The organism is Cryobacterium sp. Y57, from assembly GCF_002929505.1.
Lineage (GTDB): Bacteria > Actinomycetota > Actinomycetes > Actinomycetales > Microbacteriaceae > Cryobacterium.
On sequence record NZ_PJJL01000072.1, the window covers coordinates 228,949 to 286,463 of the forward strand.

At 64.3% G+C, this 57,515-nt stretch carries 53 protein-coding genes (2 of these 53 only partly in view); 33 read left to right on the forward strand and 20 right to left on the reverse strand.

Annotation, left to right across the window (positions count from 1 at the left end):
• A protein-coding gene (locus CXY72_RS16710) for a GMC family oxidoreductase (protein WP_104128794.1) crosses the window boundary here: on the forward strand, positions 1-1,414 show its 3' portion. Its footprint begins 188 nt before the window's first position; 1,414 of the gene's 1,602 nt are visible here — the last part of the coding sequence; its start codon lies off the left edge, out of view; the stop codon is at positions 1,412-1,414.
• 439 nt (positions 1,415-1,853) lie between these two features.
• Here CXY72_RS16710 and CXY72_RS16715 read toward each other — a convergent pair whose 3' ends face one another.
• Together CXY72_RS16715 and CXY72_RS16720 are read right to left on the reverse strand one after the other, a co-directional pair.
• On the reverse strand, positions 1,854-2,300 hold the full coding sequence (locus CXY72_RS16715) for an OsmC family peroxiredoxin (RefSeq protein WP_104128795.1): 447 nt from the start codon (positions 2,298-2,300) through the stop codon (positions 1,854-1,856).
• 170 nt (positions 2,301-2,470) lie between these two features.
• A complete protein-coding gene (locus CXY72_RS16720) occupies positions 2,471-3,061 on the reverse strand; it encodes a TetR/AcrR family transcriptional regulator (protein WP_104128796.1) in 591 nt (196 codons plus the stop codon).
• Between the two features lie 71 nt (positions 3,062-3,132).
• Here CXY72_RS16720 and CXY72_RS16725 point away from each other — a divergent pair, with 71 nt between their 5' ends.
• Together CXY72_RS16725 and CXY72_RS16730 are read left to right on the forward strand one after the other, a co-directional pair.
• Entirely contained in the window at positions 3,133-3,489 is a 357-nt protein-coding gene (locus CXY72_RS16725; RefSeq protein WP_104128797.1) for a DsrE family protein, read from the forward strand.
• A 43-nt stretch (positions 3,490-3,532) separates the two neighbouring features.
• Positions 3,533-3,826, forward strand: a complete 294-nt coding sequence (locus CXY72_RS16730; RefSeq protein ID WP_104128798.1) for a putative quinol monooxygenase — start codon at positions 3,533-3,535, stop codon at positions 3,824-3,826.
• A gap of 150 nt (positions 3,827-3,976) precedes the next feature.
• Here CXY72_RS16730 and CXY72_RS16735 read toward each other — a convergent pair whose 3' ends face one another.
• From CXY72_RS16735 to CXY72_RS16745, 3 genes are all read right to left on the reverse strand, one after another.
• A complete protein-coding gene (locus CXY72_RS16735; protein ID WP_104128799.1) occupies positions 3,977-5,719 on the reverse strand; it encodes an iron ABC transporter permease in 1,743 nt (580 codons plus the stop codon).
• A gap of 1 nt (position 5,720) precedes the next feature.
• Positions 5,721-6,734, reverse strand: coding sequence for an ABC transporter ATP-binding protein (locus CXY72_RS16740; protein ID WP_104128903.1), 1,014 nt, complete (start codon positions 6,732-6,734; stop codon positions 5,721-5,723).
• 92 nt (positions 6,735-6,826) lie between these two features.
• A complete protein-coding gene (locus CXY72_RS16745; protein ID WP_104128800.1) occupies positions 6,827-7,894 on the reverse strand; it encodes an extracellular solute-binding protein in 1,068 nt (355 codons plus the stop codon).
• Between the two features lie 428 nt (positions 7,895-8,322).
• Between CXY72_RS16745 and CXY72_RS16750 the strand changes: the two genes are divergently transcribed.
• The 4 genes from CXY72_RS16750 (at position 8,323) to xylB (ending at position 14,021) form a co-directional block, all read left to right on the forward strand.
• On the forward strand, positions 8,323-10,287 hold the full coding sequence (locus CXY72_RS16750) for a M13 family metallopeptidase (protein ID WP_104128801.1): 1,965 nt from the start codon (positions 8,323-8,325) through the stop codon (positions 10,285-10,287).
• A 98-nt stretch (positions 10,288-10,385) separates the two neighbouring features.
• Positions 10,386-11,333, forward strand: coding sequence for a serine hydrolase (locus tag CXY72_RS16755; protein WP_233197904.1), 948 nt, complete (start codon positions 10,386-10,388; stop codon positions 11,331-11,333).
• Between the two features lie 71 nt (positions 11,334-11,404).
• Positions 11,405-12,298 carry a 3-hydroxyisobutyrate dehydrogenase gene (gene mmsB / locus CXY72_RS16760; RefSeq protein ID WP_104128803.1) on the forward strand — a complete coding sequence of 298 codons (894 nt, stop codon included), beginning with the start codon at positions 11,405-11,407 and terminating at the stop codon, positions 12,296-12,298.
• A 319-nt stretch (positions 12,299-12,617) separates the two neighbouring features.
• A complete protein-coding gene (gene xylB / locus CXY72_RS16770; protein WP_104128904.1) occupies positions 12,618-14,021 on the forward strand; it encodes a xylulokinase in 1,404 nt (467 codons plus the stop codon).
• Between the two features lie 10 nt (positions 14,022-14,031).
• Here xylB and CXY72_RS20250 read toward each other — a convergent pair whose 3' ends face one another.
• The 4 genes from CXY72_RS20250 to CXY72_RS16785 all read right to left on the reverse strand — a co-directional run bounded on the left by CXY72_RS20250 (position 14,032) and on the right by CXY72_RS16785 (position 17,545).
• A complete protein-coding gene (locus CXY72_RS20250; RefSeq protein ID WP_233197905.1) occupies positions 14,032-14,349 on the reverse strand; it encodes a hypothetical protein in 318 nt (105 codons plus the stop codon).
• Entirely contained in the window at positions 14,349-14,930 is a 582-nt protein-coding gene (locus tag CXY72_RS20255) for a hypothetical protein (protein WP_233197906.1), read from the reverse strand. The genes CXY72_RS20250 and CXY72_RS20255 overlap by 1 nt, the downstream gene beginning before the upstream one ends.
• Positions 14,931-15,032: 102 nt before the next feature.
• The gene (locus CXY72_RS16780; protein ID WP_104128804.1) at positions 15,033-15,260 is read right to left on the reverse strand and encodes a YbdD/YjiX family protein; all 228 of its coding nucleotides are present in this window, start codon (positions 15,258-15,260) and stop codon (positions 15,033-15,035) included.
• Positions 15,260-17,545 (reverse strand): carbon starvation CstA family protein, encoded by a 2,286-nt coding sequence (locus tag CXY72_RS16785; protein ID WP_233197907.1) that lies wholly within the window; start codon positions 17,543-17,545, stop codon positions 15,260-15,262. The genes CXY72_RS16780 and CXY72_RS16785 overlap by 1 nt, the downstream gene beginning before the upstream one ends.
• Positions 17,546-17,708: 163 nt before the next feature.
• Between CXY72_RS16785 and CXY72_RS16790 the strand changes: the two genes are divergently transcribed.
• On the forward strand, positions 17,709-19,094 hold the full coding sequence (locus CXY72_RS16790) for a glycine--tRNA ligase (protein ID WP_104128805.1): 1,386 nt from the start codon (positions 17,709-17,711) through the stop codon (positions 19,092-19,094).
• A 46-nt stretch (positions 19,095-19,140) separates the two neighbouring features.
• A complete protein-coding gene (locus CXY72_RS16795; protein WP_104128806.1) occupies positions 19,141-20,181 on the forward strand; it encodes an alcohol dehydrogenase catalytic domain-containing protein in 1,041 nt (346 codons plus the stop codon).
• Here CXY72_RS16795 and CXY72_RS16800 read toward each other — a convergent pair.
• A complete protein-coding gene (locus CXY72_RS16800; RefSeq protein WP_104128807.1) occupies positions 20,178-21,551 on the reverse strand; it encodes a glutamyl-tRNA reductase in 1,374 nt (457 codons plus the stop codon). The genes CXY72_RS16795 and CXY72_RS16800 overlap by 4 nt on opposite strands.
• Before the next feature lie 72 nt (positions 21,552-21,623).
• Between CXY72_RS16800 and hemE the strand changes: the two genes are divergently transcribed.
• From hemE to CXY72_RS16860, 12 genes are all read left to right on the forward strand, one after another.
• A complete protein-coding gene (hemE, locus tag CXY72_RS16805) occupies positions 21,624-22,745 on the forward strand; it encodes a uroporphyrinogen decarboxylase (protein WP_104128906.1) in 1,122 nt (373 codons plus the stop codon).
• Between the two features lie 10 nt (positions 22,746-22,755).
• Positions 22,756-24,309, forward strand: coding sequence for an NAD(P)/FAD-dependent oxidoreductase (locus CXY72_RS16810; protein WP_104128808.1), 1,554 nt, complete (start codon positions 22,756-22,758; stop codon positions 24,307-24,309).
• Positions 24,310-24,423: 114 nt separating this feature from the next.
• Positions 24,424-24,798, forward strand: coding sequence for a hypothetical protein (locus CXY72_RS16815; protein WP_104128809.1), 375 nt, complete (start codon positions 24,424-24,426; stop codon positions 24,796-24,798).
• A 66-nt stretch (positions 24,799-24,864) separates the two neighbouring features.
• Positions 24,865-25,284, forward strand: a complete 420-nt coding sequence (locus tag CXY72_RS16820) for a phage holin family protein (RefSeq protein WP_104128810.1) — start codon at positions 24,865-24,867, stop codon at positions 25,282-25,284.
• A complete protein-coding gene (locus tag CXY72_RS16825) occupies positions 25,271-25,564 on the forward strand; it encodes a DUF3618 domain-containing protein (protein WP_233197908.1) in 294 nt (97 codons plus the stop codon). Before CXY72_RS16820 ends, CXY72_RS16825 begins: the two co-directional genes overlap by 14 nt.
• A gap of 84 nt (positions 25,565-25,648) precedes the next feature.
• Positions 25,649-26,401, forward strand: a complete 753-nt coding sequence (gene hemQ / locus CXY72_RS16830; RefSeq protein ID WP_104128811.1) for a hydrogen peroxide-dependent heme synthase — start codon at positions 25,649-25,651, stop codon at positions 26,399-26,401.
• A complete protein-coding gene (locus CXY72_RS16835; protein WP_104128812.1) occupies positions 26,401-27,525 on the forward strand; it encodes a ferrochelatase in 1,125 nt (374 codons plus the stop codon). The genes hemQ and CXY72_RS16835 overlap by 1 nt, the downstream gene beginning before the upstream one ends.
• On the forward strand, positions 27,522-28,475 hold the full coding sequence (gene hemC, locus CXY72_RS16840) for a hydroxymethylbilane synthase (RefSeq protein ID WP_104128813.1): 954 nt from the start codon (positions 27,522-27,524) through the stop codon (positions 28,473-28,475). Before CXY72_RS16835 ends, hemC begins: the two co-directional genes overlap by 4 nt.
• A 4-nt stretch (positions 28,476-28,479) precedes the next feature.
• Positions 28,480-29,268: a uroporphyrinogen-III synthase gene (locus tag CXY72_RS16845; RefSeq protein WP_104128814.1), complete on the forward strand. Its 789-nt coding sequence runs from the start codon at positions 28,480-28,482 to the stop codon at positions 29,266-29,268.
• 57 nt (positions 29,269-29,325) lie between these two features.
• A complete protein-coding gene (gene hemB, locus CXY72_RS16850; RefSeq protein WP_104128815.1) occupies positions 29,326-30,309 on the forward strand; it encodes a porphobilinogen synthase in 984 nt (327 codons plus the stop codon).
• Positions 30,306-31,679 (forward strand): glutamate-1-semialdehyde 2,1-aminomutase, encoded by a 1,374-nt coding sequence (hemL, locus tag CXY72_RS16855; protein ID WP_233197909.1) that lies wholly within the window; start codon positions 30,306-30,308, stop codon positions 31,677-31,679. Before hemB ends, hemL begins: the two co-directional genes overlap by 4 nt.
• A gap of 129 nt (positions 31,680-31,808) precedes the next feature.
• A complete protein-coding gene (locus tag CXY72_RS16860; protein ID WP_104128816.1) occupies positions 31,809-32,159 on the forward strand; it encodes a hypothetical protein in 351 nt (116 codons plus the stop codon).
• Positions 32,160-32,197: 38 nt separating this feature from the next.
• On the opposite strand, the gene CXY72_RS16865 is transcribed toward CXY72_RS16860, so the two are convergent.
• A complete protein-coding gene (locus CXY72_RS16865; RefSeq protein ID WP_104128909.1) occupies positions 32,198-36,103 on the reverse strand; it encodes a LamG-like jellyroll fold domain-containing protein in 3,906 nt (1,301 codons plus the stop codon).
• A 295-nt stretch (positions 36,104-36,398) separates the two neighbouring features.
• Positions 36,399-37,310, reverse strand: coding sequence for a rhodanese-related sulfurtransferase (locus CXY72_RS16870; protein WP_104128817.1), 912 nt, complete (start codon positions 37,308-37,310; stop codon positions 36,399-36,401).
• A gap of 198 nt (positions 37,311-37,508) precedes the next feature.
• Between CXY72_RS16870 and CXY72_RS16875 the strand changes: the two genes are divergently transcribed.
• From CXY72_RS16875 to CXY72_RS19665, 4 genes are all read left to right on the forward strand, one after another.
• The gene (locus CXY72_RS16875) at positions 37,509-38,033 is read left to right on the forward strand and encodes a YbhB/YbcL family Raf kinase inhibitor-like protein (protein WP_104128818.1); all 525 of its coding nucleotides are present in this window, start codon (positions 37,509-37,511) and stop codon (positions 38,031-38,033) included.
• 93 nt (positions 38,034-38,126) lie between these two features.
• Positions 38,127-39,257 carry an alpha/beta hydrolase gene (locus CXY72_RS16880; RefSeq protein WP_233197910.1) on the forward strand — a complete coding sequence of 377 codons (1,131 nt, stop codon included), beginning with the start codon at positions 38,127-38,129 and terminating at the stop codon, positions 39,255-39,257.
• A 147-nt stretch (positions 39,258-39,404) separates the two neighbouring features.
• A complete protein-coding gene (locus CXY72_RS16885; RefSeq protein ID WP_104128819.1) occupies positions 39,405-39,962 on the forward strand; it encodes a thioesterase family protein in 558 nt (185 codons plus the stop codon).
• A 228-nt stretch (positions 39,963-40,190) separates the two neighbouring features.
• On the forward strand, positions 40,191-40,334 hold the full coding sequence (locus tag CXY72_RS19665; protein ID WP_158252615.1) for a hypothetical protein: 144 nt from the start codon (positions 40,191-40,193) through the stop codon (positions 40,332-40,334).
• A gap of 81 nt (positions 40,335-40,415) precedes the next feature.
• Here the strand turns inward: CXY72_RS19665 and cynS are convergent, their stop codons facing one another.
• Together cynS and CXY72_RS16895 are read right to left on the reverse strand one after the other, a co-directional pair.
• Positions 40,416-40,886 carry a cyanase gene (gene cynS / locus CXY72_RS16890; RefSeq protein ID WP_104128820.1) on the reverse strand — a complete coding sequence of 157 codons (471 nt, stop codon included), beginning with the start codon at positions 40,884-40,886 and terminating at the stop codon, positions 40,416-40,418.
• A 34-nt stretch (positions 40,887-40,920) separates the two neighbouring features.
• The gene (locus CXY72_RS16895; protein ID WP_104128821.1) at positions 40,921-41,580 is read right to left on the reverse strand and encodes a carbonic anhydrase; all 660 of its coding nucleotides are present in this window, start codon (positions 41,578-41,580) and stop codon (positions 40,921-40,923) included.
• A gap of 114 nt (positions 41,581-41,694) precedes the next feature.
• On the opposite strand from CXY72_RS16895, the gene cynR reads away from it, so the two are divergent.
• On the forward strand, positions 41,695-42,567 hold the full coding sequence (cynR, locus tag CXY72_RS16900; protein ID WP_233197911.1) for a transcriptional regulator CynR: 873 nt from the start codon (positions 41,695-41,697) through the stop codon (positions 42,565-42,567).
• A gap of 66 nt (positions 42,568-42,633) precedes the next feature.
• On the opposite strand, the gene CXY72_RS19340 is transcribed toward cynR, so the two are convergent.
• Positions 42,634-42,942, reverse strand: a complete 309-nt coding sequence (locus CXY72_RS19340; protein WP_146071216.1) for an SDR family oxidoreductase — start codon at positions 42,940-42,942, stop codon at positions 42,634-42,636.
• Positions 42,943-43,111: 169 nt separating this feature from the next.
• Here CXY72_RS19340 and CXY72_RS16910 point away from each other — a divergent pair, with 169 nt between their 5' ends.
• Positions 43,112-43,423, forward strand: coding sequence for a hypothetical protein (locus CXY72_RS16910; protein WP_104128823.1), 312 nt, complete (start codon positions 43,112-43,114; stop codon positions 43,421-43,423).
• Entirely contained in the window at positions 43,420-43,842 is a 423-nt protein-coding gene (locus CXY72_RS16915) for a YkvA family protein (RefSeq protein ID WP_104128824.1), read from the forward strand. The genes CXY72_RS16910 and CXY72_RS16915 overlap by 4 nt, the downstream gene beginning before the upstream one ends.
• A gap of 71 nt (positions 43,843-43,913) precedes the next feature.
• Here the strand turns inward: CXY72_RS16915 and CXY72_RS16920 are convergent, their stop codons facing one another.
• The 4 genes from CXY72_RS16920 to CXY72_RS16935 form a co-directional block, all read right to left on the reverse strand.
• Positions 43,914-44,642, reverse strand: a complete 729-nt coding sequence (locus tag CXY72_RS16920; protein ID WP_370446275.1) for an NAD(P)H-dependent oxidoreductase — start codon at positions 44,640-44,642, stop codon at positions 43,914-43,916.
• A gap of 68 nt (positions 44,643-44,710) precedes the next feature.
• Positions 44,711-45,046, reverse strand: a complete 336-nt coding sequence (locus CXY72_RS16925) for a metalloregulator ArsR/SmtB family transcription factor (RefSeq protein ID WP_104128825.1) — start codon at positions 45,044-45,046, stop codon at positions 44,711-44,713.
• A 143-nt stretch (positions 45,047-45,189) separates the two neighbouring features.
• Complete coding sequence (locus tag CXY72_RS16930; RefSeq protein ID WP_104128826.1) at positions 45,190-45,555, reverse strand: VOC family protein; 366 nt, start codon at positions 45,553-45,555, stop codon at positions 45,190-45,192.
• Between the two features lie 263 nt (positions 45,556-45,818).
• Positions 45,819-46,325, reverse strand: coding sequence for an SRPBCC domain-containing protein (locus CXY72_RS16935; RefSeq protein WP_104128827.1), 507 nt, complete (start codon positions 46,323-46,325; stop codon positions 45,819-45,821).
• Positions 46,326-46,509: 184 nt separating this feature from the next.
• On the opposite strand from CXY72_RS16935, the gene CXY72_RS16940 reads away from it, so the two are divergent.
• The gene (locus CXY72_RS16940; protein WP_233197914.1) at positions 46,510-48,102 is read left to right on the forward strand and encodes a bifunctional UDP-sugar hydrolase/5'-nucleotidase; all 1,593 of its coding nucleotides are present in this window, start codon (positions 46,510-46,512) and stop codon (positions 48,100-48,102) included.
• A gap of 64 nt (positions 48,103-48,166) precedes the next feature.
• Here CXY72_RS16940 and CXY72_RS16945 read toward each other — a convergent pair whose 3' ends face one another.
• Positions 48,167-49,126: a LysR family transcriptional regulator gene (locus CXY72_RS16945; RefSeq protein ID WP_104128828.1), complete on the reverse strand. Its 960-nt coding sequence runs from the start codon at positions 49,124-49,126 to the stop codon at positions 48,167-48,169.
• Between the two features lie 156 nt (positions 49,127-49,282).
• On the opposite strand from CXY72_RS16945, the gene CXY72_RS16950 reads away from it, so the two are divergent.
• The 4 genes from CXY72_RS16950 to CXY72_RS16965 form a co-directional block, all read left to right on the forward strand.
• Positions 49,283-52,864 carry a bifunctional proline dehydrogenase/L-glutamate gamma-semialdehyde dehydrogenase gene (locus CXY72_RS16950; RefSeq protein ID WP_104128913.1) on the forward strand — a complete coding sequence of 1,194 codons (3,582 nt, stop codon included), beginning with the start codon at positions 49,283-49,285 and terminating at the stop codon, positions 52,862-52,864.
• Between the two features lie 181 nt (positions 52,865-53,045).
• The gene (locus tag CXY72_RS16955) at positions 53,046-54,008 is read left to right on the forward strand and encodes a 3-oxoacyl-ACP synthase III (RefSeq protein ID WP_233193205.1); all 963 of its coding nucleotides are present in this window, start codon (positions 53,046-53,048) and stop codon (positions 54,006-54,008) included.
• 2 nt (positions 54,009-54,010) lie between these two features.
• Complete coding sequence (locus tag CXY72_RS16960) at positions 54,011-56,860, forward strand: alpha/beta fold hydrolase (RefSeq protein ID WP_233197924.1); 2,850 nt, start codon at positions 54,011-54,013, stop codon at positions 56,858-56,860.
• Positions 56,857-57,515 carry the 5' portion of an NAD(P)-dependent oxidoreductase gene (locus CXY72_RS16965; protein ID WP_104128830.1) on the forward strand. 331 nt of this gene lie beyond the right edge of the window, so 659 of the gene's 990 nt are visible here — the first part of the coding sequence; the start codon lies at positions 56,857-56,859; its stop codon lies beyond the right edge, outside the window. The genes CXY72_RS16960 and CXY72_RS16965 overlap by 4 nt, the downstream gene beginning before the upstream one ends.

The following is a 57,515-nucleotide window of genomic DNA, read 5'->3' on the forward strand; positions in this document are numbered from 1 at the left end:
CACCGAACCGTTTGGAACCGGTTCCGTAGAGCAGTGGTCGCGCGGCCGCATGATCGGCGGTTCCACTGGCGTGAACGGTATGGTCTGGAATCGCGGATGGAAGCCCGATTACGACTCGATCGAAGCTGCGGGAAATCCTGGCTGGGGATGGGACACCTTTGTGGGTGCCTATAAAAGCATTGAAGACCATAATCTTGGTGCGTCGGAAACTCGCGGTACCGGTGGTCCTGTTGGGATTTCCGTGGCTTCCCCTCCCGAGGAGGTCAGTGAGGCTTTCATCGATGCCGCGGGGAAGTTGGGTATGAACCGGGAAGACGACCTGAATGGGAGTGACAATGAGCGAGTCGGATACGTGTCGTCGAACATTGCAAACGGCTTGCGAGTGAGCGCTGCGGAGGCGTATCTGCATCCGGTGCGGCAACGCTCCAATTTGACGGTGTTGAGTCATTCGGAGGTTGGCTATGTTCTCTTCGACGGGAAGCGTGCCACCGGCGTGCGCGTTGAGCGCAAGGGCGTGACGGTCGACTACTCCGCCCGTCAAGAGGTGCTTTTGGCTGGCGGTTCGCTCGACACTCCGCTGCTCCTTGAACGCTCCGGCATCGGAGATCCAGCTCAGTTACGTTCCGCCGGGGTGCAAGTCGTCGTGGACAGCCCCAACGTCGGAGAACGGTTGCACGAGCATCACGGCACCAGCTTCCAATTTTCGATGCAGGGCGCAGATGGATACAACAAACAGCTCTCCAACGTCTCACGGCAGATGCTCACCGGCACAAAGTACCTGATGCAACGGGACGGCGTCATGTCATTTGGCGGCTACAACGTGCTCATGTATTACAAGTCGGATCCGAAATCCGACCGGCCGGACACGCAGGGATTCTTCACACCCATTTCTACGGCAGCGGCATCGTTAACGTCAGGCAAAGTAAAGGTCGACAAAAATCCGGGAATGATGTTCCTGACGTATCCGCTGCGCCCAACGAGCACCGGATCCATCCATATCACCGGCAACTTGCCGTCGAACAAACCGACGGTTGTCGCGAATTTCCTCACCACCGAACACGACCGCCACCTAGTCGTTCTCGGAGCGCGGAAAGGACGCGAAATCATGGCCCAGAGCCCGATCAGTCGACTCGTTCGTGCGGAAACCCTCCCGGGCACTAATTTCACAACGGATGAGCAGATACTCGAAAACGCACTCAACCGTGGCGGAACTGGCTACCACACGCTGGGCACGTGCGCGATGGGCCCCAATGACGACGACGTCGTCGACGCACGGCTTCGTGTTCGCGGGGTGGAAGGACTCCGAGTCGTGGACGCGTCTGTCTTTCCGCACATGCCATCGGGCAATAATAATGCCCCCACTCAGGCTCTCGCCTGGCATGCGGCACAACTTATCCTCGAAGACAACTCGTGAACAACTCCCCGAGACGCTTCACCACACCGAGGTAACGGCGTAACTCGACCGGTTTTTTCCGCCTGCTGGAGGTGACTCTGGCAGCTCTGCGGTTGCATGCCAAAGATGGTATCGGCCAGTTATCGGAAACCATCTCCAATAACTGGCCGACTTTGCCGCTGCTTGTTGCACGGCAGGTCTGTGTCATCGTCGTGATCGCGGAGCGAGCGGACGTAAACGACGGGCCGTTTTGGCGACCGTCCGCCGGCCCTCAACAACGAGGCCTAGCGTCGCAACGTCCTTGCGCGGTGTTTAGAGGTGATCAACAAGTGGCGCGGCATAGCCACCGCTACGACAAGCTCGGCCCGGCTTATCGGGCGGCGTTGTCGGCCGAGCGATAATCATCTGGTCACAAGCATTAGGAGAAACGCCCCCCGGGCGTTTAAAGAAGCGTTGTCTCTTAGGAGATGGGAACACGGAACGCCTGGGAGATCGGGCAATTCGCCTTAGCGTCCTCAGCGACAGTGGCGAACGTTTCCGGCAATAATTCAGGGACCGAGGCGCGCAGCAGGATATCGCTGCCGAGCACTCCATCCCCTGGCTGGAAGCTGACGGTTACCGTCACCTCGAGAGTATCGGGGGTATAGCCCGCATCTTCCAAGCTGTGAGACAGGGCCATGGCGAAGCAAGACGCGTGAGCAGCTGCCAGAAGTTCCTCCGGAGTGGTAACGCTGTCGCTTCCGGCGGAACGAGCTTTCCAATTTACCGGAAGTTCAGCCGCGCCTGACGTACGTAGCCGGGTGGGGCCTCTTCCCTTCGGGCTTCGGGCTTCGGGGTGCTGGTCGCGGGTGGAGACCCGGACGTATCCAGTTCTCGTACCAGTAACGCATCGCCAACCTGGTAGCAGGTTACATAGACGAGTACACGGCCAGCCTTACAAAAACCACCCCCGTATTTTCGCGACCTACTGATCCTGCTCCAGAATGTCTTACGAACGATCGTGACCAAACACCACCCGTCACAGACCTGAGCGTCGGATGTTCAACGAATTCGCAAGCGGCCCCGCAGAGACCGTCTCTATCGGCTGTGTTGCGTATCCTCAGGTTTCTCCGCATCGACGAGTTCTCGTGCCATGGCGCTTGCTTCGCGAACGAGAGCAGCGTCGCGGCCGACTTTCGCTGCGGTGATGGCCGCGTCGTAGAGCAAGACCAGGCGAGATACTGCTGTGGAGGCAGCGTCTGCACCGAGGAGGTTGGCCAGATGCGTGCGAACGACGGCGCGGTAGTCTTGCGCGACGGTGCGTACCGCCGCGCATTCCGGCAGTTCAATCACGGCGTTGGTGAATGGGCAGCCGTGGAACGTGTTCAATTCGACTGAGCGGGCGAGGGCCTCGAATAGGGCGGCGATCCGCTCCCGGCGTGGCGAGAGCGGATTGTCCAATGCGTGCGCGTCTCTGCTCCAGCCGTCTAGTTGCTGCTCCAGGTAGGCCACGACAAGAGCTTCTTTGTTGGCGAAGTTGTTATAGAGGCTGGCTTTGGCGACGCCCGCGTTACGCACGACCAGGTCGATCCCCGTTGCATTGATGCCGTGTTCGTGGAACAGGCGGCCCGCGGACGCGAGTAGGCGCTCCTTGGCGCTCACTATCGGGGTGATGGTCGACGAGTGCATACCTTGATATTACCAGACTGATCGGTATAGTTAATGGTGGCCAGATCGGTCTAACTAGGAGGTAACTATTCATGTCTGAATCTAAAATCGCCGTCGTCATTTATGAGCCCATCGGCTCCGACACCTCACGCGTCTATCGCGGTCTCAAAACCGCCCTCGAATTCAAGGATGCTGGCGATGACGTTGTCGTCGTTTTCGACGGATCGGGTGTTGAATCCCTCGCCGCCATCTCAGACCCTAAGCACAAGATGAACCCTCTCGCCGTCGCCCTGCACGACAACATCCGGGGCGCCTGCGCATTCTGCGTCGCATCCCACGGGGTTACCGACGCTGTCGAGTCCGGCGGGTGGCCGCTACTTGCGGAGTATAAAGGCGAAGCAAGTATTCGTTCTCTCGTCGTAGAGGGCTACCAGATCCTCAACTTCTAAGCACCACGTCCACCCCCGTTCCCCCGCTTGAATTGGAGTTTTCATGGCCCTGACAGTTCTTCTTGACCTTCGATTGAAACCGGAAGCCGTTCTCGGTGCGCCGGCCATGCTGCGAGACATCATTACCGGGACCCGAGCGTTTGAGGGGTGTCTGGGTGTTGACGTGTTGCTGGATTGTGACGATCCCGCCCACATGATCTTGCTGGAGCGGTGGGCGTCGGCCGACGCTGACGCGGCCTATCGTGAGTGGCGGGCGGGTGCGGGTGCGACCGAACTGGGCTCATTGCTAGCCAGCACGCCCCAGGTTTCAATGTTTGAGACTGCCAGCGACATCTGACTGCGCACGACAGCACGCACCCGAGATCATGTTCCCGTTCTCGGGTGCGCGCCGTATGTTTCGTTACAACGCCGGGTTGTGCGGTCGACGCGAAAGCAGCGGCTGAAGCCAGTGCCGATTCGGTCAGAGGAATCACCTGGAAGCATATTCCTATGGAATCAGTCGCGGCTTGCGACGGCGGGCGCGTCGGGACGCTGCTCCGCTGCGCCCGTAGACGAGGTACATAGCCAGGCTCATAATGATCATGAGGAGCACGGTGTACACGAAGGTGATCGACATCGAGTCGAGGTTGTTTTCGCCCTCGGTGCTGGCCTTGATAGCGATTCCCAGTGGTTGGAATAGCGGGTGGTACAAGAACACGGCCGCATCGTAGTCATCGAGCAGGCTGTTGAAGTTGAGCGCCGTGATCGCCGCTGCGGTCGGGATGACAAGGGGAAAGAGCACCTTGCGCAGGGTGAACATTGATCCCGCTCCGAGAATGCGTGCGGCGTCTTCCAGCGATTCCGGCACCGACGCGAATGCCGCTTTCAATAGCCGTAGGGTGAACGGGATTTTCACAACGATGTAAGCCACCAAGAGGAGGCTGGTGGTTCCTGTGAGGACCTGGCCACCGACAAGCGCTTGTGGCCGGTCAAACGTCATGACCAGCGCAAGCGCGATCAGGATCGTGGGTAGGATCCACGGGATATGGAGCAGGTATTCGAGCAATCCCGTCACCGGATTGCGATATTTCTGTAACACCCTTGCGACGAACAACATGCCGACCACCACGATCGCCGAAGCCAGCGCGCTGTAGATGACGCTCACTACAAACGGGCGCAGCACCGACGGGGTACCGAAAACGGTTGCGTAATTCTCGAAGGTCAACGCATCCCAGGTGATCATCCCGCGCAGGATGGCGGTCGAGTCGACAAATGAGAACAGCACGATGAGCAGTACCGGCGTCGCGTAGACCACGAACAGGGCATAGGCAAGCACGTGCACGACGCCGTTGGTGACCCGATTGGGAATCTTCTGCTTCTGAAGCGGCGTGGCCACCTTGGCCACAGAAAAATACACCCCGGACTTCTCGGCCCGGTTCATCATGGCCAGCAGCACGATCGTGGCCAGGCCCAGGATGATGGCGAGCAGCGCGGCCAGATCCTGCGAGCTGCTGCTCTTCGAGAACGTCAGAATCATCGGGGCAATCGTCTGAAAGTCGGTCCCACCCAGCACGATCGGGGCGGTCAGCGCACCAAGTCCAGTGAGGAACGTGAGCACTGTCACCGCGAAAATCATCGGGCGCAGGGCCGGCAGCACGATCCGCCACAGAATGCGCACGGTTCCCGCCCCCATATTCCGGGCCGCCTCGATCGTCTGGTAGTCGATCTTGGCGAGTGACGAACCGAGAAAAAGCATGTGATTGGTGGTCGTGGCGAGGGTCATTACGACTACGACGGCGAAGTATCCCGAAAACCAGTCACGGTCAATGTCGGGAAACCAGTTGCCCACCGCGTTCGTGACGAACCCGTAACGTCCGTAGATGAAGTTGTACCCGGCGGCGAGCACGATGCCGCCGTAGATGAGGGTCGTCGCGTAGCCGAGCCACAGTATCCGCGCACCCCGAATGGCAAAATAATCGGTGACAAGCACGATGAAAATACCCACCACGTTCACCGTCACGGCGAGCGTGCCGGCCAGTAGAAAGCTGTGCCACAGGCTGTTCATGGCTCGCTCTGAGCTGGTCAGTTTCTCGAACGCGCGAAAGCTGAGCTGGCCGTCGGGGAAGAACGTGCCGATCAGAAGGGTGGCACTGGGAAAGATCAGGAACGTGGCAATGAACCACACCGTCACCAGGGCCACGACCAGCACGAGTGGCGAACGCAGCATAGAGCGCCAAGAGGAGGTACGCATGCTAATACTGCAGGATCGACGAGGGGGCAATGTGCAGCTCGGCTCGCGACCCGGGCGTGAGCGGCGCCGCGCCGCTCTCGGGTACGAGCGCGCGAATCATGCTGCCGGAACAGTCGATCGTGTACGTGCTGTGTGCGCCGTGGTACGAGCGTTCAGCGACGATTCCCTCAAGACGGATGCTGCCGCCCGCGTTTGCAGGAGGCTGCAACGACACCTTCTCGAGCCTCAGGTACGACGCCTTGTTTGGGTGCAGAGCGGTGCCGCCGCCACGCTGCAGCCGCTGCACCAACTCATCCGACAACTTGTTGATAGCGCCCACGAACGTGCACACAAATTCTGTGCTCGAGTGGTTGTAGATCTCCTCCGGAGTTCCCACCTGTTCCACCACGCCATGATTGAAGACGGCTATGCGATCACTCATCGTCAGGGCTTCCTCCTGGTCGTGGGTCACATAGACCGTCGTGATGCCGAGCTCGCGCTGCAGGTTCTTGAGCTGTGCGCGCAGCTGCACCCGCAACTTGGCATCGAGGTTGGAGAGGGGTTCGTCGAGCAGCAGGATGCGCGGCTTGAGCACGAGCGCGCGTGCGATAGCCACGCGCTGCTGCTGGCCGCCGGAGAGCTCGGACACGTTCTTGCCGAGCTGCTCCGAAGTGAGCTCCACCTGCCCAGCTATTTCCGCGACGAGGGCACCCGTCTGCATTTTCTTTGTTTTACGCACCTTCAGACCGAAGGCGATGTTCTCCCATACGCTCATGCTCGGGAACAGGGCATAGTTTTGGAACACCATTCCCACGCTGCGCTTCTCACTCGGCCGTTTCGTCGCGGCCTGGCCGTCGATATAGATCTCGCCCTTAGTCGGTTCGATGAAGCCAGCGAGTGTGCGCAGTGCTGTGGTTTTTCCGCATCCGGACGGCCCGAGCAGGGTGAAGAACTCACCCTGCTTCACCTCCAAATTGAGTTCGGGAATGGCGGTATGTTCGCCGAAACGTACTTCGATATGGTCGAATCTAATCATGTGAACTCCCACCGGGTGCGGCTGTTGACGAAGCTGCACCCGGCGACTTGAGGCGGGTGATGGAGGTCGATGTCCGGCGGCGCGGAGGAGCGTCAGGGTAGGTACCCGAGCTCGGTCTTCTCAATCCACTCGCCGATATGCTCTCGGGTCAGTGCCCAGTCAATGTCTTGCTTGGGCAGTGATTCGATCAGCTCGACGACCGCGGGGAGCGCCTGAACGCGGGCTTTTTCATTCACGGGGTAAGCGGCGAATTTGGCCGCGAACTGGCCCTGCACATCGGAGCTACCGAACCAGTCGATGAACTCTTCGGCCCGGTCCTGGCGCGGAGTGCCGTGAATCACGGCGATCTGCTCCGTGACGTACGGAACACCGTCTTGGGGGCTGATGACTCCGGTGACCGTGCCGTACTCGGCATCACGACTCGTGATTCCGCTGCTTGGGATCACGCCGAAGTCGACCTCACCGCGGATCAGCCGGGCATACAGGTCGGTGCCCTCGACAGCAGGGGAACCGTGCCCGAAGTACCCCTGCACCTGGTCCCAACCCTCGTCGGAAATACCCAGGTCGCCGTCCTCGTCCGCATAGGGAGCCAGAAGACTCGCGAGCATCAGCTGTGGCGTCGCCTGTCCGAGGGCAGTGTTCACTTCATAGTTACCGGTGTGCTGATCACCGTCCCAGAGGTCAGCGATCTCGGTCGGGACATCCGCTGCGTTGACCGTGTTGGTGTCGTAGACCATAACGATGGCCTGTTCCACCAACGGCCAAAATGCGCCGTCCTCCGTGTCGCCGGCGGTGCTGTCGACCTCATCGGACCAGGCCGGCGTGTAGGCGGAGACGGCATCCTCGGCCTTGAGCGTTTCAAAGAACATGTTGTTCAGCCCGAAGACCACGTCACCCACGGGGTTATTCTTCTCAGCCACGATCCGGTTGGCGAGGTCGGCACCGCCGAGGCCCACAATCTCGATATCGAGGCCGGCAGCGGCGGCCTGCTCCGTGATCCACTCGCCACGCCCATCAGAGTTGGAGTTCGTATACACGATGAGCGTTCCGCTGGCGTCGCCAGAAGCCGCGATATCGGTCGCGGCACTACACGAGGTCAATGCCACGGTGCTCAACAAGACGAACGCGATGGAACTCGCGGTAACGGTGCGCTTATGCAATTGGTTGTCCTTTTCCGGGCCCGGTATAACCCAAAAAAGTCGCCCCGGGCCAAACCTGTGATTTTGACATTGACGACACCACGCTACGGCTGGAAATCACCCGACCCTGTCGTTATGACACAAATTTGGCCCACTGTTCACGTGATGTGCAATTGCGTCCCCCGAGGGGATGCTCCTGTTGATGTCAAGCGACTTTTTGTGTCTCCGATCGCCCAGGAAGGCCTGTAGAGACATATCCATCTTGGCCGGCGCCAGTATGCACAACCTTCTCGACGCGAAAGACATGACTCGGTTCGGCTGTCCCGTTCGCAACAATCGAACCCAGATACTTGTTCGAAGTGATGCTGCGTTGGCGGGCAACGTTTTTAGGATCGAATATTGATTCGTGCACTCGGCTTCCACCGACTCCGCCCAGATAGGCTGGGGCCATGACTGAGCTGGCGAGTGCATCCGGAATCAACCAGAACGAACTTGACCCGGAGGTGCGCCCACAAGACGATCTCTTTCGGCACGTGAACGGCAAATGGATCGCACGTAGCGAGATCCCCGCCGACAAGGCCCGCTGGGGTTCCTTCACGATGCTTGCCGAAGACGCCGAGAAGGCCGTGCGTGAGATTATCGTCGAGGCGCAGGCCGCGTCAGAGGGCAGCCTGGAGCGCAAGTTCGGCGACCTCTACACGAGCTTTCTCGACGAAGAGCGCATCGAAGCGCTCGGGTCCACCCCGCTGCGCGACGACCTTGCCGCGGTCGACGCGGTCACCACCATCTCCGAACTCCTCTCGACCCTCGGCCGCCTCGAGCGCGGCGGCGTCGCCGGTGCCTTCCACCTCTACGTCGACAACGACCCGGGCAACCCTGAGCGCTACCTGGTCTTCATCGCGCAGGGTGGTATCGGCTTGCCAGACGAGTCCTATTACCATGAAGAAAAGTTTGCCGAGATTCGCATTAAGTATCAGGATTTTCTCGAGCGGATGTTCACCCTCGCTGGTTTCTACGGCGCCGCCGAACGCGCAGCGCGCGTCTTCGACCTCGAAACCGAACTGGCCTCGCACCACTGGGACAAGGTAGCCACCCGCGACAGCGAGAAAACCTACAACCTGCGCACCTGGGGCCAGGTTTCGGCGCTCGCAGCGGGTGCCGACGTCGACCTCTGGCTGGCGGGCCTCGACGCCCCAGCCGGCGGCTTCGAGGAGGTCGTCGTGCGTGAGCCCAGCTACATTGCGGGGCTCGCGACCGCCCTGTCAGACGACCGCCTCGAATCGTGGCAGGACTGGCTGCGCTGGCAGGTCATCCGCTCGAGTGCTGCGTACCTGTCGGGTGAATTCGTGGAGGCGAACTTCGACTTCTACGGGCGCACCCTGAGCGGTACCCCGCAGTTGCGTGACCGCTGGAAGCGCGGCGTCTCACTTGTGGAGGGCGCTCTCGGTGAGGCCGTCGGCCGCATCTACGTGGAGCGTCACTTCAAGCCGAGCGCCAAGGAGAGCATGGACGTGCTCGTGGCCAACCTCGTGCAAGCCTACGAAAACAGCATCAGCACCCTCGACTGGATGACCGAGGAGACACGCACGAGAGCCCTCGACAAGCTGCGCAAATTCACGCCGAAGATCGGCTACCCGGTGAAGTGGCGCGACTATTCCAGTCTCGAGATCGCAGCTGACGACCTCATCAGCAACGTCAAGGCCGCTGGCGAGTTCGAGTTTCAACGCGAGCTCGGCAAGATCGGCAAGCCGCTCGACCGCGACGAATGGTTCATGACGCCGCAGACCATCAACGCCTACTACAACCCCGGATTCAACGAAATCGTTTTTCCGGCCGCCATCTTGCAGTTTCCGTTCTTCGACGATGCGCGTGACCCGGCCGCCAATTACGGCGCGATCGGTGCGGTCATCGGCCACGAGATCGGACACGGCTTTGACGACCAGGGCTCCAAGTACGATGGCGATGGCCGCCTCACCGACTGGTGGACCGCCGAAGACAAGGCCGCGTTCGAGCTGCGCACGACCGCGCTCATCGCGCAATTCGAGGGCCTTACGCCGCAGGCCATCCCCGGTCACACCGTCAACGGCGCACTCACGATCGGCGAGAACATCGGCGACCTCGGCGGGCTCTCCATCGCGTGGAAGGCCTACTTGCTCTCGCTGAACGGTGCAGAAAGCCCCGTCATCGACGGACTCACCGGTGCCGAACGATTCTTTCTCTCCTGGGCCCAGGCCTGGCAGATGAAACTGCGCGACGCTGAGGCCATCCGCTTGCTGGCTATCGACCCGCACTCCCCGAACGAGTTTCGCTGCAACCAGATCGTCAGCAACATTCCCGCGTTCTATGAGGCGTTCGAGGTCGGCGAAGCGGATGCCCTCTACCTCGCCCCCGACCAGCGCGTCACCATCTGGTAGCGCGACTGTCCCCCCGTCGGGGTTACTGTAGGAACAAGCTCTTCTGAGCTGGGGATGAGGCAGACGCGGGGCGTATGCCGAGGAAAGGATCGAACCGAGTGATCGTTTCCAGGCGTGACGCCGACGGCGCCAGTGCTGCTTCCAGCCGAGCGGATGCGGTGACTGGCCGTTCGCGCCACGCGGCGCTGCCCGGTGGCAAACACCGCACAACAGATTCGCCCGAGAATTTCGCCCGTGGCTTTGCCTGTCTCGGCGAACTCGCCCTCAACGGTGTGCAGGTCTCGGCCCGGGCAACCGATCTTTCGACTGGACGCGTGCTCTTCTCGGTCGACGATCATGTGTCGATGCCAACGGCGAGCGTTGGCAAGGTGCTGCTGCTGATCGAGGTGGCGGCGCGCCTGAACGACGCCGAATTCGGCCTGGCCACGATGCTCGAGCGGTCCGGCGCGGATGCCGTGACTGATTCCGGGGTCTGGCAGCACCTGCAGATTTCACGACTCGGTGTCGCTGATCTTGCCGCCCTCGTTGGCGCGACGAGTGACAACCTCGCCACGAACGTGCTCATCCGTGCCGTGGGGCTGCACTCGGTGCGTGCCCGTACCGAGCAGCTCGGACTCAGCCGCACGGCGCTGCTCGATCTGGTGCGCGACACACGCGGCCCCGACGACGCGCCCCAGCTCTCGGTGGGCAGCGCCAAGGAACTCACCTGGCTGTTCACGTCCCTCGCCCGCGGCGAGATCGTGGATGCTGAGACGAGCGCGCGAGTGATCGGCTGGCTGTCGCTCAACACCGACCTGTCGCTCGTGGCCAGTGCCTTCGGCCTGGATCCGCTCGCGCACCGGGAGAGCGACCACGGTCTGCTCATGGTCAACAAGACGGGAACGGCTGCGGGCGTTCGCAGCGAGGTGGGAATCCTCCGCGGTCCGCGGGCCGGCGTCACGTACGCGGTGTCGATGCTGTTCGACGATGCTCGGCTCATGACCCGGCTCGCGGTGCTCGACGGCATGCGCTCGGTGGGGGCCGACCTGCTGGAGTACGTGCACTAGCTGGCGGTAAGTTGTGCCATCGTAAAGGTGCCGGGCATCGACGCCCGTCACCGACGCGAAGGAGCTACGCCATGGCGGTCATCGGATGGATTGGGCTGGGCCACATGGGCGGCCCCATGACGGCAAACCTAGTGAAGGCCGGGCACAGCGTGCGCGGCTTCGACCTGAGCGTCGAAGCCCTCGACGCGGCGGTGGCCGCCGGCGTCACGCGCGCGACGAGCATCCAAGAGGCCGTAGAAGGCGCCGAAGTGGTTTTCACCATACTGCCCAGGGGTGAGCATGCCCGCGCGGTGTACTTCGGCGACGAAGGAGTGTTTGCCCACGCCGACCCGAAAACCCTGCTCGTGGAGTCCTCGACCATCGACATTGAATCGTCCCAGGCCCTGCACGATGCCGCGGCGGCGGCAGGCTTTCGCCTGGTAGACGCCCCGGTCTCCGGCGGCATCACCGGTGCAGAGAAAGGCACGCTCACCTTCATGATCGGAGGCGCCGCGGATGCCGTCGCCGACGCCACCGAATACATCAAGCCGATGGCCGCGAATATCATTCCGACCGGTGGCGCGACGACCGGCCAGGCCGCGAAGATCTGCAACAACCTGATGCTGTTCATCAGCCTCGCCGCGACGGCTGAAGGGGCGGTGCTGGCGGATCGGTTGGGACTGGACGCGCAGGTGTTCTGGGATATCGCATCCGTTTCATCGGGCGATAGTTGGGCGCTGCGCACCTGGTATCCAATTGCGGGGGTGGTGCCATCGGCGGCCGTGAACCGCGACTTCGCGCCGACTTTTACGACCGACCTCGCCCATAAGGACATCGGCCTGGCGGTCGCCGCTGCCGCTGCCACCGACACACCGCTGGAGATCGGCCAGCACGTGCAGCAGCTGTTCCAGCGCCTGATCGATCAGGGCCAAGGCGGTAAGGACTGCTCCATGATCGTGAAACTGGTCGACGGTACTCTGGCCTGACGCGGCGGGCTTTGGTGCCATCAAGGGTGGCACGCTCCATCCGCTGCTCACCCGCTTCGAGGCGGGGCTGGATCGCCGGCGAATGGCGACCGGGTGCCGGGGGACCCGGTCGAATCATAATGACCAGCAACCCGGGTGATCACGATTGCAGCGGTTCTCGTCTGTCCGGTTTAGGCCGCGCTACCGCGAGCAGCGTCTGTTCGGTGCGCCGCTCGGGCGCTAGCTGTCTGGAGTTGCGCGGGTAGCCGACTTCGGTGCTCGAAGATGCTGTTAGCGATTAGGCTGATCACACCTAAGTTTCAAAGGAGATGCGTTGGCACTGAATCGTCGCGTGGTTGTCGGAGTAGATTCCTCGACCCAAAGTTGCAAGGTAGTCAGTGTCGACGCCGACACCGGAGAGCTGTTGCAGCTGCGCAGCGCACCCCACCCCGATGGCACGAGCATCAACCCCGAGCGCTGGCGGGAGGCTTTCGAGCAAGCCGGCGGTACCGCAGCCGCTGAGGGTGCAGGCAATGTGCTCGCCCTCGGCGTGAGCGCGCAGCAGCACGGCATGGTCGCCCTCGACCGCGAAGACACGCCCGTTCATGACGCCCTGCTCTGGAATGATGTGCGCAGCGCCTCGCAGGCTGCAGCGCTCACCGAGAAGTATGGCGCCTCGATGTGGGCCGAGGAGGTCGGTGTCGTGCCGGTCGCCTCGTTCACCATTACGAAGCTGGCCTGGCTGCACGAACACCGGCCCGAACTCGCCGCGCGCGTCGAGCAGGTAATGTTGCCGCACGACTGGCTCACCTGGAACATTCTCGGGCGGCCCGCCGAAGCCACGACCGACCGCAGCGACGCCTCCGGCACCGGGTATTTCTCGGTGCAGAGCAATGAGTATCGCCTCGACCTGCTTGAGGCCGCTCTCGGCCGTGCCGCCCGGGTACCGCGCGTGCTCGGCCCCTCGGAGCGAGCTGGGCTGACTCCCCGCGGCGTCATCGTGTCGGCCGGCGCCGGCGACAACGCAGCGGCAGCCCTCGGCCTCGGAGCCGAGGAGGGCGACGTTGTTGTATCAATCGGCACGAGCGGCACCGTATTCGCCAGCACTACTGCCCGCATAGTGGATGCCTCCGGCTCGGTCGCCGGGTTCGCCGACGCTGCCGGCGGCCAGCTTCCCCTGCTCGCGACCATCAACGGTGCCCGCACCCTCGTGGCGACGGCCGGCCTGCTCGGCGTCGACATCGCGCGATTCGGCGCGCTCGCCCTCGCTGCCCCGATCGACGCTGACGGCCTGCTCATGCTGCCCTACCTCGATGGCGAACGCACCCCGAACCTGCCGGATGCCACCGGTTCGCTCACTGGAATGCGCCGGGCCAATATGCGCCCCGAAAACCTGGCCCAGGCATCCGTTCTGGGTCTGCTCTGCAGCCTCGCCGACGCGCTCGACTCGTTGCGCGGCCAGGGCGTGCCGGTGCGGCAGGTCATTTTGATCGGTGGTGGCTCGCAGTCGCCCGCCGTGCAGAAAATTGCCGCGGATGTCTTCGGTGTGCCGGTCGTGCTACCAGTCCCCGGCGAATACGTGGCCCTCGGGGCTGCCCGGCAGGCCGCCTGGGCGCTCGATGGTGACTTTCCACTGTGGAAGCGCGAGATCGCCGCCGAACTCGAGCCCTTGGCCATGAGCGACTGGGCTATCGACGTGCGCGCACGCTACGCGGAGCAGCGCGGACTCATCTACGGGGTTTGACCGGCGCGCGTCAGGGGTATCCGATGAACCAGAGCAGCACAATGACGACCGGCTGCAACGCGATCGACCCGACGAGCAGCCCACGGCGCAGCGGCTTCGACCGCGCGATCGCCGGATCACCGAGCAGCGGCGCGAGCGGCAGCAGCAAGCGAAACAGGCTCTGCTGCGGCAGGAACACTGCCACCAGATAGAATCCGTAGCTAGCCGAGTAGGCCACCACCTCCGGCCGAAGCGGATACAGCGCGCGCCGCGACAACCACCACCCAAAACCTGCCGCGAGCACGAGCACGAGAGCGATGCCGGCCAGGCCCAGGTACTTTCCGGCCATCAGAAACCACGGCGTGAGCGGAACGAACGAAACCCGACCGACGAAGCCGGTCCACCAGGACAGCTCAGTGACCAGATAGGCGTCGTGAACGCCCGTGACAGCGCCAGCAATGAGCGGCTAAAAAGGCTCTCGGCATAGGCCGCCTGCAAAATGAACGACAACGGCCCGAAACAGAACAGGGCGACCGCCCACAGCGCTGAGTGAACACCCACCCGAGGTGATAGCAGGCGGTACAGCGCGAGGGCGGCCAGGGCGCCGAGCAGGGTGGCCACGAGCACTCCGGCGACGTAGAATTCGATACCGGTCAGGGCAGACACACCGCGCACGAGCCACGGAAACACGGGCAGAAAGGCCCAGGCATTCGGCAGGACGTTGCCAGCTACGTCTGTGGGAAGTTCGGTCGGGTAGCCGCGCAGTGCGATCTGCCGGTAGAACGAGCTGTCCCACGATCCCGAGAAGGTGAAGAAGTTCGGGTCGCTGCGGTGGCTCGCAAAGTTCCAGTCGAGTCGGGTCGCGACGATGAACAGGCTCGCCAGCAGGGTCGTTGTGAGCAGTCGAGACGTCGCCCAGATCACCAGCACCAGGCCCCACGGCGGCAGGCGTCCGAGGTGGGGGCGGAGCGCGCTGAAGCGTTCCGCCCCGCCCCGTTCGTTATCGCCCCAGACTAGGTGCCCGGGAAGGAGCTAGCAGCAGCGCCCCTGCGGGTTCTTATCCTGGCGGTCGGTCTGGTCTCGCCAGAATTCGCGCTCGGTGAGTAGCGGATGTGGCGCGCGGTCGAGGCCAGCAGCATCCGTTTCGCAGGTGGCGGCGTGGTGCGCCACGTACTTCTCGTAGGCATCCTCGCCGAGGAGGCCTTTGAGGTACCAGACCACGCCGCGGGCGCCCGTGCGGACGCCCGCCCACAGGGTCATTAGTGGCCCGTGACCTTGATTTTTTTCTCGACCGGCAGGGCATCCCACTGCGCCTGCAGCACCTTTTCGGGCGGGGTCATGATGAACCCGGCCGGGGCATAGGTCTGCGACTGCACGGCGTCATCCTCACTCGTGGCGTTTGAGCGCTGGCGGTACGCGCGCAGGGTGGCCTGGATCGCGGTCAGGATAACGATGATCGAGAGCACGACGAAGATGATCGACAGCACACCCTGCACCATCGTGTTGCGCACGACCGCCTCCATCGCCAGCACGTTCGGCGCGGTGCCGAAGCTCGTTTCGCTGGCGGCCAGCGCGTTGGCGAACGCACGGTTCTGGGCGAAGTAGCCGATGCCGGGAGTGGTCGAGAAGATCTTCAGGAACGAGGCCGAAATGGTGACCACGGATGCGAAACCCAGCGGCAGTGCCACCACCCAGAGGTATTTGAACAGACCACGTTTGGCGACAATGGCCATACACACGGCCAGGGCGATGGCCGCGAGCAGCTGGTTGGCGATGCCGAACAGCGGGAACAGCGTGTTGATGCCCCCGAGCGGATCGGTCACTCCCATCAGCAGCACGGCTCCCCAGGCGGCGACCATGATCGCCGTGGCAGCCCAGGCGCCGGGGCGCCAGGAGGTGTTCTTGAACTTCGGGAAGAAGTTGCCGAGGCTGTCCTGCAGCATGAAGCGCGCTACGCGGGTGCCGGCATCCACTGCGGTGAGAATGAACAGCGCCTCGAACATGATGGCGAAGTGGTACCAGAAACTCATCATCGATGTACCGCCGATGAGCTGCTGCATGATGTGCGAGAGCCCGACGGCCAGCGTGGGAGCGCCGCCGGTGCGGGAAACGATCGACTCTTCGCCGACGTTGGCGGCCATGTCGGTCAACATGCTCGGGGTGAGGTTCACGCCGGTCAGGCCGAGGCCGTTCACGAACGCGACCGCGCCCTGCACGGTGCCGCCCGTGAGGGCGGGGGAGGCGTTCATGGCGAAGTAGATGCCACGGTCGATCGACAGCGCGGCGACGAGGGCCATGATGGCCACCAGCGACTCCATCAGCATGCCGCCGTAGCCGATGAACCGGGTCTGGCGTTCCTTCTGAATGAGCTTGGGCGTGGTGCCCGAGGCGATGAGCGCGTGGAAGCCGCTGAGGGCGCCGCAGGCGATCGTGACGAACAGGAACGGAAACAGCGTTCCGGCCACGACGGGACCGGTGCCGGTGGTTGCGAAGCCGCTGACCGCCGGCACGTTGATCTCGGGGCGGATGATGACGATCGCCACGGCGAGCATGCCGATCGTGCCGATCTTCATGAAGGTCGACAGGTAGTCGCGCGGTGCCAGCAGCAGCCACACGGGCAGGATTGCGGCGATGAAGCCGTAGATGATGATGCCCCAGGCGATGGTCACCTTGTCGAGCAGCAGGTAGGTCTGGCCCCATTCGGTGCCGTTGACCATGCCGCCGCCGACGATGGCGGCGATGAGCAGCACGAAGCCGATGATGGAGATCTCGGTGATTTTGCCCGGGCGGAAGAAGCGCAGATAGCAGCCCATGAACAGCGCGATCGGGATGGTCATTCCGACTGAGAAGACGCCCCACGGGCTTTCGGCGAGGGCGTTCGTGACGACAAGGGCCAGGATGGCCACGATGATCACCATGATCACCAGGGTCGCGATGAGGGCGGCAGTGCCACCGATCACGCCGAGTTCATCGCGAGCCATTTGGCCGAGCGAGCGACCGCCGCGCCGCATGGAGAAGTGCAGCACGAGGTAGTCCTGCACGGCGCCGGCGAGTACGACACCGACGATGATCCAAATGGTGCCGGGCAGGTAGCCCAGCTGGGCGGCCAGTACGGGGCCGACCAGTGGCCCGGCACCGGCAATGGCGGCGAAGTGGTGGCCGAACAAGACGCGGCGATCAGTGGCGGCAAAGTCCTTGCCGTCTGCCTTGTACTCGGCCGGCGTGGCCCGGCGGTCGTCGGGGCGAACGATGTGCTTCTCGATGAACTTCGAGTAGAAGCGGTAGCCGATGAGATAGGTGCAAATCGCAGCGAAGACGAACCAGATGGCGTTGACGGTCTCGCCGCGCACCACGGCGAGCATGACCCAGCTGAGGCCACCGAGCAGCGAAATAACAGACCAGATGATGATTTTGAGGGGTGTCCACTGGCGATCGTGGGCGTCATGCTCCTCGGGATCCAGGGCGACGGCGAGGTCGTGCGGAATCCGTTTCAGAGCGGTCGGTTCTGCGGTCGTGCCGTCTGACATGGTGGACGCGGCGCCCATTTCTCCTCCTTGAGCCAAGGCAGATGCTGTAAACCTGCTTCTTTACGTTACCGCGACGCGAGAATGGCTCAAACCCCGAGCGGGAACTGGGCATGGATCGATCACGTAAAATAGAAATTTGGGCACTCGCCCAAATTTTGCGCCCTCGACCATTGGAGCCACCGTGGCGACGCCCACTCATCTTGATTCCGTCATCGCCCTCGCCCGTCATCGCGGCTTCGTCTTTCAGGCCGGTGAGATCTACGGCGGCTCCCGCTCCGCCTGGGACTACGGCCCCCTCGGCGTCGAGCTCAAAGAGAACATCAAGAAGCAGTGGTGGCGTTCCATGGTCACGAGCCGCGACGACGTCGTGGGCCTCGACTCGTCCGTGATTCTGCCTCGCCAGGTTTGGGAGGCATCCGGTCACGTCGAGGTCTTCAGCGACCCGCTGATCGAGTGCACGAGCTGCCACAAGCGTTTTCGCGCCGACCACCTCGAAGAGCAGTATGAGGAGAAGAAGGGCCGCCCGCCCGAGAACGGGCTCGATGACATCGCGTGCCCCAACTGTGGTAACCGCCACATCTGGACCGAACCGCGCGCCTTCTCCGGCCTGCTCAAGACCTACCTCGGCCCGGTCGATGACGAGGCCGGCATGCACTACCTGCGCCCCGAAACCGCCCAGGGCATCTTCGTCAACTTCGCCAACGTGCTGCAGGCGTCACGCTCGAAGCCGCCGTTCGGCATCGGCCAGATCGGCAAGAGCTTTCGCAACGAGATCACACCGGGCAATTTCATCTTTCGCACCCGCGAGTTCGAGCAGATGGAGATGGAATTCTTCGTCGAACCCGGCACCGATGAGACTTGGCACCAGTACTGGATCGACACCCGCATGAAGTGGTACACCGATCTCGGCATCAACCCCGAAAACCTGCGCCTGTTCGAGCACCCGGCTGAAAAGCTCTCGCACTACTCCAAGCGCACCGTCGACATCGAATACCGCTTCGGCTTCACCGGCACCGAGTTCGGTGAGCTCGAGGGCGTGGCGAACCGTGGTGACTTCGACCTGTCAACACACGCCAAGGCATCCGGCAAAGACCTGACGTATTTCGACCAGACCAAGAACGAGCGCTGGACGCCCTGGGTGATCGAGCCCGCCGCCGGCCTGACCCGTTCGCTCATGGCTTTCCTGGTCGACGCCTACGTCGAAGAAGAAGTTCCGAACGCCAAGGGCGGTGTCGACAAGCGCACCGTGCTCAAGCTCGACCCACGCCTGTCACCGGTGAAGGCCGCGATCCTGCCCCTCTCGCGCAACGAGAAGCTGTCCCCGATGGCGCGCGAGCTCGCGGCCAACCTGCGCCAGCTCTGGAATGTCGACTTCGACGACGCCGGAGCCATCGGCCGTCGTTACCGCCGCCAAGACGAAATCGGTACCCCGTTTTGCATCACGGTCGATTTCGACTCCCTCGACGATCAGGCTGTTACCGTGCGCGACCGCGACACGATGGCGCAGGAGCGTGTGCCGCTCGTCGACCTCGAGGCCTACCTCGCGGTGCGCTTGCGCGGCGCCTAACGCCTCAAAAGCGCATGCCCGGGCGGGCATCGTGCAGACTGTGACCATGAAAGCGGTCTATTTCGAAGAGTTCGGTGTTCTTCCGGTGCTGCGCGAGGTGCCCGAGCCGCAGCTCAGCGCGGCCGGTGTGATCGTGCGGGTGGAGGCCACCGGTCTCTGCCGCAGTGACTGGCACGGTTGGCAGGGCCATGACGTCGACATCGCCCTGCCACACGTTCCCGGTCACGAGCTGGTCGGTGTGATTGATATGGTCGGGCCGTTGGTTCGCCGGTTTCGGGTGGGCCAGCGGGTGACCGTGCCGTTTGTCTGTGCCTGTGGCGACTGCCCGGAATGTGACGCCGGTAACGGACAGGTCTGCCGTAACCAGACCCAGCCCGGCTTCACTCACTGGGGCTCCTACGCCGAACGGGTCGCGTTGCACAACGCCGACGTGAACCTCATCGCTATCGGCGACGACCTCGACGCGGGCGCCGCGGCGCTGCTCGGCTGTCGTTTCGCGACCTCGTATCGCGGGCTCGTACACCAAGCCGCCCTTCAGGCGGGCGAAACCCTCGTGGTCATCGGCTGCGGTGGAGTAGGCCTCAGCGCGGTGATGATCGGGCAGGCGCTCGGCGCCATGGTCATCGCCGTCGATATCAGCGCGGACGCGCTCGATGCGGCGACCCGCGTCGGGGCAGCGCACGTCGTCAACTCGGCCGGGCTCGGCGACGCTGAGGTGGTCGAACACATTCGGGCCCTGACAACCGACGGCGCCCAAGTGAGTCTCGAGGCGCTCGGCCGGGAGAACACGGTGGCCATCGGCATCCGCTCGTTGGCTACCCGTGGGCGGCACGTGCAGATTGGCCTGCTGGCCGACGACCCGCGGGTGCCGCTGGGCACGGTGATCGCCCGGGAACTGACCGTGCTCGGCAGCCACGGCATGCCAGCTCACGACTATCCGGCCCTGCTCGACCTGGTGCGAAGCGGTCGACTGCGCCCGCAAGACCTGATCAGCCGCCGCATCACCTTGGCCGAAGCGCCCGCAGCCCTTGCCGCTATGCCGACTTCCGGCGCACCCGCCGGCGTCACCCTGATCGAGCTGGGTTAAGAGGCGATCGCGCCGGTGCCGGCGGCATCCTCCGCGCCGACAGCGGGCAGCGTCACGTCGATACCGAACAGGGCGTCCAACCCGGTGAGGTAGGCATCCTGCTCGCCGGCGCGAGCCAGTTCGCGGGCACGAACCATGGGGGCGTGCAGCAGTACACCGGCCAGGTGACGCAGAGCCGCCTCGGTGGCTTCGCTCGAGTCGCCGCGGCTGCGAGCCCGGGCGATCTCGGCGTCGCGCAGCTCAAACACATAGCTGCGCAGAGCGACGACGGCCGGGGTGAGGCTTTGCTCTTCGGCGACGTCGGAGAACTTGCGGGCGGCCTTGCCCACGATCTCGCGGGCATCGGATGTGGCATTGAGCTCTTCGAGCGGCGCATGGATGCTGATCGTCTCGAGGTCGAGCAGTTCGACACCAGGTACCAGGGTGACATCGGGTGCCACGTTGCGGGGCAGGCCCAGGTCGATGATGAGCTGTGGCGGGGCTGCGGGGCCCGTATCGGCCGGGCACAGGCGGGCCGGGGCGTCGGCGGTAGCGCCGGCGATCTCGAACGGGTCCACACCGATTTCGGTGCGCCCGCGGGTGATCAGGGCTGCATCGATGACGTGGTCATCGCGCAGAGTGCAGGTGACGACCACGTCGGCGCGGGCGACCTCGGCGGCGAAATCCTCGGTGGGAACGGCCTTGATACCGTGTGACGCTGCAAATCCGACGGCGCGACCGGAGGGCGAGTAGACTCGCACGTTCTCGGCTCCGCGGTCTCGCAGGGCGGCGAGGGAGGCCCCGGCATAACGACCGGTGCCGACCAAGAGCACACGAGCAGTCGACCAGTCACTGACCCGACTTTCGGCCAGTTCGAGGGCAAGGCGCACGATCGATCGACCGGCCGAGCCGATTCCGGTGCGGTTTTTCACACCGCGCGATGTCTGGGAAGCCCGCTGAAAGAGGCGCTCGAGCTCGGGGCTCGTGGTGCCGTTGGCGCGAGCCTGCTCGAGCGCGCGGCGCACCTGGCCGGCAATTTCGACCTCACCGACGACGACAGATTCGAGGCCGCTCGTCACGGCGAACAGGTGTTCGGCGACGCCGTTGCCGTGCACGAGGGTGAGATTGTCGCGCAGCAGGTCTGCGTCGAGACCGCTGCTGGCGCTCACAGCCTCAATAGCGGCGTAGACGGCGGGAAGAGGCGACACGCCGTAGGGCTCATTGAGGTCGAGGTAGGCCTCGAATCGGTTGCAGGTCGCAACGACGACGGCACCGCTGAGCGGCCCGTGCTGTGCCACCATACGGGTAGCCGAAGAGCCCCCGCCCACAGACAATTTCTCCAGCACATCGAAGGTGGAGTTTTTATGACTTGCGGACAAAAGAATTAGCACTATGCAATTCTACGACTCAATGCTGTACGCTCCCGGCGCACGACGCCAGGGATGTTTGAGAGAATGATCGAGATGATCCTCGACGCGCAGCATCCACTCTCCTCCGGCCTCACCGCCGATTCCCGCCTGATCCAGGCCTATCAGGGCACCCGGCCCGCCGTGACGCCGGTGTGGTTCATGCGTCAGGCCGGCCGATCGCTACCTGAATACCGGGAGTTGCGCGTCGGAACGCGCATGCTCGACGTGTGTCTCGATCCCGAATTAGCAAGCGAAATCTCGCTGCAGCCGGTGCGTCGGCACCAGGTCGATGCCGGAATCTTCTTCAGCGACATCGTCGTGCCGTTGAAGCTCGTCGGGGTCGACGTGTCGATCGTGGCCGGCAAGGGCCCCGTTCTCGGCAAGACCGTGCGCACGCCAGCGGATGTCGACGAACTCACCGCCCTCGATCCCGCCCTGCTCGATACGGCCCTCGCGCCGATCAGCGCGGCCGTTGGGCTGGCGGTTTCCCAGCTGGGATCGACCCCGCTGATCGGCTTCGCCGGTGCTCCTTTCACGCTCGCCGCGTACCTGGTCGAGGGCGGTCCGTCGAAGGATCACATCCACGCCCGTACCCTCATGCATGCCCAACCGGAAGCTTGGGCCAAGCTCATGGCCTGGACTGCCGACGTCACCGGCCGGTTCCTGCGCGCTCAGGTGCTCGCCGGGGCGAGTGCCGCCCAACTGTTCGACTCGTGGGCCGGAGCGCTCTCATTGGTCGACTATGCGGCATCCGTTGCCCCAGCGTCGGCCGCGGCGATCGCCCACGTGCGCGACCTCACCTACACCGTGCCGGGCCAGGGAGAAGAATCGACCGACCGTAACGTGCCCATCGTGCACTTCGGCGTGGGAACCGGCGAACTGCTCAAAGAAATGCACAACATCGGCGCCGACGTCGTGGGCGTGGACTACCGGGTGCCGCTCGACGAGGCCAACCGCCGGCTGGGCGGCGCCGTCCCTCTGCAAGGCAACGTCGACCCCGCGCTGCTCGCGGCGCCGTGGTCGGTGCTCGAGGCGCACGTGCGCGACGTGCTCGGACGTGGACGCACCGCGCCGTCGCACGTACTCAACCTGGGCCACGGCGTTCCGCCCGACACCGACCCCGATGTATTGACCCGGCTGGTCAGCCTCGTGCACGACGTGAGCGCGGCCGAGTAGGAGCAGCAACATGACCACACCCATCGACGTACTCGTGATTGGCGCCGGAGTGGCCGGCCTGGTCGCCGCCCGTGAATGCGCGCAGGTGGGGCTGAGCGTCACCATTATCGAGGCTACCGATGCCGTCGGCGGCCCGGTAGCCGGCCACGTTCTCGACGGACTCAGCCTCGATAGCGGAGCCGAAAGCTTCGCCGTGCGCGGCGGCACCGTGGACTCATTCATCGAGGACCTCGGCCTCACCGACCAGGTCGTCGTTCCGAACGTCGCCGGCGCCTGGCTGCACCTTCCCGCTCTCAAACCGAATTGCCCAGTCCAGTCCCACAGCGAAGGGGATGCCTCGGTCAGCGTTCCGTTGCCCAAGGCCGGCGTACTCGGAATTCCGGGCTCCCCGCTTGCCGACGACGTGCGCCGCGTCATCGGCTGGAAGGGGTCGCTGCGCGCCTACCTCGACCGGCTCATGCCCGTGCTCACCATCGGCCGAGAGCACAGCCTCGGCGACCTCGTGAAAAAGCGCATGGGTCAGCGTGTGCTCGACCGCCTTGTCGAACCCGTCGCATCCGGCGTCTACACGACGAGCGCCGTCGACCTCGAAATCGACGTTGTCGCCCCCGGACTCAACCGAGCCCTCACCACGGCCGGCTCGCTCTCCGGGGCCGTCTCGGCCCTGAGATCCGGCGCGCCCGCCGGTTCCAACGTGGGCGGACTGCTCGGCGGCATGGCCCGCCTGCCCGCCGCCATCGTTGCCGCCCTCGAACACCACAACGTGACCATTGTCACCGGCACCACGGCGCGGAGCCTGGCTCATTCCGGCACCGACAACAAGCCCACCTGGGCCGTCACCGTCAGCCGGCGAGCGGATGCCGACCCCGCCGCTCCCGCCGGCCAAGACGCTGCACAGGCTGAGCCCACGACCGACACCCTCACCGCCCGGTATGTCATCGTCGCAACCCAGGGGGCGCAGGCCCTGCGACTGGTCAATTCGCTCGGCGCCCGGTTCGACGCGCTCGCCGAACTCGACTGGCCGGCCCCGACCGCCGTCACCCTCACCTCGCTCGTGCTCGACGCACCCGCACTCGATGTGCACCCGCGCGGCACCGGTGTGCTCGTGTCGATTGATGCTCCCGACGTCACCGCGAAGGCACTTACCCACGTCACAGCAAAATGGGCCTGGGTCGCCGAAGCCGCCGGCCCCGGCCGCCATGTCGTGCGCCTCTCTTACGGGCGGGCAGGAGCGCCGAACCCGACCGACGACCTGACCGACGATGAACTCCAGGCCCTCGCGCTGCACGACGCATCTGCGCTACTCGGCGTTCCTCTGCCGGCCGGTTGCGTGCGAGCCTTTGCCCGCACCGAGTGGCGCGACGCCCTGTCGCCTGCCACTCTCGGTGCGCCCGAACGTACGCAGCGGGTGCGCGAGGCCGTCGCCGCAACCCCCGGGCTGGAGATCACCGGAGCCTGGTTGGCCGGAACTGGACTTGCCTCCGTCATTCCGCATGCACTCCAGGCTGGCGACCGAATTCGGCACGCCGCCCTCGGCCTTACTATCACCGCTCCCGAGCTCTAACCGAAACTGTGCACTTCCTGTATTGGGACGATCGCACGGGGACATGCCCGGGCGCCTGAGACCGAAACGGCGAACCGGGTTACTCTGGGGGGACCTTACGAAAGTGGAGACTCAATGCGCGGAAAGCTTCTGTTCATCACGGGCGGACTCGTCGGCTATGTGCTCGGTGCACGCGCTGGCCGTAAACGCTATGACCAGATCGCCGCCGCTGCCAATGATCTCTGGAACGCCAAACCCGTGCAGCGCCGGGTGACTGAGGTGCGTGATGCCGCCCTCGAACTGGTCGGCGACATTCCCGTCAACCTGTACAAGGTCGGTAAAAAAGCTGTCTCGCAGGCTGCGGCGAAGAAGAAGCAGGCCGCCAGCAAAACGAAGACCGCCGCCGCGACGCCGGCAGCGAAGGCCAGCACCACCACGAGCCGCACTACCGCAGCACAGCCCAAGCCCACGGCGACCCCCACGACGGGCGACGATTCCGCGGCGCAGTAAGCGCGCAACAGCTCGTAGAATTCAGACATCTGAAACACCGATACCCGAGCACAGGGAAGGCAATCCGTGACTAGCAGTGGATTCAACCCGAAGAGCAAGCGCCCGTTGCTCGCACTGATCGGGGAGCTGCCCGGTCAGATCAGCGCCCTCGTCAAAGCCGAACTGGACGCCTTCAAGGCCGAGTTCGCCGCCAAGGCCAAGAACTTCGGGGTCGGTGCCGCCCTCTTCATCGTGGCCGCTGCTATCCTCTTTTTCGCCCTCGGGGTGTTCGTCGCCCTGGCCGTGATCGCCCTGGCCCTGGTACTGCCGCTGTGGCTCGCCACACTCATCGTGGCGGTCGCGCTGGTGCTCATCGCCGTCATCCTTCTGCTCATCGGAGTCAGCCGGGTGAAGGCGGCTACGAAACCCGATCCGGAGGGTGTGCACGCGAGCATCCGTCACGACGTTGATGCGTTCAAGGGAGTTGGCGAATATGACCACAAATAACCTCGAGCTCACCGGGGCTGGCGGCGACAAGCGCGGCATCGGTGATCTGCGCGCCGAAGCGCGGCACGCGCGCGCCGAGCTCGCTTCGACCCTGGATGCCATCGAGTACAAGTTCAATGTGCCCAAGCAGCTGCGCATCAATCGCCGTCGCCTGACCCATGCCCTGCGCCAGCTCGGCGAGGACAGCCCGGCCGCCCTCATGGGAATTGCGTTGGGTGCGGCCACCGCTGTCGGCGTTATCGTCTGGTTCGGTGCTTCCGCGGTAGCTAAGAACCGCTAGTTCCGATCAAACCAAGCCGGGTCGGTTCACAGGAATCGCAGGGTTCATTTTGGTGCCGGGCGCAATAAAGAGCACACTAGAGCCATGACTCACCCGGCTGCCGGAGAGGCAGTAACCAGCGTTCAGCCCACCCCCCCCATCGATTCCGAGGTACCCGCGGCCTCGCCGCAAGGTTTCACTCTCTTTACCGTTCTGCGAAAAGATCCGCAAAACCCAGATGACCTCGATGGCCGCGATGTTCCGCACGCGGTCAACGAGCTCGATGACGTGGTTGCCCTGATCGAAGCCGAGGGCGTCACCGTACGCGGCTTCTACGACGTCTCCGGCTTGAAAGCCGACGCCGACGTCATGATCTGGACCCACGCCGACGAGGCTGAGACGCTGCAATGGGCCAACCGTGAGTTGCGCCGCAGCCGTCTGCTTAAAAGCCTGCTGCCCACCTGGAACGCCATGGGCGTGCACCGCGAAGCCGAGTTCAACAAGAGCCACGTGCCCGGATTCCTCCGCGGCGTAGAGCCCAAGGCCTGGCTCACGATTTACCCATTCGTGCGCAGCTTTGAGTGGTACCTGCTGCCCGACGAGGAGCGCAGCAAGATGCTCGCCGACCACGGACGCAAGGGCGCCGCCTTCCGCGGAGCCCTCGCCAACACCGTCTCGGCCTTCGCCCTCGGCGACTACGAGTGGTTGCTGCCGATCGAGAGTGACGAACTCACCGAGTTGGTCGATCTGATGAGGGGCCTGCGTGAGACCGAAGCGCGCCGCCACGTACGCGAGGAGATCCCGTTCTACACCGGACGGAGAATCTCGACCGCCGAGGTCGTCGAGGTGCTGCAGTAATGGCACAGTATGACGCCGTTCTGTTGGCCGGTTTCGGCGGACCAGAAGGCCAGGACGACGTGATTCCGTTTCTGCGCAATGTGACCGGAGGCCGCGGAATCCCCGAGGAACGCCTCGAGGAGGTTGCGACCCACTATCGCCACTTCGGTGGCGTCAGCCCGATCAACGACCAGAACCGCGTGCTGAAAGCTGCGCTTCAGGTCGAACTCACCCGTCGCGGCATCGACCTGCCCGTGATCTGGGGCAACCGCAACTGGGCGCCATACCTGAAAGATACAATTTCGGACGCCCATAACGCCGGCCAAAATCGTCTGCTCGCGATCGCGACAAGCGCCTACAGCTCCTACAGCGGATGCCGCCAGTACCGTGAAGACTTCGCCGCAGCACTGACCGCCAACGGCCTGAACGACACGGTGCACATCGACAAGATTCGTCAGTTCTTCGACCACCCCGGCTTTGTCACCCCCTTCATCACCGGTGTGACCAAGGGCCTGCAGGACGTTCAACGAGCCATCCCCGGCATCGATGTGGACACCGAGGTCGAGATTCTGTTCTCAACTCACTCGATCCCCATGACGGATGCCAACAAGAGCGGGCCGGCAGAGCGTGGTTTCGGCGAGGGTGGCGCCTATGAAGCGCAGCACCGCGCCGTCGCCCAGGTCATCATGGACTCCCTCGTGGAACCGGACGCTACCGAGGCGCCGCTGAAGACCCAGTGGCAGCTCGTCTACCAGTCCCGCAGCGGCCCACCCAGCATGCCGTGGCTCGAGCCTGACATTAACGATGCGATCGCCCTGCTGCCGGCCCGCGGCATCCGTGCCGTCATCATCGTGCCGCTCGGTTTCGTGAGCGACCACATGGAGGTCATGTGGGACCTCGACAACGAGGCGATGGAGACCAGCGAGAAGTTCGGGATCCACGCCGTGCGGGTGCCGACCCCCGGGGTCTCGCCCGATTTCGTGAACGGCCTCGTCGACCTGATCGAGGAACGTCTGAACGATACCGCGGTTGAAGATCGCCCGGCGAAGACCACGCTCGGCCCCTGGTACGACGTGTGCCGCCCCGGCTGCTGCGAAAACGTGCGACTGGGCTTCAAGCCGGCCGTCGCGGGAATGGCGCCATGACCGTGATCCGCGTGGGTACCCGCGCGAGCGCTCTTGCGCTCGCGCAGACCCAGACGATCGTCAACCGCATCGCGGCTTCGGCTGGTGTCGAGGTGGAAATCGTGCGCGTCACCACGCACGGTGACACTTCGACCGAGCCGCTCTCGAGCCTCGGCGGTACCGGTGTCTTCGCGAGCGCCCTGCGCGAAGCCCTGCTGAACGACGAGTGCGACGTCATCGTGCATTCCTTCAAGGACCTCCCGACCGCGCCTCACCCTGGCTTGCGCATCGGTGCAACGCCGAAGAGAGCGGATGCCCGGGACGTGCTGGTGGCACGAGCCGGCCTCACTCTGGACACCCTGCCTGAGGGTGCCCGAGTCGGCACCGGTTCGCCTCGCCGGGTCGCGCAGCTGCGTGAGCGTCGGCCTGACCTCACGATCGTGGACATTCGCGGCAACATCGACACCCGCGTCGGGCGCGTCGCCGAGGGGGACCTCGACGCCGTCGTTCTGGCTGCTGCCGGACTCGGCCGCCTCGGCCGCCTCGATTCCCTGGCGCCGGAATTTCTCGATCTGTCCGACTGGCCGACCGCCCCCGGCCAGGGCGCGCTCGCGATCGAAGTGCGCGATGGCAAACCCGATCGCCTGCTGGGCGTGGCGCTGGCGACCATGAACCATTCCTCGACCGAGGCGACGATCACTGCCGAACGCACGGTACTGGCCCGCCTCGAGGCCGGCTGCGCCGCACCGATCGGTGCGACCGCGGTCATCGACGATGGCTTGCTGTTTCTCACCGCCACCGTGTACAGCCCGGACGGCTCGCGCAGGATCACCAGCTCGCACGCGGCAACGCCCGATTCCCACTCTGCCCTCCACCTCACCCAAGCCGCGCTCGACGTGGCCGAACGAGTATCCATAGATCTTCTGGCCGGTGGTGCGGCCGAGTTCGCTCCCCTGAAAGTGACTGAGTGACCACGTGATCAATCGACTGACCAAGCCCCTCACGGGCTGGCGAGTTCTCGTTCCGCGCGGCGGACCCTGGGGTGACCAGGTGGCAGCCAACCTGCGCGCCAAGGGCGCGCATCCAATCGTCGCTCCCATGATCAATTTCGCCGCAACCGACGACGCCCCGGCCCTCGACGCGGCGCTGGCCCGTCTCGCCGCCGGCGACTTCGACTGGATGACCATCACGAGCGCGACGACCGTCGACGTCCTGTCGTCGCACCGCGCCGTGGTGGCGCCGGGAACCCGTATTGCCGCGGTCGGTGAAACCACCGCCGCCGCGCTCGTCGCGGCCGGCTACCACGTAGACATCGTTCCCTCCGAAGATAATTCAGCCCGCGGCCTGCTGGAGGAATGGGAGACGGCCACCGCTGGCGTCATCCCGCTGCGCGTGCTGACACTACGCAGTGAGATCGCCAAGCCGTTGCTCAGTGAGGGACTGCGCCGCATTGGCCATGACGTCGAGTCGGTCGTCGCCTACCGCACCATCGGAGTTCCGGTCAGCGACCAGGTTGTCGCCGACGTCAAAGCCGGTCTCGTGCACGCCGTACTCGTGACCAGCGGTAGCGTTGCACGTCAGGTGCGCGAACAGTTTGGAGACATTCCCGAACGCACCCTGGTAGCGTGCATCGGTCCGCAGACCGCCAAAGACTCCCGGGCTCTCGGACTGCGCGTTGACGTGGTCGCCTCTGAACGCAGCGCGGAGTCCCTCATCGAGGCACTCATCGATACAGCACTGGCCGGAGCCGCACCGGCGCTCTGATCATGCAGGTCACGACCGGATAACGAAACGCACAGCCGAGCGGCGTAGGGTACAGGAGTGACCAACCCCGTTATTCGCCCACGACGCTTGCGCACCAGCGGCGCACTTCGAAGTCTGGCCAGTGAAATTCGTGTCCACCCGGCCGAGCTCGTGCTCCCCATGTTCGTGCGTGAAGGCGCTGATGCGCGCCCGATCACGTCGATGCCCGGCGTTATGCAGCACAGCATCGACAGTGCACGCCGGGCCGTTGTGGAGGCGGCGGAGGCCGGAATCGGAGGCATCATGCTGTTCGGGGTACCCGAGGTGCGTGATGCGATCGGAACCGGTGCGACCGACCCCAAGGGCATTCTCAATGTCGCCACTCGCGCTCTCGTCGACGAGATCGGCGACGCACTCGTCGTGCAGACCGACCTGTGCCTCGATGAATTCACCGACCACGGTCACTGCGGCGTGCTCGCGGCCGATGGCCACGTCGACAACGACGCCACCCTCGAACGCTACCGCGATATGGCCCTCGCCCAAGCCACGGCCGGTTCGGCGCTGCTTGGCCTGTCCGGCATGATGGACGGCCAGGTCGCCGCCGTGCGCGAAACCCTCGACGTCAACGGTTTCGAAGACACCGCCGTGCTCGCCTACTCGGCCAAATACGCCTCCGCATTCTATGGTCCGTTCCGTGAAGCTGTCGCTTCGACCCTGGTCGGTGACCGCCGCACCTACCAGCTCGACCCGGCCAACCGGCGGGAGGGCGTGCGTGAAGCGCAGCTCGATATCGACGAGGGCGCCGACATCGTCATGGTCAAGCCGGCTGGCGGCTACCTCGACGTGCTCGCCGCCGTTGCCGCCATGAGTAATATTCCCGTTTGGGCATATCAAGTGTCCGGCGAATATGCCATGATCGAAGCCGCTGCCGCGCAGGGCTGGATCGACCGTCGCCGTGCCGTCGAAGAGTCGGTGTTGAGCATCCGCCGGGCCGGTGCCGATGCCGTACTCACCTATTGGGCCGTTGAACTAGCCACCTGGCTCAAGGAGGAGCGCGCATGACCGACACGATGTCAACTCCGGTTGAGCACGTCGCCACCCACAACGACGAACTCTTCGACCGTGCCCGCCGGGTGATTCCCGGGGGAGTCAACTCGCCGGTGCGTGCCTTCGGCTCGGTCGGCGGCACTCCGCTATTTCTGGTCAAGGCTGCTGGCGCCTACGTCACGGACTCCGACGGCCGAGAGTATGTCGACCTCGTCAATTCCTGGGGCCCGGCAATTCTGGGGCACGCTCATCCCGAGGTCGTGAAGGCCGTGCAGGATGCTGCCGCGCTCGGGCTCTCCTTTGGCGCTTCGACTCCGGCCGAGACCGAACTTGCCGAACTCGTCGCCGAACGGGTCGGCGCGGTCGAAAAGCTGCGCCTCGTCTCGACCGGTACAGAGGCGACCATGACCGCCATCCGCCTGGCCCGCGGCTTCACCAATCGTGACCTGCTGATCAAGTTCGCCGGGCACTACCACGGCCACTCCGACGGCCTGCTCGCCCAGGCTGGCTCCGGGCTCGCCACGCTTGCCCTGCCCGGTTCGGCCGGCGTTACCGCAGCCACCGCCGCGCAAAGCCTCGTGCTGCCGTACAACGATCTAGAGGCTGTGCGGGCCGCTTTCGAGGCTCACCCTGGCCGTATTGCCGCCATCATCACCGAGGCCGCGGCCGCCAACATGGGAGTTGTCGCCCCGGACGCTGGCTTTAACGCGGCCTTGGCCTCGATTGCGCATGCGAACGGTGCCCTGTTGATCCTCGACGAGGTGCTCACCGGTTTTCGGGTGAGCCGCGCGGGTTTCTGGGGGCTGGAGACCAGCAGCCTGGAGTCGGCCGGTGAAGAGTTCTACACGCCCGACCTGCTCACGTTCGGCAAGATCATCGGCGGCGGACTGCCCGTTGCCGCGCTCGGCGGCCGAGCCGATGTGATGGACTATCTCGCACCGACCGGCCCGGTCTACCAAGCGGGCACGCTGTCGGGGAACCCGGTGGCCGTCGCCGCGGGCATCGCAACCCTCAACCTGCTCGACGAGGGCGTGTATGACCGTCTCAACGCCACCGCCATAATCCTCTCCGAGGCCGTTTCGGCCTCGCTCACCGCCGAGGGTGTTGCCCACCGGGTGCAACGGGCCGGTAACCTGTTCAGCTTCGTGTTCGGCGACGAGGCACAGAGGTCGGCCCCGCGCACCTACGCCGACGTGCAGCGCCAGGAGGCTTTTCGCTACGCACCGTTCTTCCACGCCATGCTCGATGGTGGCGTGTCGCTGCCGCCGAGCGTGTTCGAGGCCTGGTTCGTCTCCGATGCGCACGACCAGAGCGCCATCGGACGCATCTTCGAGGCACTGCCCGCTGCGGCGAAGGCCGCCGCTGCCGCGACGCCGCGGGGCTGACTCGGGCAAGCGGATGAGCGTAACCGAGTGAGCACATCCACTGCCGTTGGAGAGATCCTGCGCTGGGACGTTACTGCTTTGTGAGATTCAAACAACAGATTTGAAGCCCTGACCGGGCAGACTGGAACAATGGCTTCCCTGAGCGTGCATTCTGACCGGCTCGAGATCCACCTGACGCGCGCAGAAAGAACCCTCGCGCTGCGAAGGGAGTCGATCGTGGTGCAGCGGGAGAACATCCGCTCGGTGATCATCACCGAGGATCCCTGGATCTGGTTGCGCGGAATTCGTGCCCTCGGCTCGATCGTTCCGCTCGTCCTGGCCGCGGGAACCTGGAAATTTCATGGCGGCAAGGACTTCGTCTCGATCAAACGTCACCGCCCTGCCGTGGTGATTGACCTCGTCGACGAAGAATTCGCCCGCGTCATCCTCACCAGCCAGCACGCGACCGATCTCATCGACTCGCTCAAGCTGCCAGCTTGATTCGGCAGCGGACGCTGCGACTGCGACTGCGGCCGCGACTACGGCTCCGTCACCGCGATCGCAGAGAGATCATCGAAGGAGACCGTCATGGGTGTCGTGGCTGATCCGCTGGTATACGCGGCGAGCCCAATCGATCCGGCCCGCTGCAGGGTGGCTGTTGCGTCTGTCCGGCCCAGCGGCCAGGTCGTAGGCTCCGTGGTGCCCGCAGCCCACACTTTGGCCCGGATCGTCGTCGGTGCCGTCCCGAAAACCTGCAACCGCACGTGCAACTGATCGTTGGTGGCGTAGCTCAGCCCGGCGATAGTGCTCGCTTGCAAAGTGGTGCCGCCGCGCATGAGCTGCAGCTGCACGGCACCCGTTGCGAGAACTTTGACCCGTGCCCGATAGTCGTCGGTGCCAACGCGTCGACCGATCAGTGAAACATAGGTGCCGGCTCCCGTCGTCGCCTGTTGCAGTGACGTGGTGACCGTGACATCGGTGCTCTCCGACGAGACGCCGACCAGATAGCCGTTCGCCGTTCCTCCGGCGGCCACGCGCAGGTGAGCGGCGCCAGCGGCCACCGAATAGTTGCTGACTGTGCCGGTCGTGGTCCACGCGCCTCCGACATCGGCCGAGCCGAGTCCTGAGCTGACGTCGCGAGTGAAGACATCCGTCGCGATCCCGGTGGGAACCGGCATCGGGGCTGAAACGGTGACGGATCGAGTAGTCGTGTTGGTGGCGCCGTCGTTGTCGGTGACGGTCAAGCCGATCGAATAGGTTCCGGCTTCGGCATAGGTATGCTGCCCGGTGGCGCCGTCACTGACGCTATCGTCACCCCACGACCAGGCGAATCCGGTGACGGTCCCATCGGAATCTGCCGATGATGAAGCGTCCGCTGAGACCGCCAGCTGATCGGTGGCGACGGTGAATGCAGCGGTCGGGGCTTCGTTGCGTGGAACGGCTGTAGCGGAGCCCAGTGAGTAGTGCTGCGAGATCACGTCGCCGCTGAGTGGACGGGGATAAACGGCGACATCGTCGATCGTGCCGACGAACCACGGGCTTGACGAGGTCCACGTGTTGTCCCCACCGATACGCCAGTAGCCGAAATACGCCTGGGCGCCCGCTTGGGGATTCGTGCCGACGAGCGCGCCATCAACGTAGAGCGCCAGTCCATCAGCTGACTGCTGCGCGAGCACATGGTGCGCGGCTCCATCGTTATAGGACAACTCGGTCACGATGGTGTTGGCCTGCCCGGTCCAGGTACCGAATACCAGGCGACCGTCGTCTTGCAGGTAGACGTGCCGGTCATAACTGTCCGACAATCCAGTCGACCGGCTGCCGAAGCCGATGATCTTTCCACCCTGCGTTGTCGTCGTGCTGAACCAGGCCTCCAGCGCATAGGTGCCGGGAGCCTCGATCAAGGTGTCACTGCTGACGATTCCGCCGCTAAACGACGCGGCTGTGTTGCTCGTGCCGCTGAGCAGTCCGGCAGCGCCCAGGGTGACCTGGTCGGAGTAGGTTCCGGGCTGGTCGGAGGCCGATGAATCGTTCGCTTTCGTGCCAGTGCCTTCACCCAGACGCCAATACAAATCAGGTTCAGCACTGTAGACGGCCGCGCCATAGGCGTCGGTAGGAGCCGAGGTGATGGGACTGGTCCGGCCGGAGGCGACGAAGTGTGCCAGAATCTGCTTCTGCGTGAGGGGAGCGGAGTAGACGGCGACCTGGGCGATGTCGGCGGCGATGAAGGCGCTTGGGGGCTGGCTGGGCCAGCCAGTGATGTTGTCTCCTCCTATGCTCCAGAAGCCCTGGTAGTCCTGACCCGAGGTAATGCTGGCGCGCTGCGCGACCTTCTTACCGTCGATTATCAGCGACATGCCGGAGCTGCCCAGACTGGCCACTATGTGATGCCACTGGCCGTCGTTGTACGAAGCGGGCGATGTGATCGTCTGCACTCCGCCGGGGTGGACGCCGAACCAGACCCGACCGGCCGTGTCCATGTACACATGCCGGTCATACCCGGTGCTTTGGCCGGTATTACTGTTGCCGAACCCGATGATCTTGCCGCCCTGTGTGGTCTCGGTTTTCACCCAGGTCTCGACGCTGAACGAATTCGAAGGGCTCTGGGCATCGTTGGTCGCGGCGAATCCGGTCGCCGTGCCGTCGAAACGGCTTGCCGTGATGGCAGCGTCTACGATCGCTCCGGAGACGCCGGGGCTGACTCCGGCCTTTCGGGTCAGGTCTGCGCCGCCGGTCCAGTCGAAAGCCGGGGCACCGGATGCCTCATTCAGCGGCCAATACGACTCGGGAGAGTCTGCTAAAACGCTCGCGGAATAGTCGCTGAGCGTGTCGGATGAGATGGTGACAGTGGTCGTGCCACCCGTTTGCGTATTGCCGAACGGGTCGGTGACCCGAATTCGATAGGAGTAGCTCTGTCCCGGGGTGAGTCCGGTGTCGGAGAAGGACAGCGACGGTCGGTTCCAGTCGGAGGAGAGCCCCTGAATTCTGGTGACGGAGACGCCGTCGCGCAGCACGTCATAGGTGAGGCTCTCGTTGTCGCGATCGTAAGCCGACTTCCAGCTCAGACGCGCTGTTCCGCTCACGAACGAGGTGACGGAGGGCAGGAATGCCGATGGAGCGAACGAGGCGTTGGCAACACGCGGTCCTTCCTTATTCGGGGCAATGCCCGGTACGGCGAACCGGGCCAGGCCCTGTTGCCGTTTGTTGTTCACCGTCGTGAACTCTCCGCCGTAGAGCAGATACTGGGTGTCAGCCGTCACGTGCCACGGACCCTGGCCCTGCCCGGTGAAGGTACCGGTGTTGATGTCGGGATAAAACGCCAGCAGGTTGGGCCGAGGTGTGCCCTCAAAGTTGTAGTAGCCGTGCTTGTCGGCAGTGATGACGCCACCGACATCCATGCTGAAGGCAAGGGTGCGGTGGTAGGTCCACGGCTCGGTTTGTTCGAAGCCGTCAATGTTGCCGCAGTAGTGCGCATGCTCGGCCGTGTAGACCTTGTCGCCAGCCGGCACCGCAGAATAGGTGTCGCCATGACAGTCCTCGACCCAGATCAGACTGCCGTCCTCCCAGCTGGCACGGAATGTTCCTTCGAGGTTACCGCCGTCGCCGAACACGTAGCCGGTGCCGAACACCCCTTCGGCCGATCCGGTCAGGCTGAGGATGGCCGCCTGGACGCCGCCGTTTCGAATCAGGCCGTTGACTTTCCACGGCAGAGACGCGCCGGTTGTAGCATCGGTTGCGGCCATGCCGTATCCAGGGTTGGAACTGCCGTTATAGGTCGTGAAGGATCCGCCAATGACGACCTTGCTGCCGTCGGGTGAGGCGACGATGGCGTTGATGCTGCCGCCGGCCGGCGTGCCCGCCCAGGGCAGCAACGCCCCCGTGGAGCCGTTGAAGGCCGCCATCTTGACGCGGGACTGACCGCTAGCCGACGTGAACGTGCCGCCGACGTATACGCTGTTGCCCGCGAAGGTGAGCGCCTTGACGCCCGCGTTGAGAACCGGCGCCCAGCCGGGAACAAGAGCGCCACTCTGTACGTCGAAAGCGGCAACGCGATACCGGTTGACGCCGCTGACGTTCGTGAAAGAGCCACCGGCGAACAGCCGTGATCCGTCGTCAGAGACGGTCAGGGCGCGGACAGCGCCGTTGACATTGGGATTGAAGGAGGCCACAAGAACGCCGGTGGTGAGGTTGTAGGCCAACAGGTTATTGCGCACGACCTCGTTCACGCCGGCGGCAGAGCCGGCGGGTCGCGAGCGGGTGAACTCCCCCCCGACATAAACGGTGTCGCCCACAATAAGTTGGGCCCAGACGACCCCATTGATCTGCGCGGTGGGGAGCGAGTCGGCCGATACCGTCACGGGAGTAGTAGCATCCGTGGGGCGGCTGTCGGCGACGGCGGTCAGTGGCACTGCAAGAACGCTCACAACGAGCGCCGCAGAAGCAACCATGGCCACGAGCCAATTGCGGGTATTCGTTATTTCGCGCACCACCAGAGAGGCCTCACTTTGACTTTCTTCGCAGTCGCAGGGTCGCCACCGCACAGCTCGGAGCTTAGTGAGAGATTCTCAGGGGCAAACTCCCCCATGCGGGGGTGGAACGCCCACCGAATGAGGGAGTCTGGCTAGGTGACGTCTTTTTTGCAGCTCACGGCAGAGCCGATCAGGATCGGACCCGGGCATAGAAAAACCCGGTGCCCCAACCCGGCGGGACGGTGAAGGAAAGTTCGTTGACCGCGGCGACTCCCTATACCGGTGGCAACCCGGCGTGTGCATCGCAGGCCGGCAACGCCTGGGCTACACACTCGAGACAGATCACGAGTTGTTCCCGGCAGGAAAGATCTCCACAATTGGGCATGTTCGTGGTCGGCGCGGCACAGATTTGGCAAACGCCCAGCACGGCAGCGCCGGGAGCGAAATCGATGGACATCCGCTGGTCGAAGACGTAGAGCGAACCAGACCACAGGCCTTCGTTGCCGAAGGTCTCCCCGTAGCGCACAATGCCGCCATCGAGTTGGTAGACCTCGTCGAACCCGCGCGACTTCATCAGGCCGCTGAGTACCTCACACCGGATGCCGCCGGTGCAGTAGGTCACCACCGGCTTGCCCTTGAGATGGTCGTACTTGCCGCTGTCGAGTTCGGCCACGAACTCGCGCGTGTTCACCACGTCGGGTACGACCGCGTCGCGAAAATGGCCGATTTCGGCCTCGAACCGGTTGCGCCCGTCGAAGAAGACCACCTCGTCGCCGCGCTCGGCGACCAGAGCGTTTAGTTCAGCCGGCTGCAGCTTGGTGCCGCCCCCGACGACTCCCGCGTTATCGACGCGCAACTCGCCGGGCGCGCCAAAGCTCACGATCTCGTCGCGCACCTTGACCACGAGTTTTGGAAAGTCCAGACTCTGGCCGCTTCCGTCGAGGCCGGTACCCTCGCTCCACTTGAAATCGATGTTCTTGAACGCGGGGTAGTCGCGCGTCTTACGGATGTACTTCTTGATCGCGGGCAGGTCGCCGCCGACTGTACCGTTCAGGCCATCTTTTGAAATGAGGATGCGCCCGCGCAGGCCGAGCCCGGCGCACAGGTCGCGTTGCCAGAGCCTTACCGCATCGGGGTCGGCCAGGGGGGTGAAGATGTAAAAGAGCAGAATCTTCGAAATGGCCATGGGCTTATTTTACGAGAGTGCACGCATCGTGTGAGCGCACAGCAGAGGCGCCACGCTTCGCTAGAGTCGTTCCCAGTGGCGCCTGCTCGGAAGGTTCCCCGGGTTTGTCCCTCGCTAGCGGCATTCTTGAGCGTGCACAGGAACCGGCGGCGTAGGCTGACGGAGCGCCACAACCAGACGCGCATTCAGGAGGCCATTGTGACCAACGACCCGCTCGCCCGCTTCGGCGAGGTGCCCCAGTTTTCACTCACCAGCAGCGACATGATTGATGGCAGTCCGTTGCGGTCAGCGCAGTACGGTGCCGATGCCGGGGGAGCGGATGTTTCCCCCCAGCTCTCCTGGCGGGGTTTTCCAGCCGAGACCCAGAGTTTCGCGCTCACCGTGTTCGACCCCGACGCGCCGACCGGTTCCGGGTTTTGGCACTGGGCTGTAGCCAACCTGCCGGTCTCCGTCACCGAGCTTTCTGCTGGAGTTCAATCGTTGCCGGCCGGCTCGCTCGTATTGCCGAATGAGCTGCGACTCACCTCATTTTCCGGCGCCGCACCGCCGCCGGATACCGGTACCCACCGCTACCAGTTCATCGTTCACGCGCTCGACGTGCCAACGCTTGACCTCGACCCGCAGTCCACACCGGGCGTCCTGGGCTTCAACCTGCACTTTCACACGCTGGCGCGTGCAGTATTGGAGGCGACCGGGGTCGCGGGTGGGGCATCCGCTGCCTGAACGCCCGGGGTCCGACCCACCTGAAACCGGAAATCAACCCCAAATGGGATTGTTCCCAGCGAGGATTCGGGGGAGTCGACTTATCCTCAATTAATGAGTCAAATCAGCACCACGTTCGACCGGGATCGTCGCAACCCCCCGCACAGTAGTTTCCCGTTGTTGCCAAAACGCACCACGCCAGACCGCACCACGCCAGAACGCACCACGCCGGTACCGGCCTGGCTGCACGGTATCCGTCTACACACCGATGGCCTCACCGTGGACCGGTCGACTCATCGGGAGACCGGGATCCGTCGCCTGCCGGTTTGGGCGTGGCGTGCGCTCATGCTGCGACGGGCGGCTCCGGTGCATAAATTCAACCTGCACCCGATCGATTCCGTCAAGTACGACCTCGATCTGGACTACGTAGGCGACGGCCAGAAGATTCACCGGCTCGACGTACTCGCTCCCAAACGCGCGGATGGTGCGGAACCGTTGCCCGTCTACGTGTACTTTCACGGCGGCGGCTGGACCTCGGGCGATAAAGATCCGCTGACCAAGTACTGCGCGAGTCAGGCCGCCGAAGGCATGATCGTCGTCAACGCCAACTATCGGATGGCGACGCGGTTTCAGCTCAAGCACATGTTGCAAGATGGCAACGCCGTGCTCGACTGGGTGGCCCGCAACATCGCCGCCTACGGGGGAGACCCGACACGCATCGTGCTCGGTGGTGATTCCGCCGGCGGCCACATTGCAGCGCTGCTCACCGCGGCGGCGTTTGAGCCAGAACTCGCCACACACTATGACATCGCACCGCCGGTCGCCCCGCGAAATCTGCGCGGCTTGGTGCAGCACTGCAGCATCGCCGATTTCTCGGTGCTGTTCGACCGCGGGTTTGTACTGAGTCTCAATTTCGTCAGGATGCTGTTGCCCGATCGGGGGCGGGGACTGCATTTGCGCACGGCCGCACGTTTTATGTCGCCGATCGAGTGGCTCAACCGCGGGTTTCCGCCGGTCTTTGTCACGACATCGGAGCGCGATTACTTTTACCGCGCCAATCTCAACTTCATCGAGGCGCTGCGGGCGCGCAAGATTCGCGTCGATACCCTGATTTATGGCCGACAGAGCGTCAACACCAAGCACACCTGGCAGCAAGACGACACACATCCGGAATCGCAGGAGGTCTACCGCCGCCTCGGAGCATTCGTACGTGCTGTCGCGCCGCGCGCGGTCGCTGCACTCTAGGTCAGGACCCGCACGGGTCACCGCGATCACCCCGCCGGTGACTGTGGCACATCGTGCACGCACCCCCTGCTGGGGCAGCGGATGCTGGTGTTCACCCACAACGGACACCGCGCTGAGCGCCGATTTCGTTAGCATCGAGTCGTGCATATGTTCTTCAGAACCCTCCTCCATACCCTGCTGTCAAAGTTCGGCCCTCGGCTCGGTCACTTCGACGTTGCTCGCACCAACTTCGTGACGATGCCGACCGACCTGGATATTTTGCGGCACATGAATAACGGGGTCTACCTGTCGATCATGGACGTGGCCCGCTTCGATATGCTGCACAGAACCGGCGTCTGGGCCATTTTGCGGGAGCGCGGCTGGTACCCGGTCGTGGTTTCTGAGACGATCAGCTTTCGCAAGTCGCTCACGGTCGGCCAGAAGTTCACGGTGGAGTCGCGCATCCTCGGCTTCGACGAGAAGGCCGTATATGTCGAGCAGCGTTTCGTGCGACCGGATGCCGATGGCTCACCTGAAATCTACTCTCACGGCTACATTCGCGGCCGTTTTCTCAAGCGCACCGGTGGAGTGGTGACGATCGACGAGCTGCTTGAGGCGATCGGTGTCGCCCCCGACGATGTGACGGTGCCCGAGTGGCTGCTTGAGTGGAGCCGCAATGCCGCGGCTCCTGCCACGCGAGCCCCCGCGCCGAGCATCTGGAACTAGCTGAAACGGTAGCGCCAACCGCGCCACCAGTAGCGTCAGCTGCGCCAGGGTGGTTCGAGGCTGGCGGTATTGGCAGAGCGTGTCCCCACTGTTGCGTCGTTCTTCATCCCGGTTGCACCAATAGCGGCAGCAGGCGCATGACTAGGCGACGCTCGTAAGGGGTTCGGCTCGCGGGCTCGTGTGCAGCCTTCGAGCCAATGCGTGCGGGTGTGCAGTTGTGGTGAATTCTTGGCCGCCAGCTCGACCGGGCAAGCCGTAGTGATGGAAGATGTTCCCGATTCCCGATTCCCGATTCCCGATCCCCAGGTTCCCGAGCGTGCCCGGCGGCGGGCCTACACCGCCAAGTACAAACGCGACATTCTGACCGAGTGATGAAATCCATGATTTGTCCGTGCCTGGAGGGTTTTTCATGGGACAGCAGGCGCCCCCGATCGCGCCGCCGCCAGGCCGGGTTCAGAAGGGTTTGGTGGGCAGGTATTTTCCGTCGAGGGTGATCACGGCACGTGAACCGCCGTCGGGGTCTTCAACTTTCTTGATGTCCAGCTTGAAATTGATGGCGCTGATGATGCCGTCGCCGAACTGTTCGTGGACCAGGGCCTTCAAAGTGGAGCCGTAGACCTGCATCATTTCGTAAAACCGGTAAACGGTGGGGTCGGTCGGGATACCGCCGGGGATGCTGCCGCGCAGCGGAATGGTCTGTAGCAGCATTGCGGCGTCCTTGCCTAGACCCAGCCGCTCAGCGACGAGTTCCGCAGCGGCTTCGGGCAACGGATGCTGACCGAGCAGGGCGGCGGTGACGAAAACTAAGCTCAGACCGGTGCCATCGGTCAGTTCCTGCCAGGAGAGGTCCTTGCGCATCTTGGCGTCGATGATGGCGGCGGTCAGTTCCTCGCGCGGAGCTGGGGTGTTCTGGGAATGAATCATGGTGTTTTCCTTTTCTTTTGGTGATACGAGGTGGTTAGGCGGCCAAGCCGGATACGGCCGGCGTGGCATGGTCCGGCGAATTGCCCGCGAGTGGGACAAAATGGCCGGTGACACCGTCCAGGGTGTCAATGGAGCCGGTTTCGATGTCGTAGACCCAGCCGTGGAGGTTCAGCCGGTTCTGATCCAGGGCCAAGGCAACGGAGGGATGGGTCCTGATGTTGGTCAGCTGGGCGATGACGTTCCCGCGGACCATGGCCTTCAACGCCTCCTGGGCCGATACGTGGGTGCGGGCGGCATTGACGGCCTTCGCCGCATCGGCGTGGGCAAGCCAATTGGCCACGGCCGGCAAGTGGTCCAGGTTCATGTCCGTCGAGATGGCAGTCATCGCTCCGCAGTCGGAATGGCCACAGATGATGATGTCCGTGACGCCCAGGACGGCGACCGCGTACTCGACTGTCGCGGAGACACCGCCGGGCTCCGGGCCGTAGGCGGGCACGATGTTACCGGCGTTGCGCATGACGAACAGGTCACCCGGTTCCTGCTGGGTCAGCAGCTCTGGCACGACCCGGCTGTCCGAGCAGGCAATGAACAAGGCCTCAGGGTTCTGGGCGGTGGCCAGCTCCTTGAAGAGTTCGGAACGCGCCGGAAAGGCCTCCCGTTGGAATTTCAGAAAGCCATCGATGATGTCTTGCATGGGCTGTCCTCTCGATGTTTGGGGGATAAGTCAAGGATGACGGAAACTATTTATAGTGTCCAAGACCTCTTTATGATGGAATCAATAAGTAATTTCTATAGTTGGAGAATCGTGATGTTGCGCCACATTCGTTACCTGACCGCGGTGGCGGAACACCAGAACTTCACTCGCGCGGCCGAGTCGCTCCGCGTCTCCCAACCGACGCTGTCGCAACAGATCAAGCAACTGGAGAACTCGTTAAACGTTCAGCTCTTGGACCGGTCCGGACGGACCGTGCGGCTGACAGACGCTGGCGAGACCTTCCTGCGCTACACCCGCCGCGCCCTGCGCGAACTCGACGCCGGCACCCGGGCCATCCACGACGTGCAGGACCTGAGTCGTGGATCGCTCCGGTTGGCGATGACGCCTACGTTCACCGCGTACCTGATCGGTCCACTGGTCGAACGCTTCCGCACCCGCTATCCCGGCATCGCCTTGAGCCTCCAGGAGATGACCCAGGACCGCATCGAGGTGGCACTGGCCGAGGACACCCTCGACCTAGGCATCGCATTTGCCGAGGTGCGTTCGTCCGAGATTGAGACCCAGGCCTTGTTCGTCGAAACCCTCAGCCTGGTTGTCGGCAACAACCACCCCCGCGCTGGACAGCAGGCACCCATGACCCTGCGGGAGTTGGAACAGGAGGAGCTTGTGCTGCTCAGTAGCGACTTTGCTACCCGGCACCACATCGACCTGCATTTTCGGGACCACGGCGTTGCCCCCCGCATCGCGATCGAAGTCAACTCCGTCAGCGCGATCATGGAAATCATTCGTCGTGGCCAGCTCGCCACCGTGCTGCCCGAAGCCATTGCCCGCGAACAGCACGGGCTCAACCCGGTTGCCGTGCTGCCTGCTATTCCGCACCGCACCGCAGCCCTGCTCAGAAGGCAGGGTGCGTACATGAGCGCAGCCAGTAGGGCCTTCACCGAGCTGATATCGATGTGGAGCTAGCCGCCTGGCCCCGCCACGGCCAACGAAGTCACCGTCAAAGGACCTGTCCAACACCACCGATTCGTTTTACAGAAAACCAATGCAGTGCTCGTCGGCCATCGCACTGTGGTGCGCGACGGCGCCGGCAGTGGCGATCAAGCCGGGCAAGACGTTGACCACCCGCACGCCTTTCGGCCCGACTCCGGCGGCGAGAGAGCGACTGTAAAAGTTCAAGGCCTCTTTCGATAATGCGAGAACGAGGTTAAAAACATGCCCTTCGTTGGTTCCCGCGTCTGCGTTCGCGATCACGATTATCCGGATCACTGCGTTTGCCAACCAGAGCACGACCATTGCGAGGCTGAGTCCGACTTGGTGTCTGTCAACCCACAAAATCATTCGTCCGCAAGTCGGGGTGTCGATATCTAGGTGACCTCCCAATTCCTACGAGTTTGATGGAAGGCTCCACTCGCGGTCGTTTTTCTGACGGCCGTGATGCCTCGCTGCAGCGCAACCGCGGCCGTCTTGTCAGCAGGCGAATCCGATCGCGGACTGCGAGAATCAATGTATGACTTCCACCGATCCCGCGGCGATACTCGTTGGGCGGGGGAAGGCCTTCGAATGGATCACGCTGGGGTGGAACCCCATCGGTGTCATCGTGCTGGCTTTCCTCGCGACCGTGGCGGCTTTGGTGGTCGTGGTTACCGAAAGACGGGTGGCGTTCATCGACGGTCTCCTTGCCAGCGCGGTGCTCCTCGGATTGGTGCTCGATCTGACACGCGGATGGTGGTGGGCCGACCCGCTCGCGGGTTGCGTCATCGTCTATTACGCGACTCGCGAAGCCCTTGGTATCTTTCGTTTGAACGGGGGCAGCTCATGACAACCTGGTGGACCGTTGTCCTGAACGTGCTCGGCGGATTGCTGGTGCTGTGGCTGGCCCTTGTTCTGGTTCTCTGGGTCGAGCAACGCCGGCAGCCTGGCGGTGCTTCACTTCGTGATCTGCTGCGCCTCGCGCCCGACGTCGCACGGCTGCTCAAACGGCTCGCCGCCGATCGAACCGTGTCGATCGGGGTTCGGATCTGGCTCGCGGTTCTTTTGCTCTACCTGCTGTCGCCGATCGATTTGATTCCGGATTTCATACCCGTTCTCGGTTACGCCGACGACGCCATCGTTGTCGCGATCGCTCTACGATTCGCGTTTCGTCGGGCGGGCAGCGATGCGGTCAAGCGACATTGGCCGGGAACACACGAAGGACTCTCAACCGTGCTCCGACTAACTGGCTTGAAACCCGCGACTTAATGCTCGCGTTCGCTCAAGAATGCAAAGTCGCGCACCTCCAAAGGTTTCGGGTCATGCAGGTTGGCGCTGTGCTAGGGAAAATGAGGTCCGGGCGGTGTAGTGAGTGATAGCGCAGGTCGTGTGGCAATTTGTTCGAACGCATCATGAACTGCAAAGAGCGCAGCATCGCGATTGCCGGAGTCAAGATGAGCTGGTCCGTACGTGACGATCGGTTCCAGAACGTCGTAGCCGACGAAGCGGAGCATTCCCAGATGTATATGGAATAAGTGCGTCTTGAGGACGCCGAATTGGCGGCCCTCACCGAACGAGTCCGGCGATCCTCCGGTAGTGATGAGCAGGACTGCTTTGCGACCTGCAAGGGCAGCCTGGTCGAAGAGGCCGTGATCGCCGCCGAAGACGGTTCCCATGACAAAGACGCGATCAATCCACCCTTTGAGAATGGCAGGGAGGGAGAACCACCACAGAGGGAACGACAACACGAGAAGATCGGCGTCCAGCAGCGCTTCGAGGTCTGCGCGAACTTCAGCCGCGAGAGTTCCGGCGTGTGCTGCGGCCATCTGTTCGGCCTGCGGCTTGAAGTATGTCGAGGCCGACGAGAAGTCTGAGCGATCAAGCACGGGCGACCAGCTTTTTTCATATAAATCTATTGTTTTGACGTCATAGCCCTGGTCTTGCAGGGATGATCGTGCAGACCGCATCTGCGCATTACTGAACGAATTTGGTTCGGGATGAGCGTGCACTATCAAGGCTGTTCGCTTCTCAGTGTGCTCGGCAACGTCCAGAGGTGAGGTCAGACGCACATCGTATCTTCATATCGAAAAATTGCGATACGAGGGTATGAGGAGTAGGAAGTCGGCCATCCGTGGCTTTACAGGTTTCGTCCCAAGGAAATCACGAGCTTCTCAATCTGCGATTCATCGCGACGGTAGTGCGTCCACTTGCCGATCCGGGTTGACCGGACGAGACCAGCCCGTTCGAGGATAGCCATGTAGGCCGAGACGGTGGACTGCGCCAACCCTGCCTTTGCCTGAATATGACTCACGCACACGCCGACCTCAGCACGATCTGCGATCGGCTCATAGTCGGCGAAATCGACCTCAGGATTCTTCAACCATCGAAGTATCCGGAGTCGAATCGGGTTACCCAGGGCCTTGAAAACCTCAACCAAGTTTTCATCTGGCATGGGACCCGGATCCGGCGGCATAAACGTCCATCCAACGTGTCGACATTCCTCGATATTTCGCTTTGATCATACATATTCGTTATGAGATATCTCCGACAGGTACGTAACGACTTCATCGCATCGCAATTGACACCGCAGCCCATGAGCAAGCGCTGCTGTCATGATCAGTCGATCGGGGAGACACGAATGAGGTTGCCATCCGGGTCGGCGACCACAAATGTGCGCCCGAAGACGTCGTCGTGCGGTTCTTCGATAACAGTGGCACCCTTGGCCGTCCACGCGGTGAAGCAGTCATCGACTCCGGATGCTGATCCCGGCAGCATGAGTCCCAATTCGCTGGTTCGCGGCGTCGCCGTCGTGGCTGAGTCGCTGTGGCCAGACCAAAGAGCGAAGAGCACTCCCGGGGCCACCTCGAATGGGACATATCGCGGGGTGATAGTGGCAGGTTCCATCTCGAAGAGGTCGCTGTAGAATCGGGTGGAGCGCTCGACATCGGTGACATAAATGAGGAATAGGTTGGGGGTTGCCATGAGGATCTCCTTGGTTGACGTTCTCGGCCTTACCAAGCCTTTCATCAAATGAAGGACAGACCTTGTCTGGTATCCGTCGATAGTGGTGAGATGACGTCCCGACGCCTGTTTTCGATCATGTTGCTATTTCAGATGCGCCACTAGATGACGGCGCGTGAGATGGCAGAGGAGTAGGGAATGTCGGTCCGGACGGTACTTCGCAACGTCGTGGCACGAGGCGCTTTTTTCCGCTGCCACGAGCGACCGCAGCACGAAGTGACCGATTAGGCGGTGCGCACCGGAACGATGAGGTCCTTGTAGAACTGCGCGTGCGCGGGATAGTAATGCTCCCACTCGGGCAACGGCAGGCCGGCGCGGGAGGCGACCAGTCGATCGAGGTAGTAGTCCCAGCCCGGCCCCATCGTGGCAACCTCTGAGGGGGAACGCAAGCGCTGCCCGAACGTGAGGTTGGTCATGCCGTCACCCTCGACCAGGTGGAACAGCGCGCGCCAGGAATCCTCGCCCTCGCCGAAATCACCGCTGAAGCGGTGCGGCGCCTGGCACTGCCGAATGCTCACGTACTCCCACTTGGCTTCCGGCTCCGCCGTCATTCTGAACTTGACGGCGCCGGTGGCCGGCGAACCGGTGTAGGTGCCGATCCACTTCTCGAGCTCGGCCGGGCGGGTCAGGCTTGCCCACACTTTTTCAATCGGCGCGTTGAACAACCGATTCAGCATGAGATACAGGCCGTCCTCGCGGTGAACGAGGCGTCCGGTGGGCTTGGCTGACATGGTGACCTCCACTGTGAGTGAAACGCGAGTCTTACCTCAGGCTAGGCCACTTTGCGCCCCTCGGCTATGTGTCACAGGCCCTCCAGAACAGACACGGCGGTGATCTGGCCGGCCGGCCCGCTGACCCTGCCAGTGACGGGCTCCGGCCCCACCGAGTTGGGTTTCGATGCGGGGGTGACCGCGGGTGAAAGAGGTCTACGGGATACGGGTCGGTTTCATCGGTACCGTCCCCGCGCAGACCGCTTCGATGGTCTCTCCGGCCGGCATCGCCGACATTGAGTTCGGCGACCAGCTCGAAGCCGCCAACCGGGTGGCCGCGCAGCTTCAGGACGGCAACACGGTCAACGGCGAAGCCGATGTCCTGGTGCTGCTCACCCACGAGGGCGGCGTCGGAACCGACTGCGCCGCGATCGGGGCCGCTGACACCCTGTACGGCGACCTCATTCGCGGCGCATCGGCGAATATCGACTCGATCCTCTCCGGCCACACCCACGCTACCTACAACTGCTCCTACCCGGTCGACGGCTGGACCGACGGACTCGAACGCCCGGTGATGCAGAGCGGCCAGTACGGCATGAACCTCGACCGGGTGAACATCACGGTCGACCCGGCCAGCAAGGCGGTCGTCTCGCTGACCAGCTCCCTCGTCAACCTGAACGACGGAACGACCGGCCTGTTCCCGGCCGACCAGACCGTTACGCAGGTCGTAGCGGATGCGGCGACCCAGGCTGCTCTCGTCGGGTCGGTCGAAGTCGGGGCCATCAGCGCCGACATCACCCGGGCTTACACGGGTGTGGCGGAAGATCGCGGTTCAGAATCGACCCTCGGAAACCTCGTCGCCGACATTCAGCTGTGGGCAACCTCGAACGCGGACTTCGGCGGCGAGCCGGCCGAGATCGCCTTCATGAACCCCGGCGGCGTGCGCACCGACCTCAGCTTCGGTGAAGACGGAAAGGTGACCTACAAAGAGGTCGCCACCGTGCAGCCGTTCGCCAACACCCTCGTCACGATGGACCTCACCGGCACCCAGCTGCAAGCGGTGCTCGAGGAGCAGTGGCAGCCCAGCCGATCCAAGCTGCACCTCGGTGTCTCGGAGGGCTTCAGCTACCTCTACGAGCCCGACGCCGCGCAGGGCGAGCACATCGTCGGCATGTCCCTGAACGGCGTGGCGATCTCCCCGACCGCGGTCTTTCGCGTCACGACGAACTCGTTCCTGGCCACGGGCGGCGATAAATTCACGACCTTCGCCGCCGGAATCAACGCCACGGATACTGGCCAGGCCGACCTCGCAGCCGCTGTCTCGTACTTCGAGCAGCACGCACTCGTCGACCCGGCACCGCTTGGCCGCGCCGTGCTGGCGGGCACTGACTGGGCCAGTGTTGAGGTCGGCGACGCCGTGTTCACCCCGGGCGAGCGGGTCACCGTCACGGTCTCCGGGCTGAACCCCGGGCAAAAGATCACCGGCGCGCTCTACTCCACACCGGTGCACCTCGGCACCTTCGCGGCCAACGCCGCCGGAATTGCCACGTTTTCCGCGGCGATCCCGACCAACACGCCGGTCGGGGCGCACACGCTCGTGATCACCGCCATCGGTCTCGAGCCGATCAGCATCGCGGTCGCGGTCGTTGCCCCCGGCGCGGGCGCGGGCACGAGTGGCGTGAGCGCCCTCCCGGCGCTCGGTGCGTCACTCGCCCCGGCCAGTCTCGCTGCGCTGCTCCTGCTGCTCAGCGGTGGCCTGATCCGGGCCCATCGCAAGCGCCAGGCCCGCTCGGCCTAGCGTCAGAGAGACGGATGGCCCGGCTGTCGTGGCCGGGGCATCCGTGTCTGATCGCGGCGGCGTGTCACACCGGCGCGAGCGGCTCGAACGGGCGTGGCGGCTCGAGCGGGTCGGATTCGGTGGGCGTGGCCACCTTGCTCACTGCCCGGTCGAGGGCGCCGCGCACCGCCACGACGCCCGGACGCCCGGCACTCGAACGACGCGCGGCCGAAAACAGGGTGCGATGTGGTGTGCCGGGCAGGTCGTGCAGCTGCACGGCCGGCATACGACCGGCCCAGACCAAATCGGGCAGAATCCCGACGGCGTTGCCCGATTCAATCAAGCGGATGTGTGCGATTAGGTCGGCGGTCTCGAACCGAACGTCGGGTTCGAACCCGGCCGAACGGCACAGCTGCGTGGCCCACTGGCGCGAGGCAGTGCCGACCGGTTCCATCACCCAGGGCAGGCCGGCGGTGTCCTCGAGCCTGTCGGCGCCAACTCGCGAGTTCTCCGCGGGCGGCACCGCGAGCCGTAAGGCGTCCGTCGCGAGATTGATCCGGTCGAGGTCGGGCCAGTGCGCGCGAGTGTGGCCGGGATATTGCTCGGCCAGTACGAGGTCGAAGTCCCGTGCCGCGACGTCGAACAGGCCACGCTCCGGCTCACGCTCGGTCACTTCGACCCGCAGCGCTGGAAAATCCTCGGCGAGAAAGGTGAGCGCCCGCGGAATCACGGCCAGGGCCGCCGACTGGAACACAGCCACCCGCACGGTGCCAGACACGGTCGTCGTGCTGGCGCGCAGGTCGGCCTCGGCGAGCTCGAGCCGCTCCAGCAGATGCGTGGTGTGCTCGACCAGAATCTCGGCCTGCGGGGTGAGTTGCACCCGGCGGCCCACTTTCTTGAGCAATACGACGCCGGCCTCTTTTTCGAGCAGCGCGAGCTGTTGCGACACCGCCGACGGGCTGTACGCGAGGGCCGCGGCGACCCCGGCCAGGGTGCCGCGAATCTTCAGTTCACGCAGCAGCCGCAACCGCCTGACATCCAGCATGTGTTCCTCCGAACACCTTTCAGCTCAACGAAAGCTAATCATTAGAAATTGTATCGAATACTCTGCACAAACAATTGCTTTTGCTAAATATAGGCTGGTCCCAGACTTGACACACCAGAGCACCCCATCCGCGAACGAAAGACTAGTCTCGTGACCATGACCAACGCCTCCACCCGCCCCGCCAACGAGGATTTCAGTGCGGAGGTCGTCAAGCTCGTCAAGAAATGGCTTGACGAAAGCGCCACCATCCCAGCGGATGCCGCGGCCGAGCGGCTCGCCGGCGTGCTGAAAGACCCGAACGGCCTCGACTTCACTGTCGGCTTCGTGGACGGCGTGATGCGCCCCGAAGACAAGATGGTCGCCGGTTACAGCCTGCAAAAAGTTGCCAGAAAGGCGCCCGGCTTTCTGCCGGTGCCCATGCGCGCGGCCATCGGACTCGGCGGCATTCTCGGTCCAGTGCTGCCCTGGGTAGTCATTCCTGCAGCCCGCACGGTGCTTCGCCAGATGGTCGGCCACCTCGTCGTCGACGCCACTCCCGACAAGCTGGGGCCCGCACTGGCTCATCTGAAAGAGGGCGGCAACCGCCTCAACATCAACCTGCTCGGCGAATCGGTGCTCGGCGAGAAGGAAGCGCGCGAACGGCTCGAGGGCACCAAGCGCATCCTCGAACGCCCCGACGTCGACTACGTCTCGATCAAGGTGTCGTCGATCGCCAGCCAGCTCTCAATGTGGGCCTTTGACGAGACCGTCGCCCGGGTGATCGAACGGCTGACGCCGCTGTATGAGTTCGCTGCGGCATCCGCTACCCCGAAATTCATCAACCTCGATATGGAAGAGTATCGCGACCTCGACCTCACCATCGCGGTGTTCGAGGGGCTGCTCGACCAGCCGCAACTCGCCCAGCTTGAGGCCGGTATCGTGCTGCAGGCCTACCTGCCCGACGCCCTCAGCGCCATCCAGGGTCTGACCCACTGGGCCCAGAACCGCCGTGCAGCCGGGGGAGCTGCGATCAAGGTGCGCCTCGTCAAGGGCGCCAACCTCGCCATGGAGCACGTCGACGCGGCCGTGCACGATTGGCCGCTCGCCACGTTCTCGACCAAACAGGACAGCGACACCAATTACAAGCGGGTGCTCAACTGGGCGCTCACCCCGCAGAATACCGACGCCGTCAAAGTCGGCATCGCCGGCCACAACCTGTTCGACGTGGCCTGGGCGCATTTGCTCAGCGTCGCCCGTGGCGTCGATGACCGGGTTGATTTCGAGATGCTGCTGGGCATGGCCACCGGCCAGGCCCAGGCCGTGCGGCAGGACGTCGGGCAACTGCTGCTCTATACCCCCGTCGTCGACCCCTCGCACTTCGACGTGGCGATCAGCTACCTCATTCGCCGCCTCGAAGAAAACGCGAGCCAGGAGAACTTCATGTCGGCCGTGTTCGAGCTGACCAGCAGCCCGGAGCTGTTCAACCGCGAGAAGGCCCGTTTTCAGGCCTCCCTCGACGCTCTCGATGATCGGGTTCCTGCCCCCAGGCGCGTGCAGAACCGCTCGAGCAGCTATGACCTCGATCGCCTCGCCGCCGCCCACCCGGATGCCCGCCGCCAGAGCATCGAGTCCGCCTCCGATTCCGACCCGCAGCTGACCGAAGCCCTGCTCGGCATCACCCGCGGATCGGTGCCCGCACCCTCGAGCTTTCGCAATGAGCCCGACACCGACCCGTCACTGCCCGCCAACCGGGCCTGGGGCCGCGGCATCCTGGCCCGCGCCGACGCATCCGTTCTCGGCACCGACACCATTGCTGCCGCCGCAGTTGCCGATGAAGCCGCCCTCAATTCCATCATCGACGGCGTGCTGTCCGCCGGGGCAGCGTGGGGCCAGAAGACCGGCGTCGAGCGCGCCGCCGTGCTGCATCGCGCCGGACTGGCGCTCGCTTCCAGGCGCGACCGCCTGATCGAGGTCATGGCGAGCGAGTGCGGCAAGACGATCACCGAGGGTGACGCCGAGGTGAGCGAAGCCATCGACTTCGCCAACTACTATGCCGAACGTGCCAAGGACCTCGACCGCGTGCAGGGCGCCATCTTCGTGCCCTCCAAACTCATCGTGGTCACCCCGCCGTGGAACTTTCCGACCGCCATCCCGGCCGGTGGCATGCTCGCCGCCCTCGCCTCCGGTGCTGGCGTCGTCGTCAAGCCCGCCACTGTCGCCCAACGCACCGGTGCCGTCGTCGTCGAGGCGCTGTGGGAGGCAGGCATTCCGCGCGAACTGCTCGCGCTCGTCAACCTGCCTGACCGGGAGCTCGGCGCCAAGCTCATCGTGCACCCTGCGGTCGACCGGGTCATTCTCACCGGCGGCTACGAGACGGCCGAGCTGTTTCGCTCGTTCCGCCACGACCTCCCGCTGCTCGCCGAAACCAGCGGCAAGAACGCCATCATCGTCACCCCGTCGGCCGACTTCGACCTGGCCGCCGCTGACGTCATCAAGAGTGCTTTCGGCCACGCCGGCCAGAAGTGCTCGGCTGCGAGCCTGGTGATCCTGGTCGGATCGGTCGCGAAGTCGGAGAGGTTCCTCGGCCAGCTGGTCGACGCCGCGACCTCGATCAAAGTGGGACCGGCCAGCGATCCGGTCACCCAGATGGGCCCGATCATGTCGCCGGCCGACGGTAAACTGCTGCACGCGCTGACCACACTGGGCGCTGAAGAAAAGTGGCTGGTCGAGCCGAAGCAGCTCGATGAGACCGGCAAACTCTGGTCACCCGGCATCCGCACCGGCGTCGCGCCCGGATCCTACTTTCACCTCACCGAGTTCTTCGGCCCGGTTCTCGGCGTGATGCACGCGCGCAATCTGGAAGAAGCCATCCGCTTTCAAAACGCCGTCGACTATGGCCTGACCACCGGGTTGCACTCGCTCGACGCCGATGAGCTGGCCCTCTGGGTTGACTCTGTTGAGGCTGGCAACCTCTACGTCAACCGCGGCATCACCGGCGCGATCGTGCAGCGCCAGCCGTTCGGTGGGTGGAAGCGCTCCGCTGTGGGGGCCGGAACCAAGGCCGGCGGACCGAACTACCTGCTTGGCCTTGGCAGCTGGGTCAGCGAACCGGGCCGCAACAGCTCGACACTGCACCTGCGCGGCCTCGAGCAGCGCGTCACCGACATCATCGAGGCCAGCCAGCCTTTTCTCGACTACACCGACTTCGATGTACTGCGCCGCTCGGCGGTGAGTGACGCGCTGGCCTGGCGCGAGGAGTTCAATGTCGTGCGCGACGCGACCGGCCTCGGCGTGGAGCGTAACCTGTTCCGCTACCGCGCGTTGCCGGTCACCGTGCGCCTGACGGAAACCGGCACGCTCGCCCAACTGCTGCGCGTGATCGCCGCCGCGACCCTGTCACGATCGCGTTTCGACGTGTCCAGCGCCATTCCGGTGCCACCCGCCGTGCGCAATATCCTCGCTGAGCGCGAGACGCCAGTAGTCGTCGAGAGTGACGAGGAGTGGCTCGACCGGGCCCGCTCGGGCACAATCACGGCCAGCCGCGTGCGTCTCATCGGCAGTGACCCGGTGCTGGGCGCGGCGGAGGCGGCATCCGCTCTTGCTGAGGCGACGAACGGCAGCCCGGACGTTGCCGTGTATTTCAACGCTGTCACTCAGGCCGGCCGCATCGAGGTGCTGCCGTTCCTGCGTGAACAGGCCATCTCGATCACCGCGCATCGGTTCGGCAACCCGAGCACGCTCTCGCAGGGCGTCATCTGAGAAGCGGCCGGTGCGCCTCGCGTGGGCGCACCGGCTATGTGCTCCTGGCATAGTGTTGAGTGGGGCAAACTGGTAGGGGACGTATAATTACCGCTGTCCACAATTCGACAGGGGTTGACGCTTGAACGGAAATGCGACGACGACGCATCGAAACGTCGCTTTGTTGTCGGTAGCCAGTCTCATGGCACCCCTCATTACGACGTCCGAAGAAATCGACCGACGGTTGAAGCCTGTTTTGACGCGCCTCAAGCTGCCCACCGGGCTGCTGCAGCGTGTGGCCGGAGTGTACGAGCGACGCAACTGGGGCCCGAACGAAACCTTCGACGACGCCGCGGTCAAGGCCGGTGAGATCGCGTTGAGGGAGGCCGGCATCAAGCCCAGCGACGTTGGCCTGCTGATCAACACTTCGGTCACTCGTAAACACCTCGAGCCCTCGGTCGCTGTGCGCATCCACCACGGACTCGGCCTGCCGTCGTCGGCCATCAACTTTGACATTGCAAACGCCTGCCTCGGTTTCGTCAACGGCATGACCCTCGCAGCGCAGCTCATCGACTCCGGCCAGATCAAATACGCAGTGATCATCGACGGCGAAGACGCTGACGAGATTCAGTCCAACACGATCGAACGCCTCGGCCGCCCGGGTATCAAGCGCAAAGACTTCATGAGCGAGTTCGCAAGCCTCACCCTCGGCTCCGGCGCAGCCGCCGCAGTGCTCGGCCCGGCGGATGCTCACCCCGGCGGGCACCGCATCCTCGGCGGTGTCACCCGCGCGGCAACCCAATTCAATGACCTGTGCGTCGGCAGTGTCGATGGCATGTTCACCGACGCGAAAGCGTTGCTCAGGGGCGGTATGGAACTCGTCGTTTCGGCCTGGACCGAAGCCAAGCGGGACTGGAGTTGGTCGAACATGGATCGCTACATCCTGCACCAGGTCTCAAGCGTGCACACCAACGCCATCATCAAGGCCACCGGTATGGACAAGACCAAGATTCCGCTGACCTTTCCCACCCTCGGCAACGTTGGCCCGGCGTCGATTCCGATCACGCTCGCGCAGGAGGCGTCGACGCTGAAGTCGGGCAACCGGGTGCTGCTCATGGGCGTCGGCTCTGGCCTGAACACCGCCATGATGGAACTCGTTTGGTGAGGGTGGGCCCCCGGCGTCTTCCCGTCGCCATATCGGACCCGGCCGCATTGCCACCGGCAGGCCTGCCCGGGCTGAATCCGGTGTGGTCGCGACTGACCGAGGTCACGGAGAGCGGCAGCGCTGGCGGCGTGACCCACGGCTGGCACCTGCTCGATAACGGCCCAGAGCTTGACGCGCTCGGCGTGATTCCGGTCGGCACAATTCTGTGTGTGCACGGTAACCCCACCTGGTCCTACCTCTGGCGCGGTCTGCTGGCGTCGGCGACGGAGGCCGCGGCGTCGGGCGCGCCAGCCTGGCGCGTGATCGCCGTCGACCAGCTCGATATGGGCTTCTCGGCACGCACCGGGAGGTTTCGCCCGCTGGCTCGCCGGGTGCAGGACCTTGGCGACCTGACCGACGCGCTCGAACTGACCGGTCCGGTGATCACTTTCGGCCACGACTGGGGCGGAGTGGTGTCCCTCGGCTGGGCCGTCGACCACCCCGAGCTACTGGCCGGCGTCATGCTGCTGAACACTGCAGTGCACCAGCCGGCCGGCGATCCGATTCCGGCGCCGCTGCGGCTCGCGCTCGGGCGCGGCATCCTCGGCCCGGCAACCGTTGCCACGCCCGCCTTCCTCGCCACGACGCTGGCCCTGGCGCATCCGCCGCTATCTGCCGCGGTGAAGCGCGGCTACCGCGCGCCGTACCGAACGAGCGCGCGCCGCGGCGGCATCGGCGGTTTCGTCGCCGATATCCCGGTTGCCCCCGAGCACGAGAGCCGGGCTGAACTCGACCGCATCGCCGAGGGCGTGCGCTTGCTCGCTTCGCCCACCCTGCTGCTGTGGGGACCGCGCGACCCGATCTTCAGTGACCGCTACCTCGACGATCTGGTCGAACGGATGCCACACGCCCGCGTGCACCGGTTCGAAGGCGCTGGCCACCTGCTCGCCGAAGATGCGGACTACGCCGCCGCCGCGCTGCTCTGGCTGGGCGATGCTGTCGTGAGCGCTCCACTCGAGGGTTCGGTCTCGGGTTCGGGTTCGGCTTCGGCCTCGGTCTCGGTCTCGGTCTCGGTCGAGCCGAGCGAGACGCCCGTCTCGGGGGGCCTGGCTGCGTGGGCAGCAGCGGGGACGCATCCGCTGTGGCATTACCTCAACGAACTACAGGCGTCCGACGACACCGCCCTCGTCGACATGCAGCCGGCCCCTCGCGCCGTTAGCTGGCGACTGCTCTCGCTGCGCGTGCGGCAGATTGCCGCCGGACTCGTGCACATCGGCGTCAAACCCGGCGACCGGGTCTCGCTGCTCGTGCCGCCAAGCGCCGACCTCACCGCGGTGCTCTATGCCTGCGTGCGCATCGGCGCCGTCGTCGTCGTAGCGGATGCCGGCCTCGGCCTGGCCGGCCTCACCCGCGCCGTGCGCGGCGCCCGCCCCGACTTCGTCGTCGGGGCCGCTCCCGGCCTCCTGGCCGCCCGTGCGCTCGGGTGGCCGGGGCGTAAAATTTCGGTCGCAGGCTTTCCGGGCCCGATGGCCCGGCTGATCGGCGTCGAGCACACCCTCGCCGAACTGATCAGCCTGGGCCAGGCTCGCCTCAGCGCCGGCGACGCGCTTCCGGCTGAACCCGCGCCGAGCGATGCGGCCGCCGTGCTGTTCACGTCCGGTTCGACCGGCCCGGCCAAGGGAGTCGTCTACACGCACGGCCAGCTCTCGGCCGTGAGCCGCGCGCTCTTTCTGCAGTACGGCGTCGGTGTCGGCACCGGCCTTGTCGCCGGATTCGCCCCGTTCGCGCTGCTCGGACCGGCCCTCGGTGCCCGCTCGGTCACCCCCGACATGGATGTCACCGCGCCGAAGACCCTCACCGCATCCGCCGTCGCGTCCGCCGTCGCCGCGATCGACGCGACGGTCGTCTTTCTCTCGCCCGCGGCGCTCGTGAACGTCGTCGCGACCGCCGCTGCGCTCACGCCGGCCGATCATGCTGCCCTCGCCGGGGTGCAGCATTTTCTCTCGGCCGGTGCGCCGATCTCCGAGAGCCTGCTTGCCCAGGCCGCGGCGCTCATGCCGGAAGCGACCGCGCACACGCCGTACGGCATGACCGAGGGCCTGCTCATGGCCGACATCACGCTCGACGGTATTCGGGCTGCGGCGGCGAGTGTCGCACAATCGGAGGCGGTGCCGGCCGTCGCGCGCGACGGCGAGTCGGTCCCGGCGCCGCCGAACACGGCGAACCTGCCGGCGCTCGATACGGCGAACCCGGCCGGGGGAGTCTGTGTCGGCGGGTCGACTGCGACCACTCGCATCCGCATCAGCGCGCTCGACGCGAGTGGGGCATCCGTTGGTGACCTCTCGGAGGAACCCGACGTGACCGGCGAGATCGTGGTGTCGGCGCCGCACGTGAAGGACCATTACGACCGCCTCTGGCTCACCGAGCGCGGCTCGCGGCGTGGCGGAATACCGGGCGAACGTTGGCACCGCACCGGCGACGTCGGCCACCTTGACAGCGCAGGCCGCCTCTGGGTTGAGGGCCGCATGCCGCACGTCATCGTGACGGCCGACGGCGTGGTCACCCCGGTGGGTCCGGAGCAGCGGATCGAAACCCTGCTTGATGTTTCTCGTGCAGCGTTCGTCGGCGTCGGCCCTCTCGGCACCCAGCAGCAGGTCGCCGTGCTCGAAACCGTGCCGCCCGCCCGCCGCGCGCACCGGGCACCCGAGGCGCTCGCCGCTGCCGTGCGCTCGATGGTCGGCACACCGGTCGCCGCAGTGCTCGTGGTTCCGGGCCTGCCGACCGACATTCGACACAACTCCAAGATCGACCGCAGCCGATTGTCGCGCTGGGCCACTGGAATCCTCTCTGGCGGTCGCTGGGTCAAGCCATGAGAGTGCTCGTCACGGGTGCCAGCGGATTTCTCGGCCGGGCCGTAGCTGCCCGCATCAGCGCGGCCGGGCACGAGGTGCGCACCTTTCAACGCCGGCCATCCGGCGTGCCCGGCGTCGAAGATGTGCACGGCTCGATCACGACACCCGCCGACACCCCCTATGCCGGCCTCGCCTACGCCGTGAACGGTATGCAGGCGGTCGTGCACCTCGCGGCAAAGGTATCGCTCACCGGCAACCCGGCCGATTTCGAGGCGGTGAACGTCGGCGGAACGCGCACCGTCGTGCAGGCCGCAGCGGATGCCGGCGTCGTGCGTTTCGTCTACGTCTCCTCGCCGTCCGTTGCCCATGCCGGCCGTTCGATCATGGGTTCTGACGCCCTGCCGGCCGCGCCCGGGCAGGCTCGCGGCGACTATGCCCGCACCAAGGCGCGAGCCGAACTGCTCGCGCTCGCCGCCGATGCTCCCGAATTCAGCGTGGTCGCGGTGCGTCCGCACTTGGTCTGGGGCCCCGGGGATACCCAGCTGATCGACCGGATCGTCGATCGTGCCCGTCATGGGCGGCTGCCGCTGCTCGGACACGGTGCGGCGCTCATCGACACGACCTACGTCGACAATGCAGCCTCCGCGATCCACGCAGCGCTCGATGCCGCCGAGCG

What these genes read in the sequence shown, in the direction of transcription:
- CXY72_RS16720 (WP_104128796.1), bottom strand. Translation starts at nt 3,061, where the DNA reads ATGCACTCGTCGACCATCACCCCGATAGTGAGCGCCAAGGAGCGCCTA.
- CXY72_RS16725 (WP_104128797.1), top strand. Translation starts at nt 3,133, where the DNA reads ATGTCTGAATCTAAAATCGCCGTCGTCATTTATGAGCCCATCGGCTCC.
- CXY72_RS16730 (WP_104128798.1), top strand. Translation starts at nt 3,533, where the DNA reads ATGGCCCTGACAGTTCTTCTTGACCTTCGATTGAAACCGGAAGCCGTT.
- CXY72_RS16735 (WP_104128799.1), bottom strand. Translation starts at nt 5,719, where the DNA reads ATGCGTACCTCCTCTTGGCGCTCTATGCTGCGTTCGCCACTCGTGCTG.
- CXY72_RS16740 (WP_104128903.1), bottom strand. Translation starts at nt 6,734, where the DNA reads ATGATTAGATTCGACCATATCGAAGTACGTTTCGGCGAACATACCGCC.
- CXY72_RS16750 (WP_104128801.1), top strand. Translation starts at nt 8,323, where the DNA reads ATGACTGAGCTGGCGAGTGCATCCGGAATCAACCAGAACGAACTTGAC.
- mmsB (WP_104128803.1), top strand. Translation starts at nt 11,405, where the DNA reads ATGGCGGTCATCGGATGGATTGGGCTGGGCCACATGGGCGGCCCCATG.
- CXY72_RS20250 (WP_233197905.1), bottom strand. Translation starts at nt 14,349, where the DNA reads ATGGCCGGAAAGTACCTGGGCCTGGCCGGCATCGCTCTCGTGCTCGTG.
- CXY72_RS16780 (WP_104128804.1), bottom strand. Translation starts at nt 15,260, where the DNA reads ATGACCCTGTGGGCGGGCGTCCGCACGGGCGCCCGCGGCGTGGTCTGG.
- CXY72_RS16785 (WP_233197907.1), bottom strand. Translation starts at nt 17,545, where the DNA reads ATGGGCGCCGCGTCCACCATGTCAGACGGCACGACCGCAGAACCGACC.
- CXY72_RS16795 (WP_104128806.1), top strand. Translation starts at nt 19,141, where the DNA reads ATGAAAGCGGTCTATTTCGAAGAGTTCGGTGTTCTTCCGGTGCTGCGC.
- hemE (WP_104128906.1), top strand. Translation starts at nt 21,624, where the DNA reads ATGATCCTCGACGCGCAGCATCCACTCTCCTCCGGCCTCACCGCCGAT.
- CXY72_RS16810 (WP_104128808.1), top strand. Translation starts at nt 22,756, where the DNA reads ATGACCACACCCATCGACGTACTCGTGATTGGCGCCGGAGTGGCCGGC.
- CXY72_RS16815 (WP_104128809.1), top strand. Translation starts at nt 24,424, where the DNA reads ATGCGCGGAAAGCTTCTGTTCATCACGGGCGGACTCGTCGGCTATGTG.
- CXY72_RS16825 (WP_233197908.1), top strand. Translation starts at nt 25,271, where the DNA reads ATGACCACAAATAACCTCGAGCTCACCGGGGCTGGCGGCGACAAGCGC.
- hemQ (WP_104128811.1), top strand. Translation starts at nt 25,649, where the DNA reads ATGACTCACCCGGCTGCCGGAGAGGCAGTAACCAGCGTTCAGCCCACC.
- CXY72_RS16835 (WP_104128812.1), top strand. Translation starts at nt 26,401, where the DNA reads ATGGCACAGTATGACGCCGTTCTGTTGGCCGGTTTCGGCGGACCAGAA.
- hemC (WP_104128813.1), top strand. Translation starts at nt 27,522, where the DNA reads ATGACCGTGATCCGCGTGGGTACCCGCGCGAGCGCTCTTGCGCTCGCG.
- hemL (WP_233197909.1), top strand. Translation starts at nt 30,306, where the DNA reads ATGACCGACACGATGTCAACTCCGGTTGAGCACGTCGCCACCCACAAC.
- CXY72_RS16860 (WP_104128816.1), top strand. Translation starts at nt 31,809, where the DNA reads ATGGCTTCCCTGAGCGTGCATTCTGACCGGCTCGAGATCCACCTGACG.
- CXY72_RS16865 (WP_104128909.1), bottom strand. Translation starts at nt 36,103, where the DNA reads ATGGTTGCTTCTGCGGCGCTCGTTGTGAGCGTTCTTGCAGTGCCACTG.
- CXY72_RS16870 (WP_104128817.1), bottom strand. Translation starts at nt 37,310, where the DNA reads ATGGCCATTTCGAAGATTCTGCTCTTTTACATCTTCACCCCCCTGGCC.
- CXY72_RS16880 (WP_233197910.1), top strand. Translation starts at nt 38,127, where the DNA reads ATGAGTCAAATCAGCACCACGTTCGACCGGGATCGTCGCAACCCCCCG.
- CXY72_RS16885 (WP_104128819.1), top strand. Translation starts at nt 39,405, where the DNA reads ATGTTCTTCAGAACCCTCCTCCATACCCTGCTGTCAAAGTTCGGCCCT.
- cynS (WP_104128820.1), bottom strand. Translation starts at nt 40,886, where the DNA reads ATGATTCATTCCCAGAACACCCCAGCTCCGCGCGAGGAACTGACCGCC.
- CXY72_RS16895 (WP_104128821.1), bottom strand. Translation starts at nt 41,580, where the DNA reads ATGCAAGACATCATCGATGGCTTTCTGAAATTCCAACGGGAGGCCTTT.
- cynR (WP_233197911.1), top strand. Translation starts at nt 41,695, where the DNA reads ATGTTGCGCCACATTCGTTACCTGACCGCGGTGGCGGAACACCAGAAC.
- CXY72_RS19340 (WP_146071216.1), bottom strand. Translation starts at nt 42,942, where the DNA reads ATGATTTTGTGGGTTGACAGACACCAAGTCGGACTCAGCCTCGCAATG.
- CXY72_RS16910 (WP_104128823.1), top strand. Translation starts at nt 43,112, where the DNA reads ATGACTTCCACCGATCCCGCGGCGATACTCGTTGGGCGGGGGAAGGCC.
- CXY72_RS16915 (WP_104128824.1), top strand. Translation starts at nt 43,420, where the DNA reads ATGACAACCTGGTGGACCGTTGTCCTGAACGTGCTCGGCGGATTGCTG.
- CXY72_RS16925 (WP_104128825.1), bottom strand. Translation starts at nt 45,046, where the DNA reads ATGCCGCCGGATCCGGGTCCCATGCCAGATGAAAACTTGGTTGAGGTT.
- CXY72_RS16930 (WP_104128826.1), bottom strand. Translation starts at nt 45,555, where the DNA reads ATGGCAACCCCCAACCTATTCCTCATTTATGTCACCGATGTCGAGCGC.
- CXY72_RS16935 (WP_104128827.1), bottom strand. Translation starts at nt 46,325, where the DNA reads ATGTCAGCCAAGCCCACCGGACGCCTCGTTCACCGCGAGGACGGCCTG.
- CXY72_RS16945 (WP_104128828.1), bottom strand. Translation starts at nt 49,126, where the DNA reads ATGCTGGATGTCAGGCGGTTGCGGCTGCTGCGTGAACTGAAGATTCGC.
- CXY72_RS16950 (WP_104128913.1), top strand. Translation starts at nt 49,283, where the DNA reads ATGACCAACGCCTCCACCCGCCCCGCCAACGAGGATTTCAGTGCGGAG.
- CXY72_RS16955 (WP_233193205.1), top strand. Translation starts at nt 53,046, where the DNA reads ATGGCACCCCTCATTACGACGTCCGAAGAAATCGACCGACGGTTGAAG.